This window comes from Mucilaginibacter sp. 3215 (assembly GCF_050433785.1).
Lineage (GTDB): Bacteria > Bacteroidota > Bacteroidia > Sphingobacteriales > Sphingobacteriaceae > Mucilaginibacter.
The window spans coordinates 57,672-115,342 of sequence record NZ_JBNPWO010000008.1 but is presented as its reverse complement, the minus strand read 5'-3'; the positions used below and the strand labels follow the sequence as shown (position 1 = coordinate 115,342).

The window sequence follows — 57,671 nt, the reverse complement described above, 5'->3', positions numbered from 1 at the left end:
CGATATTTATGGTTTTGAAGAGTCATTAAAACCCTTAATTGGTGATGGTAATGATGATGCTCTGGTTTTGGGCGATGGCGGTGCTGCAAAAGCTGTAAAGTGTGTACTGGAAAATTTAGGTATAACTTATAAAGTTGTTACCCGCAAACCTACACACCATGCGGATAATATTTTGTTTAAAGATCTTCAGCCACACCATATCTTACAGCACAAACTTATCATCAATACAACTCCTTTGGGTACCCATCCTAATATTGATGAATGCCCGCTTATACCTTATGATTTTATAGGTGAAGATCATATTTTATATGACCTGATATATAATCCAGAAGAAACCCTGTTTTTGAAAAAAGGGCGGGAGCGCGGTGCTGTTACCAAAAATGGTTACGAAATGCTGGTTTTACAGGCCGAAAAATCATGGGAGATCTGGAACTCAAAGGAGAAACATCCATGAAGTATGTAAGTTTACTGGCAGCAGTGCTATTGTTTTTGTTCGCATGCAGCGGCAATCATGATTACGCGCCCAAGCCCCGCGGCTACTATCGCATTGCGTTCCCTAAAAAAGAATACCAGGATTATGCTGCCGGTTGCCCGTATGCTTTTACATATCCCAGGTACGCCTTTATTGAACCAGATAAAAAGCGGGGTGCCAAACCTTGCTGGATAAACATGCAGTTCCCGCGGTTTAATGCCACGCTGCATTTAAGCTATCAGCCCATCACCTCAAAAAAAGAGTTTAACCAACTGGTGGAGGATGCCCGCACCTTCGCCTTTAAGCATACCGTAAAAGCCACATCCATTGACGAAGGCATCATCCATTATGCCGATAAAAAAGTTTATGGCATTTATTATACCATAGACGGCAATGCCGCTTCATCGGCGCAGTTTTTCCTTACAGATAGTGTACATAATTATATACGGGGAGCGCTATATTTTAACACCGAACCCCGGCTCGACTCCATACAACCTGTGCTTAGTTTTATAAAGCAGGACATGGCGGTGATGATTAAAAGTTTTAAGTGGAAGTAGAAGCCAGAAGCAAGACAACAAGATAATAGAAGCAAGACTTTAAGAGCTGGATATTTTAACCATGCAAAATTGCTATATAGGTATTGAAATAGGCGGAACCAAACTGCAAATAGTTTTGGCCGATGATAGTTTTATTATCAACAGGACATTTCGTTTTGCGGTAGACAGAGTGTTGGCTGCCGCAGGGATCAGGGAGCATATTGCCCAAACCATCACCAATATTTCAAAAGAGTATATCATTAAAAGTATAAGCATCGGTTTTGGCGGACCGGTTGACAGGGAGGCGGGCTGTATTGCTAAGTCGCACCAGTTAAGTGGATGGGACGGATTTAATATTTCGGGCTGGTTGCAACAGCAGGTTAATGTACCGGTTATTTTGGAGAATGATGCTAATGCAGCGGCCCTTGGCGAGGCATTAAAAGGGGCCGGGCGTAACTATGAACATGTATTTTATGTAACGCTTGGCAGTGGTGCAGGTGCCGGAATGGTTATTAACGGCCAAATTTATCACGGGACAAAACCTGGAGAAGCTGAGATAGGGCACATCCGCCTTAACCGCGAAGGCCTTACGCTTGAAGATAGCTGCTCGGGCTGGGCGGTTGACAAAAAGATCCGTACAGTAATCGCTCAAAAGCCTGATGGTAAACTGGCCCAACTTTGTGCGGATGTAAATGGAGGCGAGGCAAAAATGTTACTAACTGCTTTGGAACAGGGAGATGCAGATGCGCTGAAAATATTGAATGATACCGCTGCCGATCTGGGTTTCGGCTTATCACATGCCGTACATCTTTTTCACCCTGATATTATAGTGGTAGGGGGAGGCTTATCTTTGTTGGGAGAGCCCTTGCGTATTCGCGTACAAGAGGTTATCCGGGCTAATATCATGGCCCTGTTTTTACCCGGTCCCCAGGTTGTAATAGCCGAATTAGGCGAACTGGCAGTACCCGTTGGGGTAATTGAAAACCAGAGGAGGCATGTAGGTTAATTCAATTTCCTTTCGGGGAGTTCTCGCAAATTGAGAAAATCATTCCACCTGAATAAGCTTGCCTCTATAGTAACCATCCCGGCCAGGACGAAAAATATGGCTTAGCTATCCCCTAAAACTTATTTGTTCTGTTTCCGCCAAATTTACAAACACGCAGATGGATCTGTTGTTAATAGTACAGCGGTGTAATAACTGCCAATAATTAATAAACAATGAAACTCATCAAATTCAATAAAATAGGTAATGATATCCGGTTGCATACCGAAAGCCTTGCCCATATGGGGTTTAGGAAAATATTTGAAGGCATCGATCAGCTTAAAATAAAAAACGGCGTTGATAAACTCGGTCTAGAAGGTTTTATTAACCAGTGCGCTTGTCTTGCAGCAGGTTCGGGGGCTATGGCCGGCAGCGGAGGGATGTTTACCCTCGTAGAGGGGATCCCATTTGATTTCATCAATTTAATCACCCAGCAGTTTAGAGCTATTATGGGCATTATGTATTATTACCGGGGCACGTATGATAATGGGTTCGACGATTTTATGTCGTTAGTGGCAACATCCGTAAGGGTGGAAGCCGGCGTGGCTATCACCAAAACCATGATGGAAGGCATTGCCGAAAGGATGCTCATGATATTAGGTACCCGCACTGCCGAACGCCTGGTTCCGGTTGTAGGCGCGGTTATTGGCGGTACGGCAAATTACCTGTTTATTAAACGTATGGCCGAACAGGTGAAGCGGATGCAAAAGGACTTTGTGGTTATTGAAGTAGGATAGGGCAACTAAGCGCAGAGCAGGCATATAGGCCTTTAACTTTAGCTTTCAAGTAATTACAGATTGAACTACGGTTTGATGATATACCTGAGTTGAATAAGTCCGCTTGAAAATTGTTCGGCACCAAGCAATACCAGGTTAATGCGTTCTTTTATATTTGTAAAAAGGGGTTTTCCACTGCCTAAAATTACCGGGTGTACTGATAGTAATAATTCGGAGATTAGATTTTTTTTGATAAACGCTTCAACAAGTTCTGCCCCGCCAAACAACCAGATATCGCCTCCTTCCTGGCTCTTTATTTCTTCGATCCTGCTTTTAAAATCAGCAGACCTCAGTATTTCAACATTATCAGCTTGCGGATCATGAAGTGTATCTGAAAACACATAAATTTTCATGGCGGCAAACATTTTTGGATCGGTACGCATGATCAGCTCATAACTTTTGCGCCCGATGAAGATGGCATCACAGGCTTTAAAAAAGTCGGTAAGGCCATAATCCTGGTCGTCAAAGCACCAGTCGTACTCACCATTAGGGCCCTCAATATAGCTGTCGAGGCTAACAGCGACGTTTAAGATTATTTTACGCATAGCACTATTCTTCGGGTGTGTTGTTCATTTCCTGCCATTGCTTGCTAAATGATTTATTAGCTACGCGAGGCATCTCGCGTAAATGGCCCCAGGTACGTTTAAAGAAGGTTTTAAGCAGGAAGTTTTTCATGCCGCCGCCAAAAAAATCGGTAAGCTTGCGTTTAAGCATTCCCTTTTTCCAGATAGCCCAGCCCCAGCGTTCTTTATTGGTAACCAGGTTTTCATTCACCGCATCGCGGCGGTTAAGGAGCAACATTTTATGGATGTCGATCTTAACCGGGCAAACCTCGGTACATTTACCGCACAGGCTTGAAGCATAGCTCAAGTGTTTGAAATTTTCCATCCCCTGGGTATGCGGGGTAATAATAGAGCCTATCGGGCCACTGTAAGTGGTGGCATAAGTGTGGCCTCCAATGTTTTTATAAATGGGGCAACCGTTAAGGCAAGCCCCGCAACGGATGCAGTAAAGGCCCTGGCGCTGGTCTTTTTTTGCCAGCAGATTGGTGCGACCATTATCCAGCAGTACTACGTACATTTCCTCAGGTCCGTCGGTTTCATCCGGCCGGCGCGGGCCACTTAATATAGTATTGTAAACGGTAAGATTTTGCCCGGTGCCATGAGTAGATAGCATTGGCCAAAACAAGTCCAGATCGGTAATGGAAGGGATGATTTTTTCAATACCAACAATAGCAATATGGATTTTAGGGAATGTAGTACAAAGACGCGCGTTGCCTTCATTTTCGCTGATGGCGATGCTGCCGGTATCGGCTAATAAGAAATTGGCACCGGTGATACCTACATCGGCCTGTACATATTTTTCGCGAAGCAGCTCGCGGGCTTTCAGGGTAATTTGTTCGGGCGTGGCATCAATGGGGGTGCCAAATTTTTGGTGGAAAAGCTTCGCGATATCCTCCTTGCTGAGGTGCATAGCCGGGGTAACAATATGATATGGCTTTTGGCCCAACAGCTGCACTATATATTCACCCAGGTCGGTTTCAAGCGATTCTATTTGATTGCCCTCCAAAAACTCGTTCAGGTGAATTTCTTCAGTAACCATCGATTTGGATTTCACCACAGTTTTGGCATTGGCTTTTTTGATGATGTTCAGGATTTCGCGCTGGGCCTCCTCAACGTCATTTGCCCAGATCACTTTGCCACCGCGTTTCTGAAAATTGGCCTCAAACTCGGGGAGGAATTTGTCGAGGTTTTCCATCACCTTCCATTTAAGCACATGACCTTTCTTCTTGGCATTATCTAAATTAATAATGCGCGATAGGCCCCGCGATACCGCCGTATTGTACCGGTCAATATTGAAGTTGATGATGCGACGGTGATCGGCATCAAAAGCCTTCTCCTCCGATTTTACCAAAAATTCTTCAGCGGTTGCTCCCATATATGCGAAAGTAGGATTTTTGTTTTATTTTTTGGGTGAGTGGTTGATTACGTTGATTATGTGAGTGGTTGTTTTTGAACAGATAAGATGTCAGAAGGTTTTAAATTTAGTGAGTGGTTTTCGCTGTCACGGATTACGCTACGCTAACCTGCGGCAGTTATGTATAAAACACAAAAGGCGCATATGCGCCTTTTGTGTTTTATTTTAATGAGAGAACCGCTCTCCCAATCAACCACGCACTATTTCCCTCCGCCTGCAACTGCATCCACTACGGGACGCTTATCGCGGTTAGCAAGTTCCCAGCCGGTATAAAATACCAGTTGAGCGCGTTTAGCGAGTAGCGGGAAGTTGATTTTGCTTACCTCGTCGCCTGGTTGGTGATAATCGGCATGTACGCCATTAAAGTAAAATATGATTGGTACGCCGTGTTTTGCAAAGTTGTAATGATCGCTGCGGTAGTAAAACCTGTTAGGATCATTTGGATCGTCATACTTATAATCAAGTTTTAGTTTTGTATAAGTATTGTTGGCATTCTCTCCAATTTCATGCAGTTCCTTGCTCAGCATGGCCGAACCGATAGGGTATACATAATTCGCGGAATCAGGTTTACCGATGTACTCCTCACCTACGCGACCGATCATATCGATATTTAAATCCGTGATGGTATTAGCCAGCGGGAATACAGGATGATCTGAATAATACTCAGAACCCAATAAACCTTTTTCTTCGCCAACGTTACCTAAAAACAGGATACTGCGGCGGGGGCCATGGCCATCTTTTTTAGCTTTAGAGAAAGCACGTGCAATTTCCAGAACGCCAGTAGTACCTGATCCATCATCATCGGCACCGTTGTTCACTTTATCTTTAGCCTTTTCGTCGGGGTTTAAACCGATGTGGTCATAATGTGCCGAAAAGACCAACACTTCATCTTTTAGGTCGGTACCCTGCATATAGCCTAACACATCAACCGCTTTTACATCTTTTTTAGTGGTTGCGTAGTTTATAACCACATTGTCTTTAATAACAGTAGCCGGAGTAACTGCCGCTACCGAAGCAGATTTAAGATCGGCATAGCTTTTCCCCGTTGGCTTTACCAGTTCGTCGGCCAATGCAGCGGTGATGTTAATTACAGGTGCATTGGTATTTGCCGGCTTAGCTGCTTCGTCTTTAATAGTTAACCGCGGACTTGCTACGCTTTTACCCAAACGAGTCAGTACAGCAGCAATACCCGGATTTGCTGCTAATATAATAGCAGGGTTTTTACTTTGTAAATTTTTTACAACTTTCATGCGCGCATTGCTCATGCGGTAGCTGGTATTGGGTGTAGTTCCTGCTTCGGGCTTATCTTCGTTGATCCAAAGCACAATTTTGCCTGCCAGGTCGGTGCTGCCTATTTCGGCTTCGGTACCATAACCAACAAAAACAACGTCATTTACAGATGTACTTTTATCCGGAAAAGCACCTCCAAAATAGAAGTCGGCGCCATACTCAAATGATCTACCGTTAACAGTAAATGCCGTTACTTTCAAAGCATTTTCGGTAAGAGGCACATCAAAAAAATATGAGCCGTTAACAGGTGCCTGAAGCCCTAATTTTTTAAACTCGGCGGCGATATAGTTAGCGGCTTTTTCGGCGCCGGGCTTACCTGTTTCGCGGCCTTCAAAGGCATCCGAAGCCAGGATGCTTAGGTGCTTTTTCGCGTCGTCGGCAGTAATCAGCCCGGCATATTTCATTGCCGTAGCGTTCTGCTGCGCACAGGCCGTCGTTGCCGAGGCCAGCGCGATAAGCAATAATGGTAATTTATTCATTCTTTTAGTTAATAGTTCGATGTTAGTTAATGGATCATGGTTAATAGATCATAGCCATTAATCGGAGCAAACCCGACTAATCTCTGATCTCTAACCTCCAATCTCCGGCTTAAGCACAGGCTATCTTCCCTACACGGTTAGCATGCCTGCCGCCTTCAAATTCAGTATTTAAAAATGTAGTTACTATAGCCTTCGCTTCTTCGGGGGTAACAAAGCGGGCAGGTACGCAAACTATATTGGCGTTGTTGTGGCTGCGGGCCAGTACTGCAATTTCTTCTTTCCAGCAAATGGCTGCACGGATGCCCTGGTGTTTGTTGGCCGTTATGGCTACACCATTTGCTGCGCCGCAAATCAGGATTCCCAAGTCGCATTCGCCGCTTTCAACGGCATTGGCTACCGGATGTGCAAAATCAGGGTAATCAACCGATTCGGATGAATAAGTGCCGAGGTCTTTTACTTCGACTGATGATAAAGCCTCTGTTAAAATTTGTTTATAGTCATATCCGGCGTGGTCCGAACCGATAGCGATTTTTAGTCCCTGTTTCATTTAACAAAAATATAACGTTTTACTACTTTTTAAAGGTAAATAATTTGTTATAAAGCGACCAGTGTGTGCCTGCTCAAAAATTGGATTAAGCCAGTATAAAATATGCGAATTTCACCTATTTGCAACCCCGGGCAATAAAAACAGTAATATTAAAACTGTTAGTTGCCTTTTTCGAAATCAAGCTCCTTTTTAATCTTACGTTTTTCAACAAGGCCTGCTACAACAATGCTAACTTCATACAACATAAATAGCGGGATACTAACCACCGTCATGGTAAGCATATCAGGTGTAGGGGTAACTACGGCGGCAATAACCAGGATCACCACAATGGCATAACGACGGGTTTCTTTCATGAACTTAGGGGTCATGACACCCAGGTTGGCCAATATGTAAACGATGATTGGCAATTGAAAAACAACGCCTGTAGCAAGGGTAAGGGTAGCTACTGACGAAATATAAGAATCAATATCAAATAAATTTTGGATAACCGCACTTACTGTATAACTCGATAGGAAATTAATAGACATCGGCGTGATCACAAAGTAACCAAAAGTGATCCCTAAAAAGAAAAGCACACAGGCATAAAATACAAAGCCTGTAGCAGCTTTGCGCTCGGCGTCATGCAATGCGGGTTTAATAAAACGCCATATCTCCCATATCAGGTAAGGAACGCCCAATGTAATACCAATAATTAATGCCGAGTTAATTTGGAGGGTAAATTGGCCCGCCATTTCGGTGTTGATTAATTTAATATTTACTTTGTCAATGCAAAAACCATCGCGGTGCAAAGCTGCACCAATTTTGCAAAGCATCCGGTAAGTCCAGAAGGTTGACTTACTGGGCCCCATGATAATGGTATCAAAAATCCAGTCGTAGTAATAAAAAACAACAGCGGTAAATATTACAATGGCTATTGAAGCCCTTACGAGATGCCATCTCAAGGCTTCGAGGTGATCAAAGAAGGACATTTCTGCCTCTAACGTTTTTCCTTTATCCTTTATGGCCTTGATGATCTTGTTCTCGCTCATTGTAATATATACCGCTGTATAAACGCTATCTTGCTAAGTACGTAGTATTTTATGAAGATAGTTTGAATTATATTTCAAATGTATCCATAAACTTGGTGGTAAAGTTACCAGCGCGGAAGTTTGGATCCTTCAATAATTTTAAATGGAATGGGATGGTTGTTTTAACGCCTTCTATTACAAATTCGCTCAATGCACGCTCCATAGTGCTCAAAGCTTCATCGCGGGTTTGGGCCACGCAGATAACCTTGGCGATCATCGAATCGTAATTTGGCGGTATAACATAGCCTGTGTATACGTGGGTATCGATGCGTACACCATGACCGCCTGGCGAGTGGAAATTGGTTATTTTACCCGGTGACGGACGGAAACCGTTAAACGGATCTTCGGCATTGATACGACACTCAATAGCATGCATTGTTGGCTCATAATTTTTGCCTGAGATAGGGATACCTGCTGCAACTTTAATTTGCTCTTTGATCAGGTCAAAGTTGATCACCTCTTCGGTAACCGGGTGTTCAACCTGGATCCGGGTGTTCATCTCCATAAAATAGAAGTTGCGGTCTTTATCAACCAAAAACTCTACGGTACCTGCGCCTTCATATTTAACGGCTTTAGCCCCTTTAATAGCGGCGTCGCCCATTTTTTTACGCAATTTTTCAGTCATGAAAGGTGAAGGAGATTCTTCAACCAGTTTCTGGTGACGGCGCTGAATAGAGCAGTCACGTTCAGAAAGATGACATACTTTTCCAAACTGGTCACCTACAACCTGAATTTCAATGTGGCGCGGGTCCTGAACATATTTTTCAAGGTATAAGCCATCGTTACCAAAGGCTGCACCTGATTCGGCACGGGCCGAGTCCCAGGCATTCTCAAACTCTTCGTCTTTCCAAACGATTCGCATCCCGCGGCCACCACCGCCGGCAGTTGCTTTTAAAATAACAGGGTAACCTATTTTATTGGCGATAGCAATACCCGATTTTACATCGGCAAGCAAACCGTCAGAACCGGGAACAATAGGCACACCGGCTTTTTTCATGGTGTCCTTAGCCGAAGCTTTATCACCCATCTGGTTGATCTGCTCGGCAGTAGCACCTATAAATTTGATGCCATACTCAGCGCAAATGGCCGAAAATTTAGCATTCTCTGACAAAAAGCCGTAACCCGGATGGATCGCATCTGCATTGGTTAACTCGGCAGCTGAAATGATGTTCGGGATATTTAAATAAGAATCGCGGCTTGGCGGCGGACCGATACAAACAGCTTCGTCGGCAAAGCGAACATGAAGACTATCGCGATCTGCAGTTGAATATACAGCTACCGTTTTAATACCCATTTCCTTACAGGTACGGATAATACGAAGGGCGATTTCGCCACGGTTAGCTATTAATATTTTTTTAAACATTGTTTTTCTTGAATATGCAAATTACAGATGTGCAAATATGCAGATGAAAAATATTAATGAATGATTGAAGGGCAAATATGTAAATTATAAATGTGCAAACGAATTAAATATCATCTGCACATCTGTAATTTGCACATACGCGCATCAATTAAACTGGTTCTACTAAAAACAGGGGTTGATCGTACTCCACAGGTGAGGCGTTATCAACAAGGATTTTTACCACGCGGCCCGAAACTTCTGATTCAATTTCATTGAACAGTTTCATAGCTTCAATGATACATACTACAGAACCAGGTTTGATCTCATCGCCAACATTAACAAACATAGGTTTATCCGGGCTTGATGAGCGGTAAAAAGTCCCGATCATAGGCGATTTAACGGTAATGTATTTCGATGTATCCGGAGCGGCCGGTGCAGTAGGTTCAACAGGCGCAGGGGCCGGTGCAGTAGGTAATGCCTGGGTAACAGGTTGCGTAACTGCCGGAATAGTAGCATGAACCACTGTAGGTTGCACCTCGTTGGTTTTTATTGTGATCTTAAAATCTTTTTGCTCGATTGATACTTCGTTCACGCCCGATTTGGAAACAAAGCGAATAAGGTCCTGAATTTGTTTAATATCCATGTTGAAGGATTAATTGGTTTTGGACAAAGTTTATATCTAAGTTATAGTCAAATGTGCAGATATGCAAATGCGCAGATATGCAAGTTATGTGTTGATTAATTAGCTTTTAAAATGGCCAGTTATCGTAGCTAAGCGGTCTGTTTTCTATTCCTTTAAGCAGATAACATGTACTTTTTTCAGATGTTTTAAATTTCTGATATGATGAATGTACTTCCTTTATGTAAATTGACACATCCGCACATCTGGAGTCAGCACATCAATAAGCCCATTTTAAATAAACTGAACCCCAGGTAAAGCCACCGCCAAAGGCTGCTAAAATAAGGTTATCCCCTTTTTTAAACTTGCTTTCCCATTCCCACAGGCAAAGGGGGATGGTGCCGTTGGTGGTATTGCCATAGCGCTCGATGTTAACGATCACTTTGTCTGAACTTATACCTGTACGGTTTGCAGTAGCATCAATAATACGCTTGTTGGCCTGGTGTGGTACCAGCCAGGCAATATCATCACCGGTAAGGTGGTTGCGTTCCATTACCTCGTGCGCAACATCGGCCATATTGGTTACTGCAAATTTAAACACGGCCTGGCCTTCCTGATAGGCGTAGTGCTCTTTAGCATCAACCGTTTCATGGCTTGCCGGTTTCAATGAGCCGCCGGCTTTCAGGTTTAGGTACTGACTGCCCGAACCATCGCTTTTTAAAATAGAATCGATAATACCGTTGCCTTCTTCATTAGGCTCAAGCAATACCGCGCCGCAGCCATCGCCGAAAATGATGCAGGTAGCACGGTCCTGGTAGTTAATAATAGCCGACATTTTATCGCCGCCAACAACCAGCACCTTTTTATGCTTGCCGCTTTCAATAAATTGAGCGCCGGTGGTTAAACCGTATACGAAGCCTGAACAGGCTGCCTGCAAATCAAATCCCCATGCGTTTTTAGCACCAATTTTATGCGCTAAAAGATTTGCTGTAGCGGGGAAGATCATATCGGGGGTTGTAGTACAAAAGATGATAAGATCGATCTCATCGGCACCGATGCCGCGTTTTTTGAGCAGCTCGATAACTGCAGGGACCGCCATATCAGATGTAGCAAGGCCTTCGCCTTTTAATATGCGCCGCTCCTTGATACCGGTACGGCTGGTTATCCATTCGTCATTTGTATCAACCATCGTTTCCAGTTCCTGGTTGGTTAATACATAGTCGGGAACGTAACCATGTACTGCGGTAATAGCGGCATGAACTTTACTCATCTTTATAAAATTACTGGAATGCTTGTTTTATTTTATCAACGAGGTTACTCTCTACCATGTTCTTTGATAAAAGGACCATGTTTTTTATTGCCTCGGGGCTCGAGATGCCGTGACCAACAACAACGGGAGCATTTACACCCAGTATCGGGCTGCCACCGTATTGTTCATAATTAAACCTGTCAAAAAACTCGTCCTTTAGCTGTTTTTTCCGCGTTATAACATAGAACGATTCAGCAAGCTTTAATATTACATTGCCGGTAAAACCGTCGCATACATAAACGTCGGCGCTTTCACTAAAAAGATCGCGTCCTTCAACATTACCTACAAAGTTAAACAACGATGTAGCTTTCATTAATGGGTAGGTGGCCTGGCTAAGGATATTACCTTTTTCTTCTTCTTCGCCAATATTTATGAGCGCAACCCGTGGATTGGCTATATCATAAACGGTTTGGGCAAACAAGCTGCCGAGCACGCCGAACTGAACAAGCACATCGGGCTTACAATCGGCATTGGCACCTACATCCAACAAAATACCCAAACCGCCTTTAAGTTTGGGTACAATAGTAGTCATTGCCGGGCGTACAACACCCGGAATAGTTTTCACGCTGAACATGGCACCAACAAGCATGGCGCCGGTATTGCCAGCTGATGAGAATGCCTGGATTTCGCCGCTTTTTAATAGCTGGAAACCAACTGATATGCTCGAATCAGGCTTCTGAACAATAGCTTTGGTAGGGTGTTCACCCATACCAATAACTTCGGTTGTATGTACAAACTCGAAGTTATCAGGGCTTACACCATTTTCCTGAAGAATACTTACTGTAACTTCCTTATCGCCAATAAGTACCAGTTTCTGGTCGGCAGATAAAGTTTTATACGCTTCGATAGCTCCTAAAACAGCTGCTTTGGGAGCGTAATCACCGCCCATAATATCTAAGCCAATCTTCATTCTCAGAAAATTAAACTTATGCTACTGCTGCTTTCTCAATAAGAACTTTACCGTTGTAGTAAACATTACCATCAACAGTATATGCCCTGTGCGGCAAATGCACAGCGCCTGTAGTTTGGCAGGTAGTTAAAGTTGGAGCTTCCGCTTTGTAATGCGTTCTGCGTTTATCTCTCCTTGATTTCGAAAATTTCCGCTTTGGATGTGGCATAATATCCTAATATTAATTATTTATTCATTTTCCTGAGCGCATCCCACCGTGGGTCTGTTTGCTCACTTTGTTCACCATTTGCCGAAAAACTATTTAGTTTTTCAAGCATTTCTTTATCACAATAAGGGGTTTCACCCTCGTTGTCGCAAACCGATATAAACGGCACTGCAACGTTAATGTATTCGTAAATCAGCCCGGCTATATCAATCTCATGATCGTTTTTGCCAAGGGTAATGATCTCCTCGTCTTCATCTATCAGTTCATCGCTGAACTTAGCTATTTGCTGTTCAGTAATATCAACCTGCTGCGGCAGTTGCGATAAACACCTGTCGCAGGTAGTATCAATTGTGCCGTCTATCTTAAAATGCAGGATCAGCATAGTTTCCTGCTTATCCAGTTCAACCTCACAGTGCAGGGTTGCTTTTTTTACGAGCGAATATTCAAACTCGTCAAAAAAGTCATCCTGTATGTCATACTCAAACTGGTGTTTCCCAAGTTTAAGCCCCGTAAAGGGAATCGAATATTTTTTAAGCGATTTCAATGAGCAACAATTAGCCCGCAAATGTAGAGAAAAATACCATAACTGGAAAGTGTTTTTTTATTTTGCCCTTTTGAGGAGGTTAAAGGTAAAAGGAGAAAGGTAAAAGGTTGGAGTACAGTGATTTTTACGCAATGCAAAAATCACTGTTCTATCTTTATGGAATTAGTTTGATAAAACCTCGCCCTTCATTTTTGAGGCAATTTGCAGCGCTTTGTATGCATTGACTATGCCCCCGGTTTTGGATAGCGTTGTAAAATCAACCTTTTCGGTTTTGCTGCCGGGTTTTAATACCATGGTGCCCCTTAGCGGTGTTGCCGAGCCTAAAATAGCTTCCTTTACCTGCTTAGCACTCAGGCTTGGATAGTATTCTAATATCAAAGCCGCAATGCCTGCCGTTATTGGCGACGAAAAGCTGGTGCCGTCTTCTGTATCAACCTCAGCATCGGTAGTAATTGAGGTAACTTTTACCCCTGGCGCAAATATATCAACGCTCTTTTTGCCGTAATTGGAAAAATCACCGGCAAGGTTTTGCCCCATTCTGGGCCCCGATGCACCAACGCTAATCACGTTATCAGCATCGCTTGATGAGCCATCTAAAAAAATATCATTTGGAAATTCGGGCTGAAGATCCATATCCTGGTTATCGTTACCGGCAGCCATCACTAATAAAACATCCTTTGAGGCAGCATATTTGAAAGCGGCATCTACCCATTCCTTGTGCGGCGAGATCTTTTTTCCGAAACTCATGTTAACCACCCTGGCGCCGTTATCAACCGCGTAGCGTATAGCATTGGCTACGTCTTTATCATATTCATCGCCATTAGGGATGGCCTTAATGATCATCAGTTTTACATTATCGGCCACACCATTGATACCATAATTGTTGTTACGTACCGCGCCGATGAGCCCGGCCACACCGGTGCCATGTGCCGCATCGGCAAATTTTACCAGGTTATTGCCATATGGTTTGCCATCCATAGTATCGGGGTCGTCCGCCACAACGCGCTTACGCGAAGTAAGATCAGGCGATACATCGTTGTTGAGCTTTGCAAGATATTCGCTCAGGTCTTTAATGATTTTGGCATTGGTAGAACCGGCTCCCTCCTGCGAAAATACCGATTCCCAAACATATTTGCTTTGACTTAGGGTGTCATTAGTGGCTTTAACCTTAACAAGGTCGGCCTGGGTAAAAGTGCCGTTTGCCGGTAAGTTCAGACCTCGCTTAATATACCCGCTGGTAACCATCAACGCGTTCATTACCGGCGAAAGCTGGCCAATTTCGGTATTGGCTTTGTTTACTGTTGAATCATAAACCGTTTTAACACGCAGCCAGTAAGCATATTCTTTTTTATTAGTAGCGGTCGAATCTGTAAGCGAGGCATATTTACCTTTTAATTTATTGTATTCACGTACCTCTTCTGTGGTTTCGGTAAAGTCGGCTTTGCCGCCGGGGCCGCCCAAAAAGTTCCATCCGTGTATATCGTCAACATAACCGTTATGGTCGTCATCAATGCCGTTTCCTGGAATTTCTTTATTATTTACCCATAGCACTGTTTTCAGGTCCGTTTGCGAAGTATCAGCACCACTGTCAATAGTTGCAACAACAACCGGCTTGCTTTTTTTGCCTTGCACAAACATATAGGCCTGCTTTAAGCTGATGCCGTAAAAGCCGCTCTCCTTTAAATCAAGCAGGTGCCAGGCTTTTGGCGGGGCGGGTTCGGCCGCCGGCATTTGTTGAGCCGATGCCGGTAAATTAACTAATAATACTGCTGATAAAGTGGTTGCGCTTACGTACTTACAAAATTTGAACATGAACTGTGTTGTGTATTATAGTATGTCTTATCTAAGACACAATGAATCGTTTTAGTTTAATCTTCCGGCTTTTTACGTGCCGACTTTCATTTAGGTTAATTTTTATTTTCAGGGCGTTGCCTTCGGCCGGGCTATCCGCTCATGCGCCTGCAGGCATTATGCTCATGGGCCGGTATCCGCTGCTATCCCTAACGCAAATCAACTTATGTCATTGCGAAGAGGAACGACGAAGCAATCGCATACTCTACAGAGCGGCCATGCTTCCGTGCGATTGCCACGCTACACTCGCAATGACATAAAGGTTGATTTACAAATCAAACTTTATCCCCTGAGCTAAAGGCAGCGTTTTTGAATAGTTTATAGTATTGGTTTGCCGCCTCATATAAACTTTCCATGCATCCGAGCCTGATTCCCTGCCGCCGCCTGTTTCCTTTTCTCCGCCGAAAGCACCGCCTATTTCGGCGCCCGATGTACCGATGTTAACATTGGCGATTCCGCAATCAGAACCTGCGTAGGATAAAAATTGTTCTGCCTCGCGCAAATTATTGGTCATAATAGCCGATGACAGTCCTTGCGGAACACCATTTTGCAAATCGATAGCCTCCTCAATAGTATTGTATTTGATAAGGTAAAGGATAGGTGCAAAGGTTTCGTGCTGCACTATCTTAAAGTGATTTTCAACCTCAGCAATGCATGGTTTTACATAACAGCCCGATTCATAACCTACACCTTCCAGTTTGCCGCCTTCAACCACGAAGTTGCCGCCTTCGGCCTTGCATTTTTCAATCGACTCAAGATACAAGGCAACAGCATCTGTGTCAATCAAAGGGCCCATATGGTTGTGTTCATTCAATGGGTTTCCAATCCTGATCTGCTTATAAGCGTTAACCAGCTTTTGCTTAAATGCCTCGTAAACGCTTCCATGAATAATAAGTCTGCGGGTACTGGTGCAACGCTGGCCGGCAGTACCCACGGCGCCAAACACCGCTCCGATGAGCGACATATCCAGGTCGGCATTTTCGCTGATGATGATGGCATTATTACCACCAAGCTCCAGCAGGCTTTTGCCAAGCCTTGCACCAACCGCGGCGCTCACCGCTTTACCCATACGGGTTGAGCCTGTAGCAGATACTAATGGAACGCGTGTATCGGCAGCCATGAGCTCACCAATGTTGCGGTCGCCGATAACCAGGCATGAAACGCCTTCTTCAATGTTATTCTTTTTAAAAACCTCCTGTGCTATATGCTGGCAGGCAATAGCTGTTAAAGGCGTTTTTTCGGATGGTTTCCAGATGCATACATCGCCGCACACCCAGGCCAGCAGGGAGTTCCAACTCCAGACCGCTACCGGGAAGTTAAATGCCGAAATAATACCTACTATGCCCAGTGGGTGGTATTGCTCATACATGCGGTGGTCGGGTCTTTCGCTGTGCATGGTTAAACCGTAAAGCTGGCGGCTTAAGCCAACTGCAAAATCGGCAATATCTATCATCTCCTGCACCTCGCCCAGGCCTTCCTGCAGGCTTTTGCCCATTTCGTAGGATACCAGGGTGCCCAGGTCATGCTTGGCTGCGCGTAAGGCCTCACCAATCTGGCGCACTATTTCGCCGCGTTTAGGTGCCGGGGTTTTACGCCAGGTTTTAAATGCTTTGGCTGCCTGCTCAACCGCCTGGTTATAATCTGCTTCGGTTGCCAGCCTTACTGCTGCTATTTTTTTGCCGTCGACCGGCGATGTTATATCTTTTGCCGCGGCACCGTCGCTGCTACCCCAGGTACTGCCTGTACTAAAGGCGTCATTAATATCGTTTATATGTAAACGTTTTAGGATATCTGAAATATTAGGCTCCATAATTGTTACTTTTGCCAAAGGTAGAAATCTTTAGGGCAATTTTTCAGAATCACTCATCGCTTGCCTGTTGTATCCATTGTTATTAATTATCAATGCTTTGTATTGAACAGTTGTTAAGAATGTTTGAATGTTGAAAACTAAATTGCATTTTGGATGCTTACTTATTGTAATTTGAACTCAATAAGTCTTTACAAGGCAATTTGTCAACCTAAAGCGGATGTTCTGCAAACAAAATTGAATGGAAGAAGAATTTGAATTTGGTTTTACCGAAGACCCAAAATTCTCGGTAGAACGGTACGAGGAAATGATCAGAAATCAGGACTTGTACTTTTTTGATGCCCAGGCGTTTGAGAACATTATCGACTACTACATCGAAAAGAATGATCCGGCCAGGGCATTACAGGTAGCAGAGTACGCGAGAAGCCAGCACCCTTTTGCGGCAATTTTCCTGATCAAACAGGCCCAACTGCTTGTGGTAAGCAACAAGGTTCCGGAGGCTTTTGCCGCTTTGGACCAAGCTGCTATGCTCGAAGCATCTGACGCGGATATCTATATTATCCGCGGTAATCTGTACGAAAGCCTGGAGCGTTATTCCGAGGCGCTGGAAAATTACGAAAAAGCGCTTGACCTTGCCGAAGAGACCGACGAGATCCTGCTGCACATAGCCTACGTTTATCAAAACATGGGCGATTATGAGACTGCCATAACTTATCTTAAGCTCTGTCTTAAGCAAAATATGGAAAACCAGGATGCCCTTTACGAACTGGCGTTTTGCTACGACGTAATGGACAACCAACAGGAAAGTGTTCAGTTTTACCAGCAATATATCGATAACGAACCCTACAGCTATGCGGCCTGGTATAATTTAGGCAATGCCTATACCAAGCTGAGCCTGTTTGAAAAAGCCATCGACGCATATGACTATGCTATATTAATTAAGGACAGCTTTGCATCGGCCTATTTCAACAAAGGCAATGCACTGGTTAACCTTGAAAAATATGCTGAAGCTATAGAAGTTTACCGCCACACCTTTGAATATGAGCAGCCCAATGCCGATACTTATTGTGCCATTGGCGAATGCTATGAAAAGCTGGAGCAAATGGACGATGCGCGTGCCTTCTACAAAAAATCGGTTAAGATGGATCCAAAACTGGCCGATGCCTGGTTTGGGATTGGGGTAACCCTTGATTTTGAGGAACGTTACTTTGAAGCGCTGCACTTTTATAAAAAAGCGCTCGACCTTGATATTGCCAATGCCGATTACTGGTTTGCTATTGCCGATGCCGAATATAAGCTCGGGCATTTAGATGAAGCAGAAAAGGCTTACGAAAAGGTGGTTGAGCTAAATCCGCTTGATATTGATGCCTGGCTTGATTATTCGTCGATACTTTACGAGCAGCAAAAGCTTAATGAAGCTATTGAAATTATAGCCCAGGCGATTAAAAATAACCCTGAAGCAGCTGAACTTTACTATCGTATGGTGGCCTACCTGTTTGCCAAAGGCGAATACAATGAAGCCCTTAACAACCTGGAATATGCTTTAGCAGCCGATCCGGAGAAACATTACATCCTGTTTGATTACCTGCCGCAATTGCAAAAGAATAAAGTGATTGTGGATATTATCAACAGGTATACTAAGTAGAGGAGAATGGTGGGTGGTTGATTGGGTTGATTAGGTGAATGGTTTATCTCATAATAAAAATTAAAACATAAAAGGCGCGTATTATGCGTCTTTTGTGTTTTAGGGATATTTAAACTACTCTCCTAATCAACCCAATCAACCACTCACCATAAAAATCACAACAATAAATTTACAATCAGCTTTAAAATCATTTAACATTTGAAATTTGCACATCTGCATATTTGTTGCGACCTTTGCCTCGTTAGAACTTTTAGTTATAGGCTATAACAAATACTCACAATGAACTACACTATTAATCATCTTCCTGATCGTACAACTAAACCACGTGATAAAGGCATTACCATGGTTATGGATAAAGGCCTTAGCTTGCGCCAGGTTGAAGATTTTATTGAAGTTGGCGGGCCGTATACCGACATCGTGAAGCTGGGTTGGGCTACATCATATGTAACCCCTAATCTTGAACAAAAACTAAAGCTCTACCGGGAGGCCGGGATCCCTGTTTATTTTGGGGGCACCCTGTTTGAGGCCTTTATTGTACGTAACCAGTTTGACGATTACCGCCGTTTATTGGATAAGTACCAGCTGGAACATTGCGAAGTATCCGATGGTTCGATCACTATTGAGCATGATGTAAAATGTAACTATATCAGCGAGCTGGCCAAACAAGTTACGGTAATATCCGAAGTTGGCTCAAAAGATGTTCAAAAGATCTTTGCCCCTTATAAATGGATCAAACTGATGAATGCCGAAATTGAGGCCGGCTCATGGAAAGTAATTGCTGAAGCACGTGAAAGCGGAAATGTGGGTATTTATCGTGATTCGGGAGAGGTACGCCAGGGATTGATTGATGAGATCCTGACCCAGATCCCTGAAGGGACTATTATTTGGGAAGCGCCTCAAAAAGCGCAGCAAGTTTGGTTCATTAAATTGATAGGTGCGAATGTTAGCTTGGGTAATATCGCCCCAACGGATATCATTCCGCTTGAAACCTTAAGGTTAGGTATCCGCAGCGATACTTTCGACCATTTTTTAGAGATGTAATTGTTGACTGATCTTAATATAACAATTAACCCAGCCTCCGGAGTAATCCGGAGGCTTTTTGTTTTAGAGGGCACGAGTCAACCTTACACACAGGCAATCTCACAAGACTGGCACCGGCAGGCTAAAACACAGTGACTGAGTATTGTTAAAACTATATGCCTTTTTCAAAAAAAATACATCAATTCTTAATTATCAACACTGCAAGTGTTTAAAAATCAATTAATTTATCTTGCATAAGAACAAGGGACGCATGTTATTCCAAGCCTGTGGAAAACTCCGGTTATTATGCTATTCAGCATACTAATAGATTTGATTTAAAACCCCTGAACCTTTTTAGTGTTGCACGTACTCAGTTAATTTTATCATAATCTGTAAAAGCTATGGCTAAAAATATTACCAGGAAGGCGCCCGCAGCAAGCGGGGAAAAGGGGCTCAAAGCCGAACGCTATTTCACCAAAGAAGGTACCAGTGTTTACAACCTGTTTAAATATGAAAAGCGATCGTCGGTGATCCGCAACCCCTCAGGCGATGCCGTATTTGAAATGAACGATGTTGAGGTACCGGCGGGCTGGTCGCAGGTGGCTACTGATATCCTGGCTCAAAAATATTTCCGTAAGGCAGGCGTACCCCAACCCGACGGCTCAACCGGATCTGAAAAAAGCATTAAACAAGTTGCCCATCGTATGGCCAACTGCTGGAAGGATTGGGGTATGCGATATGGTTATTTTGTTTCACCAAAGGATGCTGAGATCTTTTATGATGAAATAGTTTATACTATTGTTGGCCAACTGGCTGCCCCAAACTCGCCGCAATGGTTCAATACCGGTCTGCATACCTCATACGGCATTACCGGCAAACCACAGGGGCATTATTATGTAGACCCGGTAACAGAACAACTGAGTAAATCAACCTCGGCTTATGAGCGCCCGCAGCCGCACGCCTGCTTCATCCTTTCTGTTGATGACGATTTGGTGAACGAGGGCGGCATTATGGACCTTTGGGTTCGTGAGGCCCGTATTTTCAAATACGGATCGGGCGTAGGTACAAACTTTTCTAAGATCCGCGGTGAGAGTGAAAAACTATCGGGCGGTGGTTATTCATCAGGCCTGATGTCATTCCTGAAAATAGGCGACAGGGCAGCGGGAGCTATCAAATCGGGCGGGACAACCCGCAGGGCAGCCAAAATGGTTTGCCTTGATCTGGATCATCCCGAAATTGAGGGGTTTGTGAACTGGAAAGTAGAAGAAGAAAAGAAAGTAGCAGCCCTGATAGCCGCAGGTTATTCGTCTGATTATGAAGGCGAGGCCTACCGTACGGTATCCGGTCAAAATTCCAATAATTCAGTACGCATTCCCAACAGCTTTTTTACAGCACTTAAAACAGGCTCGGCCTGGAATTTAACCAGCCGGATGAGCGGCAAAACCGTTAAATCCATATCCTCGCAAAAACTGTGGGACGATATCGCTTTTGCAGCTTGGGCCTGTGCCGATCCGGGTGTTCAGTTTGATAGCACTATTAATGAGTGGCATACCTGCCCCGAAGGTGGTCGCATCAATGCTTCTAACCCCTGTTCGGAGTATATGTTTTTGGATAATACGGCCTGTAACCTGGCATCCATCAACCTTGCCCATTTCTTTAATCCGCAAACGCGCGTGTTTGATGTAAAGGGTTTTGAACATGCCTGCCGCATGTGGACCATTGTACTGGAAATCTCCGTATTGATGGCTCAATTCCCATCAAAAGAAGTAGCACAATTATCCTATGATTACCGCACGCTGGGCCTTGGTTATGCCAACCTGGGTTCGGCCCTGATGGTGAACGGCATTCCTTATGATAGTGACGAAGCGCGTGCTATTGGCGGAGCCATTACCGCCATCATGACCGGCACTGCCTATGCAACCTCGGCCGAAATGGCCCGTGAGCTCGGTGCTTTCAGCCGTTATAACGATAACAAAGAGCACATGATGCGGGTGATGCGCAACCATCGATATGCTGCGTATAACTCTACCGAAAACTACGAGGGACTGGAAATTACCCCTCCGGGTATTAACCCAAAGCATTGCCCCGATTACCTGCTTTCAGCTGCCTGCAATGCCTGGGACAAGGCTGTTGAGATGGGCGAAAAATATGGCTACCGCAATGCGCAAACTACCGTTATTGCCCCAACGGGAACTATCGGTTTGGTAATGGATTGCGATACTACCGGTATCGAGCCGGATTTTGCGTTGGTGAAATTCAAAAAATTATCGGGTGGGGGCTACTTCAAAATTATTAACCAGGCTGTGCCCGAGGCTCTGCGCAATTTAGGTTACCAGGACCATGAGGTTACCGCCATTGTTAATTATGCTAAAGGTGCAGCAACCCTAAAAGGTGCTCCCCATATCAATATAGATACGCTTAAAGCCAAAGGTTTTAATGATGATGAACTGGAAAAACTGGACAAGGGCCTGGTATCTGCCTTTGAGATCAGCTTTGCTTTCAATATCTGGTCGCTGGGTGAAGAATGTTTGAAACGTTTGGGCATCACGGCCGAGCAGTATAATGCGCCCGATTTTAATGTGCTGCGCGCACTTGGTTTCAGCAAAAAACAAATTGCAGAAGCTAACGAGTATATCTGCGGTACTATGACCATCGAGGGAGCGCCGTACCTGAAACAACATCATTATCCTATTTTTGATTGCGCCAACAAATGCGGTGCAAAAGGCGAGCGCTATATCCATGCCCATGGGCACATCAAAATGATGGCAGCAGCGCAGCCATTTCTTTCGGGTGCCATTTCAAAAACCATCAACCTGCCAAACGAAGCCAAAGTTGATGAGATCAAAGATTGCTACGAGCTTTCGTGGAAGCTGGGCTTGAAAGCCAACGCACTTTATCGTGATGGCTGTAAGCTATCCCAACCGCTCTCAACCAAATCAGATGTTAAGGAAGAAGCTGATGACAAGCTGGATACAATTGAAGAAGTATTAGGCGAAGCTGCCAACGTAAAACTGAGCGATCTGACACCTGAGCAGGTTATTGAAGCAGCCATGGCCATCATGGAAAAATCAAAGGATACCAATTTTATGCGCCAGCTTTCGCGCGTGGTGCAAAAGAAACACCTGCCATACAAACGCCGCGGCTTTACGCAAAAGGCCAGTATTGACGGGCAAACCGTATTTGTGCGCACCGGCGAATATGAGGATGGCACCCTGGGCGAGATTTTTGTAGATATGCATAAAGAAGGTGCAACTTTCCGCTCATTGATGAACTGTTTTGCCATCGCGGTTTCTATCGGTCTGCAATATGGTGTACCGCTGGAGGAATACGTAGAAAAATTTACCTTCACCCGTTTTGAACCGGCGGGAATGGTGGTAGGGCATACCAATATTAAAAGTGCGACCTCCATTATTGATTATATTTTCAGGATGCTGGGCTATGAATACCAGGACCGCACCGACCTGGTACACATCATAACCGATAAAAACGGCGTATTGGGAAACCCGCAAATGGGTGATGAGGATTTTAATGCCGACGAAACCAATGTGTATCAGCCATCTACTCAATCTTCAGATAATTCTATAAATGCTCAAAGAAAAGGCTTATCTTTCGATGTTAGCATGGGCGTACAAAGTGATGCGCCAAGCTGTAACGTTTGCGGGCATACCACGATTCGTTCGGGTACCTGTTACAAATGCTTAAACTGCGGCAACTCAATGGGATGCTCGTAATCAATACGGATTTTTTCAAATCAATTATAAATAGTTAATTATGTTTAGCCCCGCTCACCAGGCGGGGCTTATTTATTATCAGGGTCAAAATTAATGCTGCAGTAATAGTAATTGCAATGCCATAAAAACCCTGGCATAAAGCCCACCTGCAACCCGATGCTTATTTTTGTGTTCACAATAGATATGAGCACAAACAAGATCAAACTGAGCGTGCTCGACCAGTCGCCAATTAGAAAAGGCGCAACTGCCGAGCAGGCCATACAGGAAACTATACAACTGGCAAAATATACAGATACCCTTGGCTACACCCGCTTCTGGATTTCGGAACATCATAATATGGGTATTATAGCAGGCTCAACGCCCGAAGTATTATTGGCCCATTTGGCCGGCGAAACTAAAAACATGCGCATGGGGTCGGGCGGTATCATGATGCCAAACCACAGCACCCTTAAAGTTGCCGAAAATTTTAGGATGCTGGAGGCGCTGTTCCCCGGCCGGATTGACCTAGGCATGGGCCGCGCGCCGGGTACCGACAGGATCACCGCAGCCGCGCTTAACCCTTCAAACCAGTTCAGGGAGCAGGACTTTGTTGAGCAACTGGCCGATCTGCAGAATTACTTTCATGATACTTACGAACCGGGAACCATACAGGCGCGCATCAGAGCTATCCCGCAGATTAAAACCGTGCCTAACATGTGGTTGCTAAGTTCGAGCGGACAAAGCGGCTTGTTCGCGGCACATTTCGGTATGGGTTTTTCGTTTGCACATTTTATTAACCCCAATGGCGGACCCGAAAGTGTTAAAATGTACAAGGAGCGATTTCAGCCATCTGATGACCTGCGACAACCACAGGCTAACGTAGCTGTATTTATCTTCTGTTCTGAAGATGAGGAAAAAGTGAGGCAGCACCAGGCCGTTATGGACCATCGCTTTCTGCAGTTTGAAAAAGGCGGGCCAATAGTACCTTTAAGTTATGATGACGTAAAAGATGTAGAGTATACTCCGGCCGAACAGGAACGCATCCGTTATAACCGGTACCGCGTAATTGCCGGCTCGCCAGCAGAGCTTAAGCTGAAGTTAAACTGGCTTGCCAATGATTACGGAGTGGATGAAATTATGGCTGTTACCATTACCGAAAATTTTGAGGACAGGCTGGAATCGTACCGCTTATTGGCCGAACAGTTTGAATTATTATAATCCTCGTAAAACAACTTTTTTTAGCAAATGCCGTTTCTATGCCAGGAACGGCATTTTTTATTGAGGCTGATACGATTATTCACATATTAAAAACTTTATAAGGCTTTAAATTGTATCTTTGGAAAGATTATAAATAAGTCTATTTTCTACAATTCAATGGTTATTATCATATTTTTCATAGCGCACTGGTTTCTGTCGCTATTTTTTCAAACGTTCTTTCTGCACAGGTACGCGTCTCACAAAATGTTTACAACCAATAAGTTTTACGAGGGGACTTTTTACCTGCTCACCTATATTTGCCAGGGATCATCGTTCCTGAACCCAAGAGCTTATGCCATTATGCACCGCGAACACCATGCATATAGCGATACCGAAAAAGACCCGCATTCGCCTCATTTTTTTAAGGATGTTTTCCAGATGATGGTATATACGGCTAAAAGCTACAGGCTGCATGTAAGGAAGCTGAAGGAGCCCGAAGAGCGCTTTAAGGGTAATATCCCTGAATGGCGTTTTGTTGATTTTATTGGCTCATCAATGGTATCACGCATCTCATTTGGTGTTTTATACATTTTATTTTACGTGGAGTTTGCTACAGCATGGTGGATGTTCCTGTTGATCCCTATCCACTTTTTAATGGGGCCAATACATGGTGCTATTGTTAACTGGTGCGGTCATAAATACGGTTATCAAAACTTTGATAACGGTGATAAATCAAAAAACACAACCCCGTTCGATTTTCTGATGCTGGGCGAACTATTCCAAAACAATCACCACAAACATCCGAACAAAGCCAATTTTGGCGCTAAGTGGTTTGAGATAGACCCGGTTTACCCCGTAATGAAACTCATGCACTGGATGCGGATCATTAAACTGCGTAAAGCGTATCTTTAAGCTGAAAGCTTAAAGCCACAAAATAAAAGACAAGGCCTAACGCCGGGAGCTAAAAAGCTTTCAGCTTTAGGCCTTGTCTTTTTAGCTCTGAGTTTTGCTTTAAGCTTTCAGCCTTCGGCTTTCAGCTTCTTTCCCTATCTTTGCCGCTCATAAATACATAAATCCATGAGTGTTTCTTTATTAGCTCAAAATTTGCATGGCTCGGAGATCATCAAGATTGCGGGCGAGATCAACGAATTAAAACGACAAGGCCAGAATATCGCCAACCTTACCATCGGCGATTTTGACTCTAATATTTATCCTATCCCAACTCCTTTAAAGGATAAGATCATTGACGCTTATAACCATAATCAAACCAATTATCCTGCTGCCGATGGTATGCTTGATCTGCGCCAAAGCGTAAGCGGATTTTTGAAAAGAAGCTTAGGTCTTGATTATGCACCAAACCAGATCCTGATTTCGGGAGGTTCGCGCCCGTTGATCTATTCTATATTTTTGGCGGTAGTTAACCCCGGCGAAAAAGTGGTTTTCCCTGCACCATCATGGAACAATAACCACTACAGTGATCTATTGAATGCTGATGCGGTAATTATTCCTACCTCCCCAGACAACAATTTTATGCCTACTGCAGATGATATCCGTCCGCATTTAAAGGGAGCGGCTTTATTGGCGTTATGCTCGCCTTTAAATCCTACCGGTACCATGTTCAGCAAAAAAGACCTGGAAGAGATCTGTGATCTTGTAATTGCGGAAAACAAGAGCCGCGCGGTCGGTGAGAAACCACTGTATTTGTTATACGATCAGATCTACTCACAATTAACTTTTGGCGAGCACAAACACTACGATCCGGTAACACTTCGTCCGGAGTTAAAAGATTACACCATTTTCGTTGATGGCGGTTCAAAATGTTTTGCAGCAACTGGTGTACGTGTAGGCTGGGGTTTCGGGCCAGAGCAGGTTATCGAAAATATGAAAGCCATTGTAGGCCACATGGGTGCCTGGTCGCCAAAGCCTGAACAGATGGCTATGGCCAAATTTTTAACCGATGAGGCTGATGTAAACAATTACCTTACCGATTTAAAAGAAAAGATCCAGGCAAGCCTAACTGCCCTGCACGAAGGTTTCCAGGAGATGAAAGCCAGCGGCTTAAATGTGGACTCGATTGAACCAATGGGCGCTATCTATCTTACACTTAAAATAGATTACAGCGGCAAAACTACTCCCGATGGCAAAGTGCTAAGAGATTCGGCAGATATTAACTTTTATTTGATTAAAGAAGCAGGAGCCGCATTTGTTCCATTCTCCGCCTTTGGTACAGGTGATGAAGTGAACTGGTTCAGGGCATCGGTTGGTGCAACCCCGCTTCATGAAATTGAGGCCTTGATACCAAGGGTGAAAGCGGCGCTGAGCAAGTTAAAATAGTTCAAGTACTACTTCTACTTCTTGCGCTCGTTATAAACGAGCGCAAGAGTTTGTTGAAAAACGAAAAAGCGATGAGCATTAATTACTCATCGCTTTTTCTTTTAAAGCCCTCGCCCTTTAGGGGAGGGTTTGGGAAAGGCATTTACCCCAATATTTCCTTAATATCCTCTGCCGTAAGGGATTTAATAAAGCTTTCTTCGGTAGTGATCAACGCCCTTGACAGGCTGAGTTTGCGCTGCTGCAGGGCCAGGATCTTTTCTTCAACCGAATCTTTGGTGATGAATTTATAAATGAAAACGTTTTTGGTTTGCCCGATACGATGTGTGCGGTCAATGGCCTGCTGCTCAACAGCCGGGTTCCACCATGGATCGAGAATAAACACATAATCGGCTTCGGTAAGATTAAGACCTACCCCCCCCGCTTTTATCGAGATCAGGAATACACGGGTCTTTTCATCTTCCTGGAACTGCTTAACTACATCACCGCGGTTTTGGGTACTGCCGTCAAGATATACATAAGGGATGCCAACCCGATCAAAATGATCGCGGTAAATGCTAAGTTGTTTTACAAACTGCGAAAATATGAGCACTTTATGGCCACCATCGAGTACGTTATTCAGCGTATGAACCACGTCCTCAAACTTGCCACTATCGCCCTCATAATCTTTATCAATCATGATAGGGTGGTTGGCAATTTGCCTTAGCTTAATGAGCCCCTGTAATACCTGGATCTGCGTTTTGGCAAAAGTACCATCCTCCAAACTTTTCAATAGCTCGTTCCGGTATTCAGATTTGATCTCTTCATAAACAGATAATTGCTCTTCGGTCATCTGCGAATAGAAAAGGTTTTCCGTTTTAGGTGGAAGTTCTGTTGCTACCTGTTCCTTGGTACGGCGTAACACAAAAGGCTTAATAAGGGCCTGTAATTTTCGGGCCTTATCTTCATCCTTTTTCTTTTCTATCGGCGCTACAAACTCGTTTTGGAAAAACTGTTGCGCGCCCAATAAACCAGGATTAATGAACGACATCTGAGTCCACAAATCGTTAACCGAATTTTCTACCGGGGTACCGCTCAATATCAGCTTAAAACGAGATTTAAGTTGCTTAACCGCCTGGTATGATTTTGATGAAGGGTTTTTAATATTCTGGCTTTCATCCAATATCACGTAGTCAAAAAAGAAATCTTTAAACATTTCGATATCGATACGGCTGATGCCATAAGTGGTGATCACCACGTTGTAGTTGGCAAAAACATCAGCATTTCGGTAACGCATGGTTCCCGTGTGTACCATCAACCTAAGCTGCGGAGCAAATTTACGGGCTTCGTTAAGCCAGTTATATATCAGCGAGGTAGGCATGATCACCAGCGAAGTGGCTTTGCTTCCAGCCTCTTCCGTATCTTCCTTGTGCTTTTGCAGCAGCGATAAAGTTTGGATGGTCTTACCCAGGCCCATATCATCGGCAAGGCAGCCGCCAAAATGATATTGCTTTAAAAAGTGGAACCAGTTATAGCCAGCCTTTTGATATGGCCGTAAATTGCCTTCAAAGTTAACAGGCATCGGAGCATCCTCAAGCTCATCAAAATTAGTCAGCTTTTGCAGTTTGCGGGTCATGGTAACGCTGGCCATTTCGCCTTCGGCAAGATCTGTAACGAGGCCAATGTGATGACGGCGTAGTTTAAGTTCATTACTGCCCTCGGTAAAATGCAGCAAATTACCATATTGTGAAAACCATTGTTCGGGAATTACCGCAATTTCGCCCGATGGCAGGGTAAACTCCTTTTTATGGTTAAGGATATGGTTTTTTAACTGGATAAAAGGGATTCGGTAGGGGCCAAAGCTTACCATGGCGTTAATATCAAACCAGTCGTTATTTTCGGTTACTACCAGTTCTATTTTACTGCTGCCAAATACGTAGCGTTTTTGTCCTTCAGGCTGTTCCAGTTCAAAGCCCTGTTCAATAAGCTGGTCGTGATGCTGGTTAAGCCATTCAAAAACGGAGAACGAGCGGTCGTCATCATCATCATGGCCGGCAACTTCGAGGTTTTGGAACAATGAGGAAGCTATTTTAAGCCCCAATTGTTCAAGCTGGTGCATTTTGCCCTTTTCCCAGGTGGTTGAGCGTTTAATACGATGGAATAGGTAATCATCGCCGTTTTTTTCCATCCGTACCGAGATGTGCCTGCCATCGCCGTAAGGAAAAATGTAGCCGGCATATTTAAAAGAAAGCTGTAATTGCGAAGTGCCGCCTTCAATATAAATAGGCTTAAGTACAGGGCAGGCATCATACTTTTCGGTATTGATGGTAAAGCCTTCGGCGTAAACATTATGCTTTTCTATAAGCGGGGCAACAAATTTTTCAAAGTATGATTGTTCTGACGATTTTGGTATGGCGATGAATCGCTTGTTCAGGAAGGGCTGTAGTTTTTTACCTTCAATTTCCTTATCGAAATAATACAGGGTGTCGTCAAGAAGCATCCAGGCCGGGTGATTGCAAATGATCTCGGCATTTTTAAACATGAACTCAATGCGCATGCCCTGGTATTTGATGGTAGGGAAATACCTGATCTCTTCTTCACTACGTCTGAAATGAAATAACACCGATGCCGCCTCGGTAGCCAGCTGAAGTTTGCGTTCGCCCGGATAACCTTCTTTACTCATCTGGTATACCTGTTTGCCGCAAAGTAATGATAACGCTTCAGCTATCCGTTTCTCCAGTTTTGGGCGAATCATATCAAACATCTGCTCGTTGAAGATCTTGGAGAAAAACTCGAACGGGCGGATTGGTTTTTTATAATACCTTTTGATCACGTTGCCCTGTTCCATCTCCTCCAGCAGTTTGATCAGCCTGATATCAGTATCATCCAAAAACTCGCAAAACTCCTTAGCTGTATTGGAAAATAAACGCTGATGGGTTAATGAAAATTCACCATTTGGATTGAGCTGAACAATGTGAGGCTCAATAACATACGACAGGTAGTCATGCTTGGCAATGGCATAAATAATTTGGCATGGTTTGGAACTGTCGACGCGTAACATGTGCTTCAGGGTAAAAAATTATTTGAAGCTACATCAAGAAAAAATTCAAACGTAAATAGAATTTACTGTAATTGAAAGAGTTTTATATTAAAAAAATGTTAATAAAGTAAAATTGACACATGGTTGATAACATATGTAGTGTTTTTGACGGGTTGAAAAGGTTTGGGATTAAAACAGATTTACCACAGCTGTAAAACGTTGAGTTCAGTCAAAGGGGAAGCTCGTCTTCTTAGAATCCTTTGAGCTCAGGTTCATAATATTGATATTTAATACCTTGATTATTTATAATAGTGTTATTTATTATTATAGGGTTTCGTTTGGTTAGTTTTTATTTAATAAAAAATTAAATTATTGTAATAAATATAATTAATAATATTATTTTTGACTTAAACTTAAATACATAAATCACAAATGAAAAACCAAAACCTCAAACTCGCATTTATTGCGTTTACCACATTGCTATCGTTTAATTCCTGCAAAAAAGCAATTTATGATTTAGCACCTGCGGATAAAGAAAAAAACAGCACCAGTGCCTTGGATTACATTAAATCATTGGGTTTCCACGATTCTGATATTAAGGATATCGGTACCGACTACTTGGTGGACGGTGATATGTTGTTTTCAAAGAAGACCGTTGTTGCAACAACAAATGGTAACGCCTCGAAAATTAAGACAGATCAATACGGTGCGCAAAATTACCTGGGTTTAAACACTAACGTAGTGATCAATATTGATGCTTCTATGAGCGCGTATACTGCCGAAATTAACGCGGCCATTGCACAATGGAATGGTATTCCGAACTGCAGGGTGAAATTTTCTGTAGGCAGTTCTTACAATGTTACGATAATGGCAAATAATAATATTGGTGGAGCTTGCGGGCAGTCTTATTTCCCGATAAACGGACAGCCTGGTTTTATAATCTACATAAGCCCAGCTGCGATTTCGGGAAATTCATTTGATCAAAGACAACGAACAATAGCGCATGAATTAGGTCACAGTATCGGTCTTAGGCATACCAACTGGTTTTTAAACGAACCTCAGAATGGAACAGCACCTAACAGCGCCCATTACAGTGCCACTCATATTCTTGGTACACCTACTGAAGCCGATCCGGTTTCGTTAATGAATGGCAATGAGTGCGGTACCGGGGCAACAGTGCTTTCGAACTATGATAAAATTGCTGTACAATTTCTTTACCCGCTAAACCCGCCGGTAGCAGGCACATCACCCGTTTTCAGATATTATAACGGCGGCTCGTCCGATCACTTTTACACTACGGATTATAATGAATTGGCTCAGGGAAATAACACAGGGTATATATTTGAGGGAGTCGGCTTCTTTGCCTTCACTACCCAGGTAGCCGGTACAGAGCCTGTATATCGTTATTATAGTTCCTCTGCTGTTGATCACTTTTATACAAGGAATGCGACCACTCCTGGTGGTTACATCAAAGAAAGGGTAGCCTTTTATGCCTATCCCAGCCAGGCAAATAGTTCGGTGCCAGTTTATCGCTATTATCACGGAGGTACACCTGCCGAAATTGACCATTTCTACACTAAAAATCAAAACGAATTTTATTGGGGTGCAGGCGGATATGCCTATGAAGATGTGCCGTTTTACGCTTATTAATTATGGCTAAAGAAACCAAAGCGGTCTCTTTAAGAGGCCGTTTTGGTTTTATAGTTATTTTAATGCTTTACATATCTTCGCTCCTTTTTCTCCAGAGCCATCCACATTTGTCACCCTGTTTATAGGTTTACAGGGTAATATCCCACTCAGTACGATTTACCCAGTTTGGCGCACTGAAGTTATTGTTTCTTCAGGGGCTCTCATAGAGAATCCTTTTGGCTTCGCCAAGTAAACACGCTGTTTATCAGGTTATTTTGGTTTGCTCAACAAGTTAATGAACAACCTGTAGGCTCCAGGGACACCGGCTGGCAACTCCCTGAAAAACGCCAGGGAAGTGTATATAAACCTGCCCTTACCATAATCGCCAACTATAAGTGATCCGTTAAGTGGTTCTTCGCCTTTATCGTGCATTTGGAGAATGGGTTTATATTGCGGATCGATATTGCTTACATAGTATAAACCACGTTCCTGGATCCAGCCGTTGAAATCGTCATTAGTTATTTTGTTGGGGTAATTCAGCACGGGGTTTTGCGGATCTAAGATAGTTATCTCGGCATTTTCATCAGTAACCCTCTTGTTTACTACGGTAAACGGATACGGGCCTATTTGTTTTACCACGATGCCGTTGTTGTTATTGTATTGTACTACCAGGTTGCCGCCGTTCTTTACATATGCCATTAATTTCGATTGCTGATAAGCAAGTCGCTCGTTCACATTGTAGGCACGTACGCCGGTTACAATGGCATCATAACCTGAAAGATCACCGTTCATTACCTCATTTTCGCTTAGTATGTGTACTTCGTAGCCTACCTGGCGCAAAGCTTCAGGCATCTGGTCGCCGGCACCGGCAATGTAACCTATTTTTCGGCCGTTATGTTTAAGATCGAGGTAAACGAGTTTTGTTTGTGCCGGCGGAAATAGGGTAATAGCTGGTACGTGATCATACCTGATACGGCGAAGGCTAAGTGAAAATGGTTGGCCGTTAGCGTTAACCACCGCTTCCAGATCGGTAGTCTTAGTTTTAGTATCAGTTGGGGTAACCGTAAATGCTACCGACCATTCCTCATTTTTTTCCTTATCGGTGAAGTCAATTTTTTCGGGGCTTATTTTCCAGCCGGCAGCGGGTTTCAGGCTGATGGTGCCACTTGCTTTGGTGAAGCTTTTCAGCTTTACCAACACTGTTTGTGCCTGCTGTGTGCTGAAAATATAGTCCTTATCTTCAATGTTAGCGGTTACCGGCGGCGTTATTTCAATAGGCTGATAAACCTCGCCCCTAACCGGGTCAACGTATTTATATATTATGCGGCGTTCAACATTAATAGGCTTCCCCTCAATGATAAACTGGAAGGTAATTTTGGGTAGATCGGGGTTTTCGGGATTACCGGCCAAGGTATTATCGGGCAAAGTGTAAACACCAATCGGGTGCGAGGCTGCAAGCCAGTACGGCTGCGTTAACATAGATGCGGCGGCAGTAGTTTCAAAAGTTTGCAGTTGATTAAATGGTATCTCCTTGCTTTGCAATGCTGATGCGCTATCGTTAGCATCAATGCTGTTTATCTTAACACGATAGTTAAACCTGTTGATCACCTGTGCACGTATGCTCATTTTATCGCCCAAAGCACATGTTGGCTCTGCTGCGTAAGCTTCAAACCAAAGACCGGCACAAGCTGTAATCAGGTTGTTCAGCTCTTTGGCTTTTTGTTCGCGCCAGTAGTTATCCGATATTTTCTCCACTTTCGTCAGTAATTGTACCAATGCCGGTACCGATTTTTCGGGCGCGTCACTAATAAAATTCCGGCTGATAACACCTGTTAACGTTGAGATAGCGTCGCCATCTTTAACGCGCTTCCAGGTGGTATTAACGCCATCCATGAGGTCGTTTTGCGGGGCATCGCCCAAAATAGTTTTAAAAAATTCGTATGATTCGCCGCGTTGTTTGGCCGAACCAAAACCCTGCGTTTTGTGATTGCTACGGCTTTCGGCAGCTATTTCACCATAACCTTTACCCAGGATGGTATTATAAACCCCAACATTGATCTTAAACTGATCGGCCGAGGTAGTATTAATATTGCCAAAACTAAAAGTGTTCCACATCAGGCGTTTAGCCTGCCATGGTTTTACATGCTTTAACTGCTCGGGATAACGGTTTGGATCGGCGGCGGCTATAAAAGCTTCCTGCGCTAATATAGCCGAAGAGGTATGATGCCCATGGCCCCCCTCGCCGGTTGTTGGGAAGCGGCAAATGATTACATCCGGCCTGAATTTGCGGATCACCCAAACTACATCGCCCAATACTTTTTCCTTATCCCAGATCTTTAGCGTTTCTTCCGGCCCTTTTGAAAAACCGAAATCATTGGCCCGGGTAAAAAACTGTTCGGCGCCGTCAACCCGGCGGGCAGCCAGCAATTCCTGCGTACGTATCAAACCAAGCAGTTCACTTTGCTCATTGCCTATCAGGTTTTGTCCGCCATCGCCTCGGGTGAGCGACAGGTAACCGGTGCGATAATGTTTTTCCTGCGCCAGGTAGGCCAGCAGGCGGGTGTTTTCATCATCGGGATGGGCAGCCACATATAATACACTGCCAAGCACATCAAGTTTTTTAAGGTTTTGCTGAATAGTGCCGAGATCGGTAGGTGGGTTGGTTTGGGCCTTTGAAAAAACAGTTGCAAACAGGAATACTGCAATGAGGTGGATACGCTTCATAGCAACAAATATATTGAAAGATAGATATTCTGTATTTCCTGTATCAATAATATAACAAAACCATTACGGTGACCATCAATCTGTTAAAGTTTTTAATGATAAATATTAAATGTTTTAACAAACACTTTTGATTTTTACAATTTTTTCAAGCATTGTCAAACAAATCTGTCATTCGATGGTAATCTTAATCAACTGATTAACTTTTTCTGCTTCAATTCGATACGCTTAATCAATCGTTTGATTAATTTTGTGCCGTTAAAACAATGGAAAAAGATAAAATAGATAAAAAAGACCACATCCTCGACGTGGCCGAAAAGGTATTCGCGGACCTGGGTTATGACGGAGCCTCCACCCGTACCATATCGGGCGAAGCCGGGGTAAACATGGCTATGCTCAATTACTATTTTGGATCAAAAGAAGGGCTTTTCCTGGCTGTTTTTGAACGCAAGATCAATTCGTTCCGTACGCTGCTGCAAAATATTAACAGCGATGGCAGCATGAATGCCTGGGATAAACTGGATAAATGTGTCGACAATTACGTTGAACGCATCATAGCCAACAACTGTTTTCAAAAACTCATTAACAGGGAAGTGTCCATGAATAAACGTGGCGACCTTACCGATAAGATCATCGAAATACTGATGGTAAATGTATATGAGGTAAAAAGGATTATGGAAGAAGGCGTAAACAGCGGCTTGTTTCATACAGATGCCGATATAGCACTGGTAATAGCTACCCTTTTTGGTACAAAAAATTATATAGTTAATATGCCGCAGCTATCATCATTAATACTGGGACATGATATTCGTGATGAAAAGTTTATGGAGAATGAACTGAAACCACGTGTTAAAACATACATGAAAAGACTTTTAAAAGCTTATTTAGTTAAAGAACATGACAACTCAAAATAACAAAACCAACCACCTTAAGCTATTAAAGCAGGTGTTACGGCCCGTTTTATGCGGTAGTATCGCCCTCATAGTTTTGAGCCTGCCTTTTGCTGCCAGCGCACAAGACAGGACAATTACACTTGACGAAGCCATTAAACTCGGCCTTGAAAACAGCAAAACTTTAAAACTATCAAATTCGAAAGTTGAGCAAGCTGTTTCTCAATATAATCAGGCAAAAGACGAAGCATTGCCAACAGGTAAAGTAAGTTATGGCTACAATCGTGCCCAGATCCCGGCCAACAGGCTGGCCCTGGGTTCTGAAAGCATTAACCTGCCATCACATGCCGATGCGTATTTAGGGATCCTGAGCTTAAACCAAACCATATTTGGCGGTAATAAATTGAAATATGCCCGCCAATCTACCGATCTGCTCACCCAGGTTTCCCGCCTTGATGTTGAAAATGATAAAGACGAGGTAGTTTATGATATCATCAGTTCGTACTATAACCTTTACAAAGTGCTGCAAAGCAAAAAGGTGGTAGCTCAAAACCTTGCTACTGTTGATGTACAAATTAAACAGGCACAGCGTTTTTTTGAACAGGGTTTGGTAACCAAAAACGATGTGCTGCGCTTTCAATTACAACGCTCAAACATCGAGGTTAACGGTGTCGACCTGGAAACTAACCGTCGTATCATCAACTATAATCTTAATGTGTTGTTAGGTTTACCGGAAGGGACACAGCTAAACATCGACCAGATCACCGAAGCCGACAGGCAGGTATCTCCGTTAACTGCTTACCTTGATACAGCAATGGCCGCCCGCCCTGAGTTTAAACAATTTGCTTTACGCAGTCGCGTTGCTGAAACCAATACTAAAAGCATTAAAGCTAATAACCTGCCAACGGTAAGCGCATCGGCTGCTGCTTATTATGTTGATGTAAGCGCCAACCCGATACCTAAAAGCGGTAATTTTATCACCCCTATATCTGTAGGATTAACCGTATCATGGAACTTCAGCTCCCTTTGGACCAACAAGAACAAAGTTACCGAGGCTAAGATCCAGGAGCAGCAGGTTGAGATCAACAAAGGCATCACTACCGACAGAATAAAAAATGAAGTTAACCAAAGCTACCAAAGCTATACCCAGGCGCTTGAAAAGGTTAAACTTTTACAAACCTCTATTGATCAGGCTGGTGAAAACAACAAGATTCTCGAATCAAAATACAAAAGCAATATAGCATCTGCAACCGATAGGGCCGATGCCGAAACCTTGCTTTACCAGGCACAGATCAATTTAGAATTGGCTAAAGCCGATGCTGGTCTCGCTTACTATACACTATTAAAATCAACAGGAAAAATCAACAAATAACAATACCAAACCTTTAAATAAAATGGCAAAGGAACAAGAAACACCGGAACAACCGAAAAAGAAAAACAAAGTTATCCCCATCATATTAGGCATTGTACTTATTGGCGGCGTAATTTTCGGTATAAAAGAATACATCTACTTTAGCAAACACATTGATACTGATGATGCCCAGATCGACGGTGATATCAGCCCTGTAGTTGCCCGCGTTGGCGGATATGTTGACTCAATTTATTTTGAAGAAAACACCCATGTTAATGTAGGTCAGCCACTGGTTAAAATTGATGACCGCGATTATAAGGTAAAATTAGAGCAGGCTCAGGCTGCACAAGTTGGGGCAAGCGCAGGCATTAATGTAAACCAATCGCAAATTTTTGCTAACGAAGCAAACTCTGCAAGTGCAAAAGCCCAGGTTTCATCAAATCTGGCCCATTTAGAAAAAGTACAGAAAGATTACGACCGTTACGCCAACCTGGTAAAAGACGGGTCAGTAACCCAGCAGCAATTTGACCAGGCTAAGGCCGATTTGGATGTAGCAAAAGCTAATTACAGGGCATCGCAGGATCAGTACAAAGCTGCTGTTCAGCAAATTGGTACAACCCGCAGCCAGTTGGCTGTTACCCACACGGGTGTATCACAAAGGCAGGTTGATATTGATTATGCAAAGCTGCAATTGAGTTACACGCTGGTGAAATCTCCGGCAAGCGGCTTAGCCTCTAAAAAGAATGTACAGTTAGGTCAGCTGGTACAGGCTGGTCAAACTTTGTTTTCAATAGTGAATGATAACAGCCTTTACATTACCGCTAATTACAAAGAGACACAGCTTACCAATATCAAAAATGGTTTAAAAGTTGAAATTGAAGTTGACGCTTATCCAGACATGAAGCTGGAAGGACAGGTTTACAATTTTTCGCCTGCTACAGGTGCCAAATTCTCCCTGTTGCCTCCGGATAATGCTACCGGTAACTTCGTAAAAGTTGTACAGCGTGTGCCTGTAAAAATTAAAATCAACGGCACTAAAGAAGAGCTTGCAAAATTACGCCCTGGTATGAGCGTAAACGTATCTGTAATTAAAGAATAACATTATGGCTGAAACTGGCTTTAAAAAGTGGATCATCACCATTACGGTGATCACAGCCTCATTACTGGAGCTGATAGATACCACTATCGTTAACGTAGCGTTGCCTCACATACAAGGTAACCTTGGCGCAACCCTTGAGGATGTGGCCTGGGTAGTTACCGGGTATGCGGTAGCAAACGTGATCATATTGCCCATGTCGGGTTGGCTGGGCGGCCGTTTTGGGCGTAAAAATTATTTCATGGCATCTATCATCGTGTTTACCATCGTATCCTTTTTATGTGGTAACGCGCACAGCATGGATGAGCTGGTATTGTTCAGGATTATTCAGGGTATAGCCGGCGGTGGTCTGATTTCGACAGCCCAGGCCATATTACTTGAAACCTGGCCCCGTGAGCAGATAGGTACTGCAACCGCGCTATTTGGTTTGGGAGCGGTAGTAGGTCCAACTGTAGGCCCAACCATTGGCGGCTGGATAGTTGAAAACTACTCATGGCCCTGGATCTTTTACGTAAATATCCCGGTGGGGGCGCTGGCGGCGTTTTGTACGTACACCTTCGTGCGGGAAACACCCAAGGATGCCAAAGGCAAACCTGTTGACTGGTGGGGTATTATCTTGCTGGCTATTGCAGTAGGCAGCTTACAAACCGTACTTGAAAAAGGTGAAAGTGAAGACTGGTTTGCTAAGCCATACATCCTGGTTTTAACTATATCGGCTGTATTAGGTACCATATTATTCATTTGGCGTGAGATGAGTACCGAGCACCCGATTGTAAACTTCAGCATTCTGCGGCACCGAAGTTTTGCTGTGGGCATGTTCACATCCTTTATACTCGGGTTTGGTTTGTATGGATCGGTGTTTGTGTTCCCGGTGTTTTGTCAAAACCTGCTCGGCTTTAACGCCCAGCAAACAGGCGAGCTGTTGTTTCCCGGTGGTTTGTGTACCATTGTAATGATGCCGTTTATAGGCAAAATGCTGAATAAGGGCATACCAGCCCAGTTTATGGCTACTGCGGGCATGTTCCTTTTTTATGTATTTACACATATGTTAAGCAATTCGACACTGGCTACCGGCGAAAAGGATGTGTTAATACCGTTATTAATCCGTGGTGTGGGTATGGCTTTATTGTTCGTGCCGCTTACTACGTTGGCCATGGCTGATTTGAAAGGTCCTGAACTGGGCCAGGGATCGGGCTTGAACAATATGATGCGCCAGTTGGGCGGTTCGTTCGGGATTGCTACATTAACCACCCTCATCCATATACGCCAGGGTGTGCACCGCAATAATCTGCTTGTAAATATCAATCCGTATAACAATCCGTTTAATGACCGTTTACACATGCTTACCCAAGGATTTATGGCCAAAGGCAAATCAATGATTGATGCTACCCATATGGCATATCAGGCTATCGAAGGTATGGTTACCAGGCAAACATTGTTGTTAACGTATGACGATGCTTATTGGATATCGGGATTGGTGATGTTATTTTCGATACCGTTGCTTTATCTTCAGCCGTTCAAAAAGCTGAAAGCTGTTGCGGATTCGCACTAAAACAATAAAAGCCGTTCCACTATTACCGGAACGGCTTTCCCCAAAAAAAATTAACAATTAAAATTTAAGTAACTCCTCCCGCATAAACAACATATTTGAATATTGCGACCGGGGTTTGTTTAATCTTAAGGTATAAATTTACTGGATTTTAATTAATAAACGCAAATTTTATTGGGCAATAAAATACTATTTATGAAAAAGGCATGAAATTTTATTATTTCATGCCTTTTTCATTGTTAAAATAAGTTAAGCTTGTTAAAATATAACTTTACCTGTAGCGGTAACTAATGATGCTATACGTACGGCATCAAAAATACGCTCCTCGGTGGTGCCTAATTTTATAAGCGAATCCTCATGTGCGTTTACACACATTTCGCAACCGTTAACAGCCGATACAGCTAAGCTGGCCAGTTCAAAAAATTCTTTACCGGTTACCGGTTTCATCATGAGTTGCATACGGATTCGTGCCGGGATCTGGGTGTACTTTTCCTTTTGGGTAAAGTGCCTGAAACGGTAAAACACATTGTTTGATGCCAATAAGGAAGCACAGCCTACAGCTTCGCCAATTTCGGCATCAGTAGCCTCCTGTTCTTTAGCGTATGTAGTAAAGAAGTTGGTAAGCGGTACGTTGTTATTGTTTACAGCAGTAGCCAAACCAAGCAGGGCGCATTCTTTGTTGGTTAGATGTGCTGAGGTAAGTGTGCTGGTAAAGTTCAGCTTCAGGTCGCGCAGGTAACGTGATTCGCCAGTTTCTAAAAGGCTCAGGCTGGCTGTGCGATAGTTTTTATCTAATCCGATACTTTCGAGTATCTCCTGGATCACTTCAGTGCTTTCGTTCATTTTTTGGGTGATTTTCTTATTGTAGAGACGCATAATGCGTCTCCCAGTTGCAAATTAAGGAGGTTAAACACCTTGCAAAGTGGCTTGTCCTACGGAGACGTAATTATGCGTCTCTACATAAAAAACAACTTCAATTTAGGCTTTCGTTAGCTTTAAAAAGGGTGTAAAAAATCCCCGCACCGAAATACAGTACGGGGACGTTTATCTGTTGTATAAATTATACAGTTAAAGTTTCCTGACCTTTTTCCCAGTTGCAAGGGCAAAGTTCGTCAGTTTGTAAACCGTCAAGTACACGTAATACTTCTTTCACGTTACGGCCAACGCTCAGGTCGTTAACTGATACCCAGCGAATGATACCTTGTGGGTCGATGATGAAAGTAGCACGGTAAGCAATTTTTTCAGTTGGCTCTAAAATGCCCAGGTCTTCAGCTAATGATTTTGAAGTATCAGCAAGCATAGGGAATTTCAAATCGCGCAGATCGTCATGATCTCTTCTCCAGGCAGCGTGAACAAATTCAGAGTCGGTAGAAGCACCGATCAAACGGGTTTCGCGGTCGCGGAATTCGCCAAAGTTTTTGTTAAACTCAGCAATTTCAGTAGGGCAAACAAAAGTGAAGTCTTTTGGCCACCAGAACATTACAGTCCAAACGTTATCATCGTTGGTTAAATACTCAGAAGTAAGGGTTTCAAACTCTTTACCTTTTTCAAGGCTTACTACTGCTGTTTTAGAAAATTCGGGGAATTTTTGTCCTATCGTTAACATATTTTGATATTTCTTTTAATGTTTATGCAAATATAAAAATTTTAAACCGCCTCCCGAATACTAATAATTGATGCTATATAGATTTTAACTATATAATTATTGTATAATATAGTTGATTTTTATTTGGGCGATTTTAAGGGTTTTGGCGCGTTTTTACTATTTCAAAAAATACGTTACCTTGGTTGTATGAAAACTAAACCTGTCCTTATTATTACCTTAACGGTTGTTGTTTTAGCTATAGGCGGATACTTTTTATTAAAAGGAAAGAGCGCTTCATCTCCAAAACAAGGAGATATAACACAGTTCTTAAAAAGCTTCAATCAACAGTTAATTAAAGGTAACCGCGACTCACTGCTTGCATATTTTCCGGATAAACAAAGCAGTGAACCTATCAACCGGCTAATCACGGCTTTGCTCAACAAAACCGAAGATCCTGAAACTTCGTTTAAGCTTGAGTTGAATGTTGATCAAAGCACAATCAGCTTTACAAACCCCGAACTTGCGGTTGCAGTTGTGCCGGTAACGTTTAGTGGTGACCACCTCAGCAACAAGCTAAGTAGTTTAACTTTCACTATCCAAAAAGAAGAGAATAACAAATACAAAATTTACCAGGTAGATGCTGCCAGTTTTATGACTGATTATATAGCTTATAAAAGCAGTGCCTGGCAAAAAAATTACAGTGATAAAGAGATTTACAGCCCGGTTACTTTAAAGGCTTTCGCCGATGCTAATAGTTTAAAAACCAAATACGATAGTGTGATTTGGTTTAGCCATATTAAAGGTCAAACCTATTTTTATGTGGTAAAAGGCAAATGGGATTTTTCAGAACAATTTCAGCAGGAAAAAGATACCGCTAAAACCTTTAAAATGGGTTTAGTAAGTCCTGATTACAAAGAGATAATTCCGGCCGAATACGATCTTGTATATACCATAGGCGGCACTTTTCCTAACCTTGTTGAAGTAGAAAAAGGCCACAAACGCGGCTTCTATGACCTTAGCGGCAAAGTAGTATTACCTGTTGAGTACGACCAGATATTCCCACTGAACGACGCTGAGTACATTGCTGCTATTAGGAAGGGTGACGATTATTTTTGGCTGAAAAGCGATTACTCCGTTTCTGAAAAAGCAGGCATCAGGGTGAAGGATATTTTCGGTAAACTTAAGCAACCGGCTTCGTTCACTTTAAATCAAAGCCCGGCAGGTGGGATTACCGAGTTTAATTCGAGGGAGCAGCATGGTGCAATTTACATACCGCCGTCATATCTTGATGATCTGCATTTAATTTCCGGAATTAAACAATTTAAAAATCCGTTGCGAAACCATGTTTATTTTGAAGAGTCAAGCAGTCGGTACATTGTAAAAGCCAAAGCTTTGCCTGTAAACAGTTCAGCAACAGGTAGCGATAATTGGATCCAAAGTGCTTATTACTCCATCCGCGATTACTTTATAGGTGGCCGGGCGGAATTTTATGACAGCAACAATATGGTGCTTATTGATATCAAGAATAATAAGCTGTATGGTTACCGGATCAATACCGATATTAATACTGAAGAAGGTGGCAGCGAATTCAGCGGCCGTTGCAATGAGTTTAACATCAATGTGCTGAGCGATTCGTTACTGGAGGTTAAAGTAACATCTGTTGGAAGTATTGAATTATATAACAGCACATATCTAAATGAACTGCCAGTATTTCATCTGTTAAAGATACAAAACGGCAAGGTGGAGGAAACGATGAACACCAAAAGGGTTTTTGCATTTACTAAATTCCGTAAAATGGACAATCATTTTATTGATGGCTGTTACGTTTGTTATAAGATGATCGATGGCCGATATGAAATGACGAGCAGTGGGGCAATTTCGCCAGAAGTGCTGCGATATATGAAAAACGAAATCTATGCCGATTATAATTATAAGTTTAAAGACAAACGCTGGACGGAAATGTTCGAACAACAATTTTACGGGCATTATAAATCAGAAAACCTCAGCGTTCAGGATTCGCTAACCGAGATAGATAAATATAACATTCAGTGGATTGATCAGAAGCTAAAAGGATTGCCGGCAATAAAGCCTAATGTACTTGCGGCAAAATGAGCATTACCGCTCGCATATTAAGATACTTTTCCTTTTTTTGGGTGTTTGTGCTTTGTGCGGGCACATTTATTCAATACTGGGATTTTAATCACGATTCGTACTTTTTACACATTAAACAAAAAGCTGTTGAAACCGGGTGGTACCTGCCTGCTTTTTATTGCCATATTACAGGCAGCAGCGTGATCCTGCTGGCCGGATTCTTTCAGTTTTCAAAAAAGGTATATAATAATAAAGCGCTGCACAGGGCATTGGGGAAATTGTATGTGTTTGGTGTGCTTTTTTTTGCTGCACCGGGGGCCTATGTCATGACGCTTTTTATTAACCGCGGCACAGGCGTATTTATATCGTTCCTGCTTCAGAATACACTATGGGTGATTTTTACTTTGGCAGCATTCCTGCTGGTTAAAAACGGCCGCATAGATGATCACATTAAAATGATGAACCGCAGCTATGCCCTCGCCTTCGGCGCGGTTACCCTGCGCTTTTATATCTGGCTGTTTACTGTTTTAGGTAATGGCGTAAACTTTCATAATAATTACCTCATTATCGCTTTTTTAAGCTGGGTGCCTAATTTGATTTTGGCTGAGCTTATAAACAGGTATGGGAAGATGCCGGTTGAGGTAGGGTGAAGATGGTGCTATCTTCTCTAAAACGTCATTGCGAGGTACGAAGCAATCCCCGACTTTACAGGGCGAGTATGCATAGCTGCTCTGCTTATTGGTGATTGCTTCGTACCTCGCAATGACGTGAATTTTATAATCAAGATGGTTAACTCACGCTCGTTACCGTTTTCTTCAATTCTGTTTCCAGGTTTTGAAGCTCAGTATTCAATGTGCGGCGATTGGCCGTGCCTTCATCGTGGATCCGTTTTACCTCGGTAAGGGTTTCAATAAGTGATGAGGTAGTCTTTTTCAGCGTATCCAACGATACTACTGTTTTTTCATTTTCGCGGGCTACGTCAATGCTGTTTTGTTTCAGCATTTCGGCATTCTTTTGTAAAATTGTGTTAGTGGTATCCGAGATCTTTTTCTGCATCTCCACATTCTCTTTCTGGCGGTTGAGGGCCACAGCTATAGTAAGTTGATTTTTCCAAACCGGGATAGTGGTTGATACTATAGACTGTGCTTTCTCAGCAATGGTAGTATTGTTGTTCTGCACCACACGGATCTGTGCCAGCGATTGAAGCATAATAAAGCGAACTACCTTCAGGTCGGCAAGGCGTTTATCCAAACGGTTTACAAAATCGCGCAGATCGGCAATTTCATAGTCCTGGTAGCCTGTCGGATTACCGTCCATCACCGCCAGTTTTTCGTTAAGCTCATTGTACTTAAGCTGGCCGGCTATAATCAGGTCTTCCATTTGCTTAATGTAGGTAACGTTGCTGTCAAACATGGTTTGCAGCGAGCTGTTATCCTTTAACGAATTAACACGGCCTGCCTTGATCTTATTGGTGATCTTATCGATGTTATTAACCACGGTATCGTATTTCTGGAAAAGCTTTTTGGTATCAACCACCAGCTTTTTCATGAACGGGATATGTGATATAAATGAGGTGAACGCGTTTTGGTTCAGCTCGTCAACGTCGATATAATTAAGCTCGGTAAGTAACTCGTTAATCAGCCCGCCTACTTCGCCAGAGTTATAGGTACGTACCGAAGTAAGGAAGTTATTGCTGTATTTCTCCATTGAGTTTTGTACCTCAACGCCGTAGTTAAGTATGGAGTTAACATCGGCCGGATTGATATCTTTCCCCATTTCACCGTACTTTTGCAGGTCCTGGTTTGGTATAGCGTCAAGGTTGACATTACCTTGTTTATCCACCTTCATAGGCACATTGCCGGTTGGTGCGGCTGCCGCCGGAAGATCCTGATTGGTTGGAGTGATCAGCGGTGGTATATTCAGATTTAGTTCATCATTGTTTGGTGCACTTTCCATAATCTTATTATTAATGATTTAGTAGTACTTAATTAGCTGATCTTAAGCGCCACCCGGCTTAATACTTAAGATCAATGAATTAAACTTTTACAAGTAGGTTGCGGTTACAGTTTTCACTGTTTCTTCCAATTTACGGTCGCGGGTTGGTTCGCCGATGGCATTAAATTTCCACTCGCCGTTCTTTTTGTAAAACACGCCCATCACCATAGATACATGGCCTGCAAAATCCTTGCTGTGCGCAATATCATAAGTAGCGAAGATTTCGTTAACGCGGGTTGGTGTACCTTCATAAATGCGGATAGAGGCAAACGGTATAGTACCAAAATCCTGGCCGCGGAAGCTGTTCAATACAAAGGCTACATAGCTCATGGTTGGGCTCAGCGTAGCAAAATCAACAGTGATTACTTCGTTGTCCAGCCCGTCATTACCTGCCATATCGCCTGTAAGGTCATCGCCGCTATGCCTCACGGAGTGGTCTTTTGAGCGCAGGTTGCCAAAGTAGATCACGTCAACCAGGCGTTTGCTTTCATCATATAAAATGCAACTGGCATCAAGGTCAACAGCTTCTTTGGTGGTGCCAAAGCCAAATAAGCCCTTCTTTTCAATAGCGCCCCAGTTTATCCCAACGCATACATTTTGCAATTTGCTGCCATTACTTTTTTCAAGGCTAATTCGCTGCCCTTTTTGAAGATTGATAGCCATAATTTTAGTTGTATTTGTTTAAATAATCCTGTAAGCCGCCTTTCATGCCAGCGCCAACAGCTTCAAATTTCCAGTTGTTATCTTTTTTGTAGATACGGCCAAACTCCACAGCGGTCTCTATCGAAAAATCCTCTTCCAGTTCGTATTTCAAAATATCGGTATTGGTAGCAGAATCAAAAATGCGCACGAAAGAGTTACGTACCTGTCCGAAGTTCTGGCGGCGGCTTTCGGCCTCATGAATGGTTACCACAATGCAGATCTCGGTAGCACGCGGGTCGATCTTTGACAAGTCGACAATGATCTGCTCATCGTCACCGTCACCCGCACCGGTTAGGTTATCACCGGTATGCTCAACTGCACCATCAGGAGATTTTGGATTGTTGTAGAAAACGAAAAATTCGTCGGCCAGTATTTTTTTATTATCGCCCATGATGAACACCGAAGCGTCGAGGTCAAAGGCCGAGCCTGTTGATGAGCTGTTTGTATCCCAACCAAGGCCTATCGTAAATTTAGGGGCACCAATAGTTTCCCTTTGGCCTTTTTGCAAGTTAATTGCCATGCTGAATTAGTTTATTGTTGTTTATTAATAGGTTTTGTTTAATAAAGTTTAAGTTAGGCGCATAAGCTTCAATGGTGTGATAACCATTACCCAAAGCCATATCATACAGCAAGTTTATGAAATTGCTGTCTTGATCTTGTATAAAGATGCAAAAACTTTCGTGATCGTAATTTAAAATATATTTTACTATGCGGGTGTTGATACAAAATTTGCTGCCCTTAATGATATCATTTAAATGATAGATGTTTTTAACATGGTGATAATTGAGGTAGTTCTCAATATTGGGGTGTATGTTTTTGTTCACCAGTTCGGCAAAGTACAGCATGTAAATGTCGTTTTGTAAGCCATACTCATCTACCATTTTCATGATCATGCGCTCATGACTGCCAGTGATCTTGATGTCATCTAAAAAAAACAGGGTTTTGTCTTTAAGAAAATCCTTATCAATATGAAACGAATCGTTACCTATTAAATTAATCCTTTGCTCGGCATCCAGCTCGCCATAATCTTCCTTATAAGTTATGGTGCGATGAACCTTGGTTTCCTGCACAACAGGATAACCGTGATTAGCCAGCCAGCGGTTAAGCCGGCATACAAAGTGGTTTTTCATAGCGAAGGTAGCCGTAGGGATAAACGAGTATGGGCTCGATATCACTACTATTTGTTTTTTTATGGGCTGCCTGCTTAAATGCTCCGCGATGAAACCATCTGCCAAATCGGTACCGAAATAACGGGATACTTCACCATCGCCAAATTTAAAGCGACTGTAATCATCCGCATCGAAACCGAAATGTGTTGCGCTGTTGATATGGTGTAATGAGTAGGTAGCTTTCATAAACTTAATAAGGTTAAAATGGATAAGTTGTTTGAATTGATGAGCAGGCTATCAAGGCCTGCATCTTTAGCCCCCGCTATATCTGCCGCCGGGTTATCGCCTATATGTATGATACCTGACCGGTCTATCTGCTTTGGTTTATTACACTCTTTAACTTTTTGCACCATCAGCTTAAATAAATCCCCGTTTGGTTTCGACATCCCCTCCTCGTCCGAATAGATCTGAAAGTTAAAGAACGTATCCAACCCCAATTTAACCATTACCTTGCGGAGCGTTTGTCCTTTTATAAAGCCTGTATTACTTAAAATACTCAATGAGCAATCACCTTTTTGTTTTAGATGCTGTAGCACCTCAATTGTTACAGGTGAGTAAAGCACCGGCAGATAGTAAAACAGCAGGGTTTCCATGTCGGCATACAGCTTATCTACATTAACATCGGCGAGCGGATACTGATTGTCATTAATTGTGCTGATCACCATCAGGTACATTTCATCGGCATCAATGTTTTTGCCGGTACGTTCATTTACGGCATTGCACATCAGGTCAACCTGCCTGAAAGCCCTTGCCACCTCATCGACACTTTTACCTGCCGGATTAAAATCCCGGTGAAAGATCTTGGTGCGCTCTATTTTAAAGTAAGGGTTTGACTTGATCAGCGTGAGCCATAGATCAAATGAATAGTGCTGGTACATTTATGTTTAGGTAGATGTGTTTAGAGGCTTTACTTAAACGCGTCATTGCGAGGTACGAAGCAATCCCAAACTATACAGAGCGGACCTGCTGATCGGGGATTGCTTCGTGCCTCGCAATGACGTGGTTTATTAGTTTCTTTAATATCCTTTCAACATTTCCGAAAGGCTATCGGTAGTAGCCGGATCGCCAATGGCGCGGAATTTCCAGGTGCCGTCCTTGCGATAAACTTCGGCAAAAGTCATGGAGCACATGCCGTTATAGGTTGAATCACCGGATAAGCTGAATTTTGCAATTTCTTTACCGTGGCTATCCACCGCGCGGATAAATGCATTCTCCACCATGCCAAAGTGCTGGTTGTTTTTACGGCCCTGGTAAATAGCTACCAGGAACAAGATCCGGTCATATTTAGGGTCGAGCGAATCAAGCTTTACGATGATCTGCTCATCATCACCTTCTCCCGCCCCGGTACGGTTATCGCCCGTAAGCCAGATGTGGCCGGACGGATGTCGCATAGAATTAAAGTAGATCACATCGCCCTCAAACATATTAATGGTACGGCCATTGGCAGTTTGCTTGGCATAACCGCGATTAGCCACTTTGCCGTTTTTATCTAACAAAAACGCTATTGCATCCAAATCATATTCAGCTTCTTCGGCACCGCCAAACAGCTTGCCTAAAAAGCCGCCACCATTACTTTTCCTAACGTCCCAGCCTAAACCAATAGTTACCGAGGAGAGGTCGAAACTTTCGCCTTTGTCATTTTTACGAAGGTCAATTGTTTGACCTTTTACCAAATTTATAGCCATTGCCTTATTTGATTATTTGCCCTTTGAAATATTTACTTAAAAAGAAAGCCAGGTCTTCTTTGTAACCAACGCCCGATGCTTCAAACTTCCAGGCGCCACCGCGTTTATAAAGCCTGCCAAACTCGATTGCTGTTTCGATAGAAAAATCCTCGCCCAGCTCATATTTGCAAACTTCGGCGCCTGTTTGGTTATCTAAGATACGAATGTATGAGTCACGTACCTGGCCAAAGTTTTGGCGGCGTGCCTGTGCTTCGTGAATAGTTACCACAAACAGGATCTCCTGGATGCGGGCGTCAACTTTTGTCAAATCAATAGTAATTGATTCATCATCGCCCCCATCGCTGTTACCGCCTGTTGGGTCATCGCCGGTATGGTGAACCGATTGCTCGGGCGAGTCGACATTATTATAAAAAACAAAAAATTCATCCTGGGGCACCAGTCGGTTAGCATCGATCATAATAGCCGATACGTCAAGATCGAAGTCATAACCTGTGCCTTCGTTTGGGTTCCAGCCCAAGCCAACTGTCATTTTTGAAAGGCCGATATCTATTTTCTGCCCTTTTTGTAAGTTAATAGCCATTTTAGTATGTGTTATTTTTAGGTAAAACCTGTGTAGCCTATTGGGTTTTGCGCGGCGCTGCAGGTATTGAGCCGGAGACAAACCGGCAATTAAACGCTTAATCTAAGGTAGATGTTTTATTGAGGTGATATTGTGAAATTGTCTACACAAAAATAAGACGATGACAGGGGGCGGTTGTTACAGAAGAGGGGAGATAATTTAGTTGCGTAATACGCAATTATTTAACAATGGTTGTTGCATCTGTTTTAGCTCATTCGTAATAGTACGTTGTAGTCCCCCAGTCGCTTTTTTATGTAACACGATTAATACACTTGCTTTAGCGTATTAAGGGAGAGGGGTTTGGTAATTAAGTGAAAGTCATGTAAATTCCGTTTTTATAAAAACCTAAATGGTAAAAAAATCACTCCTGGCCTTAGTTATCACCTGGGGCATAATGGCAAACGGTCATGTTTCTGCACAAACGGGTCCCGATAGCACGGGTTTAGCCCTCGTAATTGCTAATTATCACACTGCTATAGGGCAACAATCACACTTATATAACGGACCCGAATATGAGTTTTATGATCCCATAATAAAAGGCAACGCATATGTTTTTGACAATAAGTCATTTACGGCTGGAGATGTAAAATACGGTTTAGCGGTTTATCGCGATGTCCCGATGTTATATGACCTGAATAAAGATTTGGTGGTTATACTGCTTTATAATCACTTTACAAAAATTTCATTACCAAGCGAGCGTGTGCCGGAGTTCTGGCTACTTAACCATCATTTTATACGCATTACTACCGATTCGACAGGCCAGGCCCGCCTTGCTACAGGTTTTTATGATCAATTATACCAGGGGAAAAAGATCGGGATCATTGTAAAAAGAGCCAAGAGCATCCAAACCAACACGGGAAACAATACCATCGAATCTTTTTTTAGCGAAACCAAAGATTATTATGTTAAAAAAGGGGATAACTATTTCAGCTTTAGCGGAAAGAGCGGACTGTTAGATATTTTTAAGGATAAAAAGAAGGAGTTGCGGCAATATATAAAAGCAAATCATATCGACTTTCGCGAAAATCAGGAGCAGGCTATAGTGGATGTAACTACTTATTATGATCATTTAACTAATTAATGCGGCGTGCCTTATTATTTAATAACAGGGCAAAAAATAATATAGCATTAATGTATACGGCAGGAAAATAAAATAACCGGATGAAAAAAATTTACTTTCTAAGTTTCTGTTTTTTGATTTTAATTAAACTGTGCCAGGCCCAGCAGGGTCCGGTAAAATCAATCAGCGTAAACTTTCAACAAGCTACTATTGAGCAGTTTGTAACAGAGCTGGAAGCAAAATCAGGCTTTCATTTTTTTTACGACGCCATGCAGTTTGACAGTTTGAAAGTAACTCTGCAGGCAACCAATAAACCTATTGAAACCATATTGAGCCAGGCTTTTAAAAACACTGGTTTTAATTTCGCCATAACCAAACATCAGCAAGTGTTTTTAACTAAAGGGCGTGAAATACAAACCGGGCTGGCGGTAGGTTATTTTGGCATTACAGCTGCCAATGCAACAGCAGCAAATATGAGTGTGTCACCGGCTAATGCTGATCTTGATAAAGATAAAAAGATACCCGAAGCAACAACCGAAAATAAGCTATACGAAATAGGGATCAAAACCAACACTATTGAGGCAGGTACGGCAACGCTTTCGGGGTATGTAAAGGAAGCTAAATCGGGCGAATCTGTAACAGGTGCCAGCATATATGTAACCAATACCAAAACGGGTGTAGCTACCGACCAGTTTGGCTACTTTACTATCAAATTGCCCAAGGGCAGGCAGGTTTTAAGCGTTCGAGGCATTGGCATGCGCGATACCCGCAGGCAGATCATCCTTTATTCGGACGGGAAAATCATTATTGAAATGCAGGAGCAGGTAACCAGCCTTAAAGAGGTAAAGATCTCTGCCGAGAAAGTGGCTAATGTGCGTAATGTTCAATTGGGGGTGAACAGGCTTGATATTAAAAGCATAAAACAGGTACCTACCGTATTTGGCGAAGCCGATATATTAAGGGTGGTGCTTACCCTGCCCGGCGTTCAATCGGTAGGCGAGGCTACCACGGGTTTTAATGTACGCGGGGGCTCGGCCGATCAGAACCTGATCCTGATGAATGACGCCACCATTTATAACCCCTCGCATTTCTTCGGCTTTTTTTCATCGTTTAACCCCGATATAGTTAAGGATATCGAATTATATAAAAGCAGTATCCCCGAAAGATTTGGAGGGCGTTTGTCTTCGGTATTGGATGTAACCAATCGTGAGGGAAATAAGAAGAAATTTACCGGTTCGGCAGGCATTGGTTTAATCACCAGCAGGCTTAATGTTGAAGGACCTATCATCAAGAATAAAACCTCGTTTTCATTTGGCGGCCGCACCACTTATTCCGACTGGCTCCTCAAGCTCCTTCCAGATGCCTATAAGCACAGTTCGGCCTCATTTTATGACCTTAACCTGGATATAAGCCACCAGATTGATGATAAAAATAATCTGTATCTAACCAGCTACATAAGCAAAGATAAATTCAGGCTCAATAGTGATACTGCTTACAGTTACAGCAACAGGAATATCAACCTTAAATGGAAGCATAATTTTAACAATAAACTATTCAGTGTTATTACGGCCGGGATAGACAAGTACCAATATGATGTTTCAAGTGCTGATAACCCGGTAAATGCTTACAAGCTGAATTTTGATATTAACCAAAGTAATTTTAAAACGGATTTTACTTATTACCTTAACCGCAAAAACACTGTCGATTTTGGGTTAAGTTCCATTTATTATAAGCTCCATCCGGGCAGCTTTCAGCCTCTTGGCGCCCAATCATTGGTAGCTCCTGATGTTGTTGCCACACAACAGGCGCTGGAAAGCGCCTTATACCTGGGCGATAAGTTTGACGTGACCGACGATCTGTCGATAAGCGGTGGTGTAAGGTATTCAATCTATAATTTCCTGGGGCCGCAAACGGTGTATAACTATGCGCCTAACCTGCCTAAAACAAGCGCCAACCTGTTGGATAGTACCAACTACGCAAGTGGTAAGTTTATTAAAACTTATTCGGGGCCCGAAATCAGGCTTTCGGCCAGGTATCAACTGGGCGATAACCTATCGATCAAGGGCGGCTATAACACACTCAGGCAGTATATTCACCTGTTATCAAACACAACAGCCATATCCCCAACCGATGTTTGGCAACTAAGTGATCCTAATATCAAACCTCAATATGGTGACCAGGTATCATTAGGCCTTTATCATAATTTAAAATCAAACACCATTGAAACGTCGGTCGAGGTTTACTACAAACGATTAAGGGATTATCTCGACTATAAGAGCGGTGCTAACCTCGTATTAAACCATCATATTGAAACGGATGTGGTGGGTACAAAAGGCAAAGCATATGGAATTGAGTTTTTAGTAAAAAAAGCTACTGGGAAAGCCAATGGATGGATCAGCTATACTTATTCGCGCACATTTTTAAAGCAAAATGACCCTAATGTCGGAGATTTGATAAATGGTGGTGCTTACTATCCTGCAAATTTTGATAAACCCCATGCGTTTAATTTTATCAGTAACTACAGGTTTTCGCATAGGTTCAGTGTTTCTTTAAATCTTACTTACAGCACGGGCAGGCCTATTACCCTACCTATTGCCAAGTATGAGTATGGTGGTTCCGAGCGGGTATTTTATTCGGACAGGAACCAATACCGCATTCCGGATTATTTCAGGTCGGATTTTTCAATGAACATAGAAGGCAACCATAAAGTGCACCAGTTAACACACAACTCATTTACAATAGGTGTATACAACTTAACCGGCAGGCAAAACGCGTATTCAACATTCTTTACCGAGCAGGGCGGGGTCATTAACGGGTATAAGCTGTCAATATTTGCCAAGCCTATTCCATTTATTAATTACAATATCAGGTTTTAATTGAAAGCGATGAAAGGAAAACGATATATATTGATTTTATTATTGCTGGGAGGCATATATAATGCCTGTAAAAAGCCTTATAACCCTAAAATTGTTGACTCTCCCAATCATTACCTGGTTGTTGAAGGGGTGATAAACAATGGCAGCGATTCAACTATAATAAAATTAAGCAGAACGGTTAAAATTTCGGGCAATGTAAGCACAAGCGGAGTTGATAATTGCGCGGTATCTGTTGAAGCCGAAGGAGGAATAGCATATTCACTTACGCCCCGGGGAAATGGGACTTATGTTATACCTGCGCTTAACCTGGATGTGTCAAAAAAGTACCGTGTGCATATTGTCACTAACGATAATAAAGAATATGTGTCGGACTATGTTGAGGTAAAAAAGACACAGCCAATTGATAGCATAGGGTTTAATATTAAAAATGGTAACATGCAGGTTTATACAAATACGCACGATGCCTCCAATAGCTCCCGATATTACAGGTGGAGTTATGAAGAAACGTGGCGCTTTCATGCTAAATATCAATCGGCCTATATGGTAGATCAGGTAAACAAAAAAGTCGTCGGTCGGCCTCCCAGTGAGTATAATTATTATTGCTTTGCGGGGAGCAAATCAAGCACCATAGTGATAGGATCATCAGCTAAGCTATCACAAGATGTAATATACCAGCAACCGGTAACAACCATAGCCTCGACATCTGAAAAAATTGAAATGCGTTATTCTATTTTGCTGAAGCAGTACGCTTTAACAAAAGAGGCTTATCAGTTTTGGGAAAATATGAAGAAGAACACCGAGCAATTGGGGAGTATATTCGATGCGCAACCATCACAGCTAACGGGTAATATTCACAACCTTAAAGATCCGGCCGAACCTGTTATTGGATATATAAGTGTAACTAATGTTCAATCAAAACGGGTATTTATTGATAATGCCGATCTCCCTCGCGAGTGGGTGGCAACGTACCCGTATGATTGCGGTCCGCCTGATACTGCACTTTTTTCCAACCCTAAAACGCAGCAAAATGACGTATTAAACATGATTATTAATGGTAGCGGGATACCCGTAGCCGATATAACCGACGAAATGAACGTAATAGGATATACTTATTCATCAATTGAATGTACCGATTGCAGGATCAGGGGACGAGTACAAACTCCCTCATTTTGGATAGAGAGATAAAAAAGTTATGAATGATGCCATGAAAATAAATCAATAAGGTTTGGCTATGAAAGAAATTAAAAAACTTGCTATCGTTCCACTGCTTTTAGGCATGCTGCTCTTATCGTTAAACGGGTTAGCACAAACTATAAATCAAATTTCCGAGAGCTTTAATAAATATGGCCAAACTTCCTTACAGGAAAAAATATTTGCACACACCGATAAAAGTGTATATATGACCGGGGAAATTTTGTGGTTTAAAATATATAACGTTGATGCTACTTATCATAAGCCGCTTGGCCTTAGCAAAGTTGTATATGTTGATGTATTGGACAACAAGCAAAATGCCATAATACAAACTAAAATAGAAATGAAAAACGGCCTCGGGAGTGGCTCTGTTTATATACCGGTATCGGCAAGCAATGGTAATTATAAGTTAAGGGCCTATACCAACTGGATGAAAAATTTTAGTCCTGATTATTATTTTGAAAAGGCTATAGTCATTATCAATCCGTTAAAATCTCCCGAAGCCACGAATAAAGCACAGTCACCGGGCTACGATATTCAGTTTTTCCCGGAAGGAGGGAACCTTGTTGCGGGTATTAGCAGTAAAGTTGCTTTTAAGGTTACAGCATCAGACGGTACAGGCTTAAGTGAATGCAGAGGTTTTATTGTTGATCAGAAGCACGATACGGTAGCGCGCTTCCGGCCATTGAAATTTGGCATTGGCAGCTTTTTATTCACCCCAATAGCCGGGAATGTTTATACGGTTGTTATTAAATCGGGCAATACCCCGGCTGTTACCAAAGAGTTACCTGCCGTTGAAAGTCGGGGTTACGTAATGGCTGTAAAAGATGCAGGTAGCACACGGGTGGAGATCACAGTAAAAGGCGCCGGCGTTGAAGCTGGCGAATTATATCTGTTTGCTCATACAGGCCAATCGGTTAAAGCCGGCATAACAGCACCCTTTAATAGCGGTGCTGCCATTTTTACGCTTGATAAAGCTAAATTGGGCGAAGGAGTGTCGCACTTAACAATTTTCAATAGCGCCAGACAACCCGTGTGCGAAAGGCTTTATTTTAAACGTCCCAAACAAAACCTCATTATCGAGGCCTCCGCTGATCAGCCTTCATATACCCGCCGTAAAAAGGTAAGTGTGGACATCGCTGCCAAAGAATTTTCGGGGCGCGTAAAACCTGCTAACCTGTCAATGTCGGTTTATAAGATTGACTCATTACAAAATATTGATGCCGGCGAAATATTCAGTTATATGTGGCTCAAGTCAGATTTGCGGGGAAACATTGAATCGCCAGGCTACTATTTCAAAAATATCGATGCTGAAGCCGACACTGCCCTTGATAACCTCATGCTAACACAAGGCTGGCGAAGATTTCAATGGGATAATGTATTTGGTAATAAACAGGCCGCATTTAGTTTTTTGCCAGAGTATGACGGGCACCTGATTACCGGTAAAATAACCAATACGCAAACAGGTGGTATTGCCAAAGATGTAGTGGCTTATTTAAGTGTACCGGGAAAGCGGGTACAGCTTTACGCAGCAAAAAGTGATTCGACAGGCAGGTTGATTTTTAATACAAGACAGCTTTATGGTCCCGGCGAAATAGTAGTTCAAACCAATTCAGAACGGGATACCACCTATCATATTGATATTTTAAGCCCTTTTTCTGAACAATTCGCAAAATCCCCAATATTAAAATTTAACCTAACCCGGGGCATGCAAAGCGCCATTGAAGAACGAAGCCTGGGTACACAGGTTCAGAATATTTATTTAGGCAATAAGATCAAGCACTTTTATGAGCCGCAGGTTGATAGTTCGGGTTTTTATGCAACCCCCTATAAAACCTACCTTTTGGATAACTATACCCGCTTTACTACAATGGAAGAGGTATTGAGAGAGTATGTAAGAGAAGTTTGGGTTAACAGGTCGCAAAAACGGTATCATATCAAAGTACTTAACGGTAATGGTTTTTTAGATGGCGATCCGTTAGTAATGCTTGACGACGTGCCTGTTTTTAACATAGATAAGGTTATGGGTATTGACCCGTTGAAAGTTCGTAAGCTCGAAGATGTTCCGTACCGGTATTATTGGGGCCCATCTGTTTACGAAGGAATCTTAAGCTTTACAACTTATAAAGGCGATCTTGGCGGTGTTGAAATAGACCCCAAGGCCGTAGTGCTCGATTATGAAGGTCTGCAATTGCAGCGTGAGTTCTATTCTCCGGTATATGACACTGAACAGGGAGCTAAAAACCGGTTGCCCGATTTCAGAAACCTGCTTTATTGGGTTCCGGATATCAATACTTCAGCCGCAGGTAAAAATCAGTTGTCGTTTTATACGTCTGATCAAACAGGGAAATATATAGGAATTGTACAAGGAATTACGGTACAAGGTGACATCGCAAGCCAATATTTTAGCTTTGAAGTGAATTAACTACTATTAAATTTCTACAGGATTTATATTTTGTGATTTGCTTGTTTATGGTTGATTATCAGTAATTTATAATCGCCAAAAAAGGCGCACCGCGCAAAAAAGTGCTTAATTTTTTAAATAATGAACTTTTTTGAAAAAACAATTTGTGTAGAATAAAATGGTTTGTATATTTGCACACCCAAACGGAGGAGTGGTAGTTCAGCTGGTTAGAATACATGCCTGTCACGCATGGGGTCGCGGGTTCGAGTCCCGTCCATTCCGCAAAATCAATATTGAAATTGAGCAAAACCCTTCAAATGATATCATTTGAAGGGTTTTTTGTTTTTCTGCTATGCCAAATTATTCATTAAAAACAATAATTCTGGTGAGTAATTAGGTGAGTCAATTAAAGCCGCTCAATGACTCACCAAATACATTGTAACTGTTTGACAAACAATATGTTTAGCAAGTGAACATCTTGTATTCAAATGATGAGAAAATTAATTTTGTTTCACTATTAATCCTCATTATTATGAGAACAAACGTCAGTCTGCTTTTCTATTTGAAAAAGCCAAAACACTATCAGTCAGGCCCTATTCCCGTTTACCTCCGGTTTACGGTTGATGGTAAACGATCGGAAGCCGCCACTGGAAGAACCTGTGAATCCTCCCGCTGGAACAACAAAGCTGGAAGACTTACCGGTACCAAGGAAGATGTCCGTGCCTTAAACAGTTACCTCGATGGATTACAATCCAAAGCATTTGATTGCCACCGGATCATGACCCTGCATGATGAACTGATCACTGCTGAAACCTTAAGGAATAAGTTTATCGGAAAGTCAGATAGGGTAAGAACAATTACAGCGGTATTTGAAGATCATAACCAAAAAATGAAAAGCCTGGTAGGGCAGGAATTTGAGAAAAGCACTTTGCAGCGCTACGAAACCTGCCTGATGCATATCAAAGATTTCATGCAATGGCAGTTCAATGTATCGGATTTGCCCGTTACCAAAATTAACTTCGCCTTTTTAAACGATTTTGAATACTATTTAAGAAGCATCCGCAAATGTGGTAACAACTCTGCGATTAAATACATTAAGAACTTCGGAAAGATCGTCAGAATCTGTCTTGGTAGCGGATGGCTGACTGTCGACCCGTATCTCAACTATAAACCCAAAACTTCAAAAGTTAACCGAATAGCACTTACTAAAGACGAACTGAAAGCTCTCTCAGAAAGGGAGATGCCAATGGAACGGCTGAAATTGGTTAAGGATATTTTCCTGTTCAGTTGTTATACCGGCCTTGCCTACGTAGATGTAAGTAAGCTTAAACGTTCCGAAGTATTAAGGGGAATTGATGGCGAA

At 42.8% G+C, this 57,671-nt stretch carries 46 protein-coding genes and 1 tRNA gene (2 of these 47 cut by a window edge); 23 read left to right on the top strand and 24 right to left on the bottom strand.

Going from position 1 to position 57,671, the window contains the following annotated elements:
• The 4 genes from ABIC84_RS15230 to ABIC84_RS15215 all read left to right on the top strand — a co-directional run.
• Nucleotides 1–454, top strand: partial view of a shikimate dehydrogenase family protein gene (locus ABIC84_RS15230; RefSeq protein ID WP_354486995.1) — the 3' portion only. Its footprint begins 353 nt before the window's first position; the window shows 454 of its 807 coding nt (coding positions 354–807); its start codon lies off the left edge, out of view; it ends in the stop codon at nt 452–454.
• The gene (gldD, locus tag ABIC84_RS15225) at nt 418–1,029 is read left to right on the top strand and encodes a gliding motility lipoprotein GldD (protein WP_254780280.1); all 612 of its coding nucleotides are present in this window, start codon (nt 418–420) and stop codon (nt 1,027–1,029) included. Before ABIC84_RS15230 ends, gldD begins: the two co-directional genes overlap by 37 nt.
• Nucleotides 1,030–1,090: 61 nt before the next feature.
• The gene (locus tag ABIC84_RS15220; RefSeq protein ID WP_429264085.1) at nt 1,091–2,014 is read left to right on the top strand and encodes an ROK family protein; all 924 of its coding nucleotides are present in this window, start codon (nt 1,091–1,093) and stop codon (nt 2,012–2,014) included.
• Nucleotides 2,015–2,226: 212 nt separating this feature from the next.
• Nucleotides 2,227–2,787: a hypothetical protein gene (locus ABIC84_RS15215; RefSeq protein WP_429264084.1), complete on the top strand. Its 561-nt coding sequence runs from the start codon at nt 2,227–2,229 to the stop codon at nt 2,785–2,787.
• A 65-nt stretch (nt 2,788–2,852) separates the two neighbouring features.
• On the opposite strand, the gene ABIC84_RS15210 is transcribed toward ABIC84_RS15215, so the two are convergent.
• The 13 genes from ABIC84_RS15210 to amaB form a co-directional block, all read right to left on the bottom strand.
• Nucleotides 2,853–3,371: a dihydrofolate reductase family protein gene (locus ABIC84_RS15210; RefSeq protein ID WP_429264083.1), complete on the bottom strand. Its 519-nt coding sequence runs from the start codon at nt 3,369–3,371 to the stop codon at nt 2,853–2,855.
• Between the two features lie 4 nt (nt 3,372–3,375).
• A complete protein-coding gene (locus tag ABIC84_RS15205) occupies nt 3,376–4,764 on the bottom strand; it encodes a LutB/LldF family L-lactate oxidation iron-sulfur protein (RefSeq protein ID WP_429264082.1) in 1,389 nt (462 codons plus the stop codon).
• A gap of 239 nt (nt 4,765–5,003) precedes the next feature.
• The gene (locus tag ABIC84_RS15200) at nt 5,004–6,572 is read right to left on the bottom strand and encodes a M28 family peptidase (protein WP_429264081.1); all 1,569 of its coding nucleotides are present in this window, start codon (nt 6,570–6,572) and stop codon (nt 5,004–5,006) included.
• A 109-nt stretch (nt 6,573–6,681) separates the two neighbouring features.
• Nucleotides 6,682–7,119: a ribose 5-phosphate isomerase B gene (rpiB, locus tag ABIC84_RS15195; protein ID WP_426582419.1), complete on the bottom strand. Its 438-nt coding sequence runs from the start codon at nt 7,117–7,119 to the stop codon at nt 6,682–6,684.
• Between the two features lie 158 nt (nt 7,120–7,277).
• Nucleotides 7,278–8,147 carry a twin-arginine translocase subunit TatC gene (gene tatC / locus ABIC84_RS15190; protein WP_429264080.1) on the bottom strand — a complete coding sequence of 290 codons (870 nt, stop codon included), beginning with the start codon at nt 8,145–8,147 and terminating at the stop codon, nt 7,278–7,280.
• 67 nt (nt 8,148–8,214) lie between these two features.
• Nucleotides 8,215–9,549 (bottom strand): acetyl-CoA carboxylase biotin carboxylase subunit, encoded by a 1,335-nt coding sequence (gene accC / locus ABIC84_RS15185; protein ID WP_429264079.1) that lies wholly within the window; start codon nt 9,547–9,549, stop codon nt 8,215–8,217.
• Nucleotides 9,550–9,697: 148 nt separating this feature from the next.
• Nucleotides 9,698–10,171, bottom strand: a complete 474-nt coding sequence (gene accB, locus ABIC84_RS15180) for an acetyl-CoA carboxylase biotin carboxyl carrier protein (RefSeq protein WP_429264078.1) — start codon at nt 10,169–10,171, stop codon at nt 9,698–9,700.
• A gap of 256 nt (nt 10,172–10,427) precedes the next feature.
• A complete protein-coding gene (locus ABIC84_RS15175) occupies nt 10,428–11,417 on the bottom strand; it encodes a beta-ketoacyl-ACP synthase III (protein ID WP_429264077.1) in 990 nt (329 codons plus the stop codon).
• Nucleotides 11,418–11,427: 10 nt separating this feature from the next.
• Entirely contained in the window at nt 11,428–12,366 is a 939-nt protein-coding gene (plsX, locus tag ABIC84_RS15170; protein WP_176628831.1) for a phosphate acyltransferase PlsX, read from the bottom strand.
• Between the two features lie 16 nt (nt 12,367–12,382).
• The gene (gene rpmF / locus ABIC84_RS15165; RefSeq protein WP_090534782.1) at nt 12,383–12,574 is read right to left on the bottom strand and encodes a 50S ribosomal protein L32; all 192 of its coding nucleotides are present in this window, start codon (nt 12,572–12,574) and stop codon (nt 12,383–12,385) included.
• A 16-nt stretch (nt 12,575–12,590) separates the two neighbouring features.
• Complete coding sequence (locus ABIC84_RS15160; protein ID WP_188834653.1) at nt 12,591–13,115, bottom strand: YceD family protein; 525 nt, start codon at nt 13,113–13,115, stop codon at nt 12,591–12,593.
• A 162-nt stretch (nt 13,116–13,277) separates the two neighbouring features.
• Nucleotides 13,278–14,927 carry a S8 family serine peptidase gene (locus tag ABIC84_RS15155; RefSeq protein ID WP_429264076.1) on the bottom strand — a complete coding sequence of 550 codons (1,650 nt, stop codon included), beginning with the start codon at nt 14,925–14,927 and terminating at the stop codon, nt 13,278–13,280.
• 307 nt (nt 14,928–15,234) lie between these two features.
• Nucleotides 15,235–16,776 carry an L-piperidine-6-carboxylate dehydrogenase gene (gene amaB, locus ABIC84_RS15150; protein WP_429264132.1) on the bottom strand — a complete coding sequence of 514 codons (1,542 nt, stop codon included), beginning with the start codon at nt 16,774–16,776 and terminating at the stop codon, nt 15,235–15,237.
• Between the two features lie 238 nt (nt 16,777–17,014).
• Between amaB and ABIC84_RS15145 the strand changes: the two genes are divergently transcribed.
• The 6 genes from ABIC84_RS15145 (at nt 17,015) to ABIC84_RS15120 (ending at nt 26,679) form a co-directional block, all read left to right on the top strand.
• Nucleotides 17,015–18,418 carry a tetratricopeptide repeat protein gene (locus ABIC84_RS15145; protein ID WP_090534789.1) on the top strand — a complete coding sequence of 468 codons (1,404 nt, stop codon included), beginning with the start codon at nt 17,015–17,017 and terminating at the stop codon, nt 18,416–18,418.
• Between the two features lie 279 nt (nt 18,419–18,697).
• The gene (locus tag ABIC84_RS15140; RefSeq protein ID WP_090534791.1) at nt 18,698–19,459 is read left to right on the top strand and encodes a phosphosulfolactate synthase; all 762 of its coding nucleotides are present in this window, start codon (nt 18,698–18,700) and stop codon (nt 19,457–19,459) included.
• Between the two features lie 380 nt (nt 19,460–19,839).
• Nucleotides 19,840–23,169: a vitamin B12-dependent ribonucleotide reductase gene (locus ABIC84_RS15135; protein WP_429264075.1), complete on the top strand. Its 3,330-nt coding sequence runs from the start codon at nt 19,840–19,842 to the stop codon at nt 23,167–23,169.
• Between the two features lie 183 nt (nt 23,170–23,352).
• Nucleotides 23,353–24,366: an LLM class flavin-dependent oxidoreductase gene (locus ABIC84_RS15130; RefSeq protein WP_429264074.1), complete on the top strand. Its 1,014-nt coding sequence runs from the start codon at nt 23,353–23,355 to the stop codon at nt 24,364–24,366.
• 156 nt (nt 24,367–24,522) lie between these two features.
• Complete coding sequence (locus tag ABIC84_RS15125; RefSeq protein WP_090534794.1) at nt 24,523–25,257, top strand: acyl-CoA desaturase; 735 nt, start codon at nt 24,523–24,525, stop codon at nt 25,255–25,257.
• A gap of 165 nt (nt 25,258–25,422) precedes the next feature.
• Nucleotides 25,423–26,679 (top strand): pyridoxal phosphate-dependent aminotransferase, encoded by a 1,257-nt coding sequence (locus tag ABIC84_RS15120; RefSeq protein ID WP_429264073.1) that lies wholly within the window; start codon nt 25,423–25,425, stop codon nt 26,677–26,679.
• A 142-nt stretch (nt 26,680–26,821) separates the two neighbouring features.
• Here the strand turns inward: ABIC84_RS15120 and ABIC84_RS15115 are convergent, their stop codons facing one another.
• Nucleotides 26,822–29,716, bottom strand: coding sequence for a DEAD/DEAH box helicase (locus ABIC84_RS15115; RefSeq protein ID WP_429264072.1), 2,895 nt, complete (start codon nt 29,714–29,716; stop codon nt 26,822–26,824).
• Between the two features lie 411 nt (nt 29,717–30,127).
• On the opposite strand from ABIC84_RS15115, the gene ABIC84_RS15110 reads away from it, so the two are divergent.
• Entirely contained in the window at nt 30,128–31,345 is a 1,218-nt protein-coding gene (locus tag ABIC84_RS15110; protein ID WP_426582394.1) for a M57 family metalloprotease, read from the top strand.
• Nucleotides 31,346–31,594: 249 nt separating this feature from the next.
• Here ABIC84_RS15110 and ABIC84_RS15105 read toward each other — a convergent pair whose 3' ends face one another.
• Complete coding sequence (locus ABIC84_RS15105; RefSeq protein WP_429264071.1) at nt 31,595–34,048, bottom strand: PIG-L family deacetylase; 2,454 nt, start codon at nt 34,046–34,048, stop codon at nt 31,595–31,597.
• Nucleotides 34,049–34,311: 263 nt separating this feature from the next.
• Here ABIC84_RS15105 and ABIC84_RS15100 point away from each other — a divergent pair, with 263 nt between their 5' ends.
• Genes ABIC84_RS15100 through ABIC84_RS15085 form a run of 4 tightly spaced genes read left to right on the top strand, consistent with a single transcriptional unit; the run spans nt 34,312 to nt 38,934 of the window.
• On the top strand, nt 34,312–34,959 hold the full coding sequence (locus ABIC84_RS15100) for a TetR/AcrR family transcriptional regulator (RefSeq protein ID WP_426582390.1): 648 nt from the start codon (nt 34,312–34,314) through the stop codon (nt 34,957–34,959).
• Complete coding sequence (locus tag ABIC84_RS15095; protein ID WP_429264070.1) at nt 34,943–36,307, top strand: TolC family protein; 1,365 nt, start codon at nt 34,943–34,945, stop codon at nt 36,305–36,307. The genes ABIC84_RS15100 and ABIC84_RS15095 overlap by 17 nt, the downstream gene beginning before the upstream one ends.
• A 22-nt stretch (nt 36,308–36,329) precedes the next feature.
• Nucleotides 36,330–37,385, top strand: a complete 1,056-nt coding sequence (locus ABIC84_RS15090) for an HlyD family secretion protein (RefSeq protein WP_091173137.1) — start codon at nt 36,330–36,332, stop codon at nt 37,383–37,385.
• A gap of 4 nt (nt 37,386–37,389) precedes the next feature.
• Nucleotides 37,390–38,934 (top strand): DHA2 family efflux MFS transporter permease subunit, encoded by a 1,545-nt coding sequence (locus ABIC84_RS15085; RefSeq protein WP_090535020.1) that lies wholly within the window; start codon nt 37,390–37,392, stop codon nt 38,932–38,934.
• 255 nt (nt 38,935–39,189) lie between these two features.
• Here ABIC84_RS15085 and ABIC84_RS15080 read toward each other — a convergent pair whose 3' ends face one another.
• Together ABIC84_RS15080 and ABIC84_RS15075 are read right to left on the bottom strand one after the other, a co-directional pair.
• Complete coding sequence (locus ABIC84_RS15080; protein WP_426582385.1) at nt 39,190–39,774, bottom strand: carboxymuconolactone decarboxylase family protein; 585 nt, start codon at nt 39,772–39,774, stop codon at nt 39,190–39,192.
• 217 nt (nt 39,775–39,991) lie between these two features.
• On the bottom strand, nt 39,992–40,537 hold the full coding sequence (locus tag ABIC84_RS15075) for a peroxiredoxin (RefSeq protein ID WP_090535023.1): 546 nt from the start codon (nt 40,535–40,537) through the stop codon (nt 39,992–39,994).
• A gap of 186 nt (nt 40,538–40,723) precedes the next feature.
• On the opposite strand from ABIC84_RS15075, the gene ABIC84_RS15070 reads away from it, so the two are divergent.
• Nucleotides 40,724–42,628, top strand: coding sequence for a YARHG domain-containing protein (locus ABIC84_RS15070; RefSeq protein WP_426582383.1), 1,905 nt, complete (start codon nt 40,724–40,726; stop codon nt 42,626–42,628).
• Nucleotides 42,625–43,257: a DUF2306 domain-containing protein gene (locus tag ABIC84_RS15065; RefSeq protein ID WP_429264069.1), complete on the top strand. Its 633-nt coding sequence runs from the start codon at nt 42,625–42,627 to the stop codon at nt 43,255–43,257. The genes ABIC84_RS15070 and ABIC84_RS15065 overlap by 4 nt, the downstream gene beginning before the upstream one ends.
• 139 nt (nt 43,258–43,396) lie before the next feature.
• On the opposite strand, the gene ABIC84_RS15060 is transcribed toward ABIC84_RS15065, so the two are convergent.
• The 7 genes from ABIC84_RS15060 to ABIC84_RS15030 all read right to left on the bottom strand — a co-directional run bounded on the left by ABIC84_RS15060 (nt 43,397) and on the right by ABIC84_RS15030 (nt 48,738).
• Nucleotides 43,397–44,563 (bottom strand): toxic anion resistance protein, encoded by a 1,167-nt coding sequence (locus tag ABIC84_RS15060; protein WP_426582379.1) that lies wholly within the window; start codon nt 44,561–44,563, stop codon nt 43,397–43,399.
• 87 nt (nt 44,564–44,650) lie between these two features.
• Entirely contained in the window at nt 44,651–45,265 is a 615-nt protein-coding gene (locus ABIC84_RS15055; protein ID WP_426582377.1) for a TerD family protein, read from the bottom strand.
• Nucleotides 45,266–45,269: 4 nt separating this feature from the next.
• A complete protein-coding gene (locus ABIC84_RS15050; protein WP_114939325.1) occupies nt 45,270–45,824 on the bottom strand; it encodes a TerD family protein in 555 nt (184 codons plus the stop codon).
• The gene (locus tag ABIC84_RS15045; RefSeq protein WP_429264068.1) at nt 45,814–46,659 is read right to left on the bottom strand and encodes a phosphoribosyltransferase family protein; all 846 of its coding nucleotides are present in this window, start codon (nt 46,657–46,659) and stop codon (nt 45,814–45,816) included. Before ABIC84_RS15045 ends, ABIC84_RS15050 begins: the two co-directional genes overlap by 11 nt.
• Nucleotides 46,656–47,351 (bottom strand): HAD family hydrolase, encoded by a 696-nt coding sequence (locus tag ABIC84_RS15040; RefSeq protein WP_426582373.1) that lies wholly within the window; start codon nt 47,349–47,351, stop codon nt 46,656–46,658. Before ABIC84_RS15040 ends, ABIC84_RS15045 begins: the two co-directional genes overlap by 4 nt.
• 138 nt (nt 47,352–47,489) lie before the next feature.
• Nucleotides 47,490–48,158: a TerD family protein gene (locus tag ABIC84_RS15035; protein ID WP_426582371.1), complete on the bottom strand. Its 669-nt coding sequence runs from the start codon at nt 48,156–48,158 to the stop codon at nt 47,490–47,492.
• 4 nt (nt 48,159–48,162) lie between these two features.
• Nucleotides 48,163–48,738, bottom strand: a complete 576-nt coding sequence (locus ABIC84_RS15030; protein ID WP_429264067.1) for a TerD family protein — start codon at nt 48,736–48,738, stop codon at nt 48,163–48,165.
• Between the two features lie 388 nt (nt 48,739–49,126).
• Here ABIC84_RS15030 and ABIC84_RS15025 point away from each other — a divergent pair, with 388 nt between their 5' ends.
• The 6 genes from ABIC84_RS15025 to ABIC84_RS15000 all read left to right on the top strand — a co-directional run.
• Nucleotides 49,127–49,858 (top strand): hypothetical protein, encoded by a 732-nt coding sequence (locus tag ABIC84_RS15025; RefSeq protein ID WP_426582369.1) that lies wholly within the window; start codon nt 49,127–49,129, stop codon nt 49,856–49,858.
• A gap of 80 nt (nt 49,859–49,938) precedes the next feature.
• Nucleotides 49,939–52,713, top strand: a complete 2,775-nt coding sequence (locus ABIC84_RS15020; RefSeq protein WP_426582367.1) for a TonB-dependent receptor — start codon at nt 49,939–49,941, stop codon at nt 52,711–52,713.
• A 9-nt stretch (nt 52,714–52,722) separates the two neighbouring features.
• Nucleotides 52,723–53,898 (top strand): DUF4249 domain-containing protein, encoded by a 1,176-nt coding sequence (locus ABIC84_RS15015; protein WP_429264066.1) that lies wholly within the window; start codon nt 52,723–52,725, stop codon nt 53,896–53,898.
• A 46-nt stretch (nt 53,899–53,944) separates the two neighbouring features.
• Nucleotides 53,945–56,329, top strand: a complete 2,385-nt coding sequence (locus ABIC84_RS15010) for a hypothetical protein (protein WP_426582363.1) — start codon at nt 53,945–53,947, stop codon at nt 56,327–56,329.
• A 187-nt stretch (nt 56,330–56,516) separates the two neighbouring features.
• Nucleotides 56,517–56,590, top strand: a tRNA-Asp gene (locus ABIC84_RS15005).
• 250 nt (nt 56,591–56,840) lie between these two features.
• Nucleotides 56,841–57,671, top strand: partial view of a site-specific integrase gene (locus ABIC84_RS15000; protein ID WP_429264065.1) — the 5' portion only. 387 nt of this gene lie beyond the right edge of the window; 831 of the gene's 1,218 nt are visible here — the first part of the coding sequence; it begins with the start codon at nt 56,841–56,843; its stop codon lies off the right edge, out of view.

Excerpts from the sequence above, each read along its gene's own strand:
- ABIC84_RS15095 (WP_429264070.1), top strand. The coding sequence starts at position 34,943 with ATGACAACTCAAAATAACAAAACCAACCACCTTAAGCTATTAAAGCAG.
- ABIC84_RS15065 (WP_429264069.1), top strand. The coding sequence starts at position 42,625 with ATGAGCATTACCGCTCGCATATTAAGATACTTTTCCTTTTTTTGGGTG.
- ABIC84_RS15120 (WP_429264073.1), top strand. The coding sequence starts at position 25,423 with ATGAGTGTTTCTTTATTAGCTCAAAATTTGCATGGCTCGGAGATCATC.
- ABIC84_RS15210 (WP_429264083.1), bottom strand. The coding sequence starts at position 3,371 with ATGCGTAAAATAATCTTAAACGTCGCTGTTAGCCTCGACAGCTATATT.
- accC (WP_429264079.1), bottom strand. The coding sequence starts at position 9,549 with ATGTTTAAAAAAATATTAATAGCTAACCGTGGCGAAATCGCCCTTCGT.
- tatC (WP_429264080.1), bottom strand. The coding sequence starts at position 8,147 with ATGAGCGAGAACAAGATCATCAAGGCCATAAAGGATAAAGGAAAAACG.
- ABIC84_RS15040 (WP_426582373.1), bottom strand. The coding sequence starts at position 47,351 with ATGTACCAGCACTATTCATTTGATCTATGGCTCACGCTGATCAAGTCA.
- ABIC84_RS15060 (WP_426582379.1), bottom strand. The coding sequence starts at position 44,563 with ATGGAAAGTGCACCAAACAATGATGAACTAAATCTGAATATACCACCG.
- ABIC84_RS15015 (WP_429264066.1), top strand. The coding sequence starts at position 52,723 with ATGAAAGGAAAACGATATATATTGATTTTATTATTGCTGGGAGGCATA.
- ABIC84_RS15030 (WP_429264067.1), bottom strand. The coding sequence starts at position 48,738 with ATGGCTATTAACTTACAAAAAGGGCAGAAAATAGATATCGGCCTTTCA.
- ABIC84_RS15055 (WP_426582377.1), bottom strand. The coding sequence starts at position 45,265 with ATGGCTATCAATCTTCAAAAAGGGCAGCGAATTAGCCTTGAAAAAAGT.
- ABIC84_RS15100 (WP_426582390.1), top strand. The coding sequence starts at position 34,312 with ATGGAAAAAGATAAAATAGATAAAAAAGACCACATCCTCGACGTGGCC.
- ABIC84_RS15075 (WP_090535023.1), bottom strand. The coding sequence starts at position 40,537 with ATGTTAACGATAGGACAAAAATTCCCCGAATTTTCTAAAACAGCAGTA.
- ABIC84_RS15010 (WP_426582363.1), top strand. The coding sequence starts at position 53,945 with ATGAAAGAAATTAAAAAACTTGCTATCGTTCCACTGCTTTTAGGCATG.
- amaB (WP_429264132.1), bottom strand. The coding sequence starts at position 16,776 with ATGGAGCCTAATATTTCAGATATCCTAAAACGTTTACATATAAACGAT.
- ABIC84_RS15175 (WP_429264077.1), bottom strand. The coding sequence starts at position 11,417 with ATGAGTAAAGTTCATGCCGCTATTACCGCAGTACATGGTTACGTTCCC.
- accB (WP_429264078.1), bottom strand. The coding sequence starts at position 10,171 with ATGGATATTAAACAAATTCAGGACCTTATTCGCTTTGTTTCCAAATCG.
- ABIC84_RS15090 (WP_091173137.1), top strand. The coding sequence starts at position 36,330 with ATGGCAAAGGAACAAGAAACACCGGAACAACCGAAAAAGAAAAACAAA.
- ABIC84_RS15145 (WP_090534789.1), top strand. The coding sequence starts at position 17,015 with ATGGAAGAAGAATTTGAATTTGGTTTTACCGAAGACCCAAAATTCTCG.
- ABIC84_RS15205 (WP_429264082.1), bottom strand. The coding sequence starts at position 4,764 with ATGGGAGCAACCGCTGAAGAATTTTTGGTAAAATCGGAGGAGAAGGCT.
- gldD (WP_254780280.1), top strand. The coding sequence starts at position 418 with ATGGGAGATCTGGAACTCAAAGGAGAAACATCCATGAAGTATGTAAGT.
- ABIC84_RS15200 (WP_429264081.1), bottom strand. The coding sequence starts at position 6,572 with ATGAATAAATTACCATTATTGCTTATCGCGCTGGCCTCGGCAACGACG.
- ABIC84_RS15110 (WP_426582394.1), top strand. The coding sequence starts at position 30,128 with ATGAAAAACCAAAACCTCAAACTCGCATTTATTGCGTTTACCACATTG.
- ABIC84_RS15045 (WP_429264068.1), bottom strand. The coding sequence starts at position 46,659 with ATGAAAGCTACCTACTCATTACACCATATCAACAGCGCAACACATTTC.
- ABIC84_RS15140 (WP_090534791.1), top strand. The coding sequence starts at position 18,698 with ATGAACTACACTATTAATCATCTTCCTGATCGTACAACTAAACCACGT.
- ABIC84_RS15220 (WP_429264085.1), top strand. The coding sequence starts at position 1,091 with ATGCAAAATTGCTATATAGGTATTGAAATAGGCGGAACCAAACTGCAA.
- ABIC84_RS15130 (WP_429264074.1), top strand. The coding sequence starts at position 23,353 with ATGAGCACAAACAAGATCAAACTGAGCGTGCTCGACCAGTCGCCAATT.
- ABIC84_RS15155 (WP_429264076.1), bottom strand. The coding sequence starts at position 14,927 with ATGTTCAAATTTTGTAAGTACGTAAGCGCAACCACTTTATCAGCAGTA.
- plsX (WP_176628831.1), bottom strand. The coding sequence starts at position 12,366 with ATGAAGATTGGCTTAGATATTATGGGCGGTGATTACGCTCCCAAAGCA.
- ABIC84_RS15025 (WP_426582369.1), top strand. The coding sequence starts at position 49,127 with ATGGTAAAAAAATCACTCCTGGCCTTAGTTATCACCTGGGGCATAATG.
- rpiB (WP_426582419.1), bottom strand. The coding sequence starts at position 7,119 with ATGAAACAGGGACTAAAAATCGCTATCGGTTCGGACCACGCCGGATAT.
- ABIC84_RS15085 (WP_090535020.1), top strand. The coding sequence starts at position 37,390 with ATGGCTGAAACTGGCTTTAAAAAGTGGATCATCACCATTACGGTGATC.
- ABIC84_RS15135 (WP_429264075.1), top strand. The coding sequence starts at position 19,840 with ATGGCTAAAAATATTACCAGGAAGGCGCCCGCAGCAAGCGGGGAAAAG.
- ABIC84_RS15125 (WP_090534794.1), top strand. The coding sequence starts at position 24,523 with ATGGTTATTATCATATTTTTCATAGCGCACTGGTTTCTGTCGCTATTT.
- ABIC84_RS15115 (WP_429264072.1), bottom strand. The coding sequence starts at position 29,716 with ATGTTACGCGTCGACAGTTCCAAACCATGCCAAATTATTTATGCCATT.
- ABIC84_RS15050 (WP_114939325.1), bottom strand. The coding sequence starts at position 45,824 with ATGGCAATTAACTTGCAAAAAGGCCAAAGGGAAACTATTGGTGCCCCT.
- ABIC84_RS15080 (WP_426582385.1), bottom strand. The coding sequence starts at position 39,774 with ATGAACGAAAGCACTGAAGTGATCCAGGAGATACTCGAAAGTATCGGA.
- ABIC84_RS15105 (WP_429264071.1), bottom strand. The coding sequence starts at position 34,048 with ATGAAGCGTATCCACCTCATTGCAGTATTCCTGTTTGCAACTGTTTTT.
- rpmF (WP_090534782.1), bottom strand. The coding sequence starts at position 12,574 with ATGCCACATCCAAAGCGGAAATTTTCGAAATCAAGGAGAGATAAACGC.
- ABIC84_RS15035 (WP_426582371.1), bottom strand. The coding sequence starts at position 48,158 with ATGGCTATAAATTTGGTAAAAGGTCAAACAATTGACCTTCGTAAAAAT.
- ABIC84_RS15020 (WP_426582367.1), top strand. The coding sequence starts at position 49,939 with ATGAAAAAAATTTACTTTCTAAGTTTCTGTTTTTTGATTTTAATTAAA.
- ABIC84_RS15070 (WP_426582383.1), top strand. The coding sequence starts at position 40,724 with ATGAAAACTAAACCTGTCCTTATTATTACCTTAACGGTTGTTGTTTTA.
- ABIC84_RS15215 (WP_429264084.1), top strand. The coding sequence starts at position 2,227 with ATGAAACTCATCAAATTCAATAAAATAGGTAATGATATCCGGTTGCAT.